The organism is Streptomyces sp. NPDC044064 (assembly GCF_056434245.1).
In genome coordinates this window covers 1-57,034 of record NZ_JBWKFN010000025.1, presented here as the reverse complement: position 1 = coordinate 57,034, position 57,034 = coordinate 1, and the positions used below count along the sequence as shown (strand labels likewise).

The window sequence follows — 57,034 nt, the reverse complement described above, 5'->3', positions numbered from 1 at the left end:
CCCGGCACGCATGCGCCGCGCGATGAACACCCACACCGCGATCAGCAGCAGCATGGGCGCCAGTGAGATCAGCAGGTTGGCGAGAAAACTGCGGTGCTGGACGACGGGTTCGGCCGTGACGGTGACGTCGTGCTTGGTGAGGTTGGCCCACAGCTGGTCGTCGGCGAAGGACGGCCGCTGGGTGTTGAAGTCGGTGTACTTCCCGCCGCCGCTCGGGTTGTCCTGCTCCTTCTTGAGCTGGCCCTGGATCGCGTCGCCCTTGGCGTAGATCTTGCTGACGTTGCCGTCGTTCACCTGCTTGCTGAACTCGGTGTACGAGATCGTCGGCTCGTTGGCCCGGTCGAAGAAGGACAGCACCAGGTTGGCGATCAGGTACACGACCAGCGCGGTGAGGATCAGCCGCCACCAGCCGCCACGCAGTCTCGGTCCGCCGGGCGGCTGCTTCGACGGCTCCTCGGGAGCACCTTCGGTGCGCCAGGGCTGGTCGGGCGACTTGCGCGGCGGCGCAGAGTTGGCCATATCGGGACATTACGACACCGATCCGGCCCTGGCACACGCAGATACGCCTGGGGGCGCCCCTCCGGAGAGGGGCGCCCCCAGGGACGTACCACGGCACTCAGCCCATGAACTTCTTGAACTCGTCGGGGAGCTCGAAGTCCTGACCGGCCTGCTCCGGCAGCCCGAAGGCGCCGCCCTGAGCCGCGGCCTCACGGCGCTGGGCCGCCTCCAGCTCCTGCTGCTTGCGCTTCATCGGGTTGCCGGAGCGCTGCTTGCCCTTGGCCTGCTTCGGCTGCTTCTTCTGCCGGCCGGCGCCGCCGCCCATGCCCGGGATCCCCGGCATGCCGGGCATGCCGCCGCCCTGGGCCATGCGGGACATCATCTTGCGGGCCTCGAAGAACCGCTCGACGAGTCCCTTCACCGCGCTGACCTCGACACCGGAACCCTTGGCGATACGGGCGCGGCGCGAGCCGTTGATGATCGTCGGGTCCTGGCGCTCGCCCGGGGTCATCGACTTGATGATCGCGGCCGTGCGGTCGACGTCCCGCTCGTCCAGGTTGTTGATCTGGTCCTTGATCTGGCCCATGCCCGGGAGCATGCCGAGCAGCTTGGAGATGGAGCCCATCTTCCTGACCTGTTCCATCTGGGACAGGAAGTCGTCCAGGGTGAAGTCCTGGCCCTTCTTCGACGCCAGCTTGGAGGCCATCTTGGCGGCCTCTTCCTGGCTGAACGTCTTCTCCGCCTGCTCGATCAGGGTGAGCAGGTCACCCAGGTCGAGGATGCGGGAGGCCATGCGGTCCGGGTGGAACGCGTCGAAGTCCTCGAGCTTCTCGCCGTTCGACGCGAACATGATCGGCTTGCCGGTGATCTGGCGGATCGACAGGGCGGCACCACCGCGGGCGTCACCGTCGAGCTTGGAGAGCACCACACCGTCGAAGCCGACGCCGTCGCGGAAGGCCTCGGCAGTGTTGACGGCGTCCTGACCGATCATCGCGTCGACGACGAACAGGATCTCGTCCGGGGAGACGGCGTCGCGGATGTCCGCGGCCTGCTGCATCATCTCCTGGTCGATACCGAGGCGGCCGGCGGTGTCCACGATCACGATGTCGTGGACCTTGGTCCGCGCGTGCTCGATGGAGTCCTTGGCGACCTTGACCGGGTCGCCCACGCCGTTGCCCGGCTCCGGGGCGTAGACCGCGACACCGGCGCGGTCGGCGACGACGCTCAGCTGGTTGACGGCGTTGGGGCGCTGGAGGTCGGCGGCCACGAGCAGCGGCGAGTGGCCCTGCTCCTTGAGCCACTTGGCGAGCTTGCCCGCGAGGGTGGTCTTACCGGCACCCTGCAGACCGGCCAGCATGATCACGGTCGGGGGCTGCTTGGCGAAGCGCAGCCGCCGGGTCTCGCCGCCGAGGATGGTGACGAGTTCGTCGTTGACGATCTTCAGAACCTGCTGGGCCGGGTTCAGCGCCTTGGAGACCTCGGCGCCGAGCGCGCGCTCCTTGACGTTCTTGATGAACGTGCGCACGACGGGCAGGGCCACGTCCGCCTCGAGGAGCGCGATCCGGATCTCGCGCGCGGTGGCGTCGATGTCCGCCTCGGAGAGCCGTCCCTTGCCGCGCAGGTTCTTGAAAGTCGCTGACAGGCGATCGGAGAGAGTGTCGAACACGGCGCTCGCGGTCCTCGGGGTCGGTGGTGGCTGCTGGGAATCGCCCTCCAGGGTATCCCGGCGGCGAACTCATCGGGGAAGGGTCATCCCCTCAGGGTCTCCTCGAGCACCCGGGCCAGCGAGTTCGCGTCCGGTCCCGGCAGGGGTGCGCCCGCTCCGGTGGTGACGTAGAACGCGTCGACCGCGTTGGCACCCAGGGTGCTCACGTGCATGCTGCGCACCCGGACCCCGGCCTTCTCCAGGGCCATCCCGATCCGGTGCAGCAGTCCGGGGGCGTCCTGGGTCCGCACCTCGATCACGGTGGCGTGGTGGGAGGCGGCCGGGGCCACCCGCACCCGGGGCGGCGGGGCCACCCAGCCGCGGCGGCGCGGGTAGGCCGCGTCCCGCTCGGCGAGACGGCCCGCGATGTCGAGGGAGCCGTCGAGGGCGCGGACGAGGTCGGCGCGCAGCCGGGCGGCCTGCGGCAGGGAGCCGTACTCGGCCGCGACCCGCCAGTTCAGCAGCAGGACCGAGCCGTCGTCGACGTCGTCGGGCAGGCTGAGGGCGCTCAGCTCGGCCGTGCGGACGGTCAGACGGTGGACGGCGAGGACACCGGCGACCGCGGGCAGCACGGCGGGCTGGTCCGGTACGGCGATGACCAGCTCCACGCCGAGCGGCTCGGGCGCGCCGGAGGCCTCCTCCCCGGCCACCGGCTCCTTCTGTGCGCGCAGGGCGAGGACCGGGCTGCCGGTGCGGAAGGCCTCGATGGCGAGGCGTTCCTGCTCGGCCGTGGGCGCGGCGGGCTCGGGTTCCTCGGGGGCGTCCCCGGCGAGGACGGCGGAGACGCGCCGTACGAGGTCGGCGACGAGGGAGCCGCGCCAGGACGACCAGGCGGCCGGCCCGGTGGCCAGGGCGTCCGCCTCGGTGAGGGCGTGCAGGAGCTCCAGCGTGCTCTGGGTGCCGACGGCCTCGGCGACCGAGCGGACGGTCGCGGGGTCCTCCAGGTCGCGCCGGGTGGCCGTCTCGACGAGCAGGAGGTGGTGCCGTACCAGCGTCGCCAGCACCGCCGCGTCCACGCGGTCGAAGCCGATCCGGACGGCCACGTCCTTGGCGATGATCTCGCCGGCCACGGAGTGGTCGCCGGGCCAGCCCTTGCCGATGTCGTGCAGCAGGGCGGAGACGAGGAGCAGGTCGGGGCGGCTGACCCGGCGGGTCAGCTCGGAGGCGCGGACCGCCGTCTCGATCAGGTGCCGGTCCACGGTCCAGATGTGGACGGCGTTGCGCTGCGGGCGGCAGCGGACCCGCTCCCAGTCCGGCAGGAGGTGGCTGATCAGGCCCTCCGCCTCCAGGGCCTCCCAGACGTCGACCGTCGGGCGGCCGGAGCCGAGCAGGGTCACCAGCTGTTCGCGGGCCTCGGCGGGCCAGGGCGTGGGCAGGGGGCGCGCGGTGGCGGCCATGCGTCGTACGGCGTGCAGGGAGAGCGGAAGCCCGGCCTGCGCGGCGGCGGCTGCGGCGCGCAGCGGGAGCACGGGGTCGCGTTCGGGGCGTGCGGTCCGGGCGAGCACCACCTCACCGTCCTGTTCCACCACCCCTTCGGCCAGCGGGGAGCGTTCGGCGACCGGTTTGCCGCCGCCCAGCATGGCGCGCAGACGCGGGCGGACGGCGCGCGAGCGCAGCACACGGCCCACTTCGCGCCAGGTGACGTCACTGGCGTACGAGATCACGCGCGCCGATTCGTAGACCTGCCGCAGCAGGGTGTCGGCGTCCAGCAGGCCCAGCTCGGCCGCGACCTGGTCCTGTTCCTGCAGTGCGAGCCGGTCGGTGGCCCGGCCGGTGGCCAGGTGCAGGGCGTCCCGGACGTCGAGCAGGCGCCGGCGTGCCTCGGCGAGGCCCTCGCGCGGGGCGTCGGCCAGCCAGGAGGCGGCCACGGCGCGCAGGGCGGTGGCGTCCCTGAGGCCGCCGCGGGCCTCCTTGAGGTCGGGCTCCAGGAGGTACTGCAGCTCGCCCTGGCGCTCGGCGCGGTCGGCACAGAGTTCCTGCAGCTCGGGCAGGCGCTTGGGCGCCTGGTTGCGCCAGTCGGCCAGGACGGCCGTGCGCAGTCCGGCGGTGAGGCCGAGGTCACCGGCGAGGTGACGGGCGTCCAGGAGGCCGAGTTGGACTTTCAAATCCTCCCCGGCCGTCTTGCGGGCCTCCGCGGGCGTGCGCACGGAGTGGTCGAGCGCGAGGCCGAGGTCCCAGACGGGGTACCAGAGGCGGTCGGCCAGGGCGGCGACCGCGCCGGGGTCGCTCCCGTCGTGCAGCAGGAGGAGGTCGAGATCGCTGCGCGGGGACAGCTCGCCGCGGCCGTAGCCGCCGACGGCGACGAGCGAGACGCCCTTCAGGCCCTCCCCTCGCCCGCCACCGCCCTTCGGGGGACGCTGCTCCGCTTCCTCGTCCGCCCCGGCCGCCGCCGTGAAGAGTCCGGCGAGCCAGTCGTCGGTCAGTTCGGCGAGGGCGGCACGGCGCGGCGGCCCGGACCGCGCCCCCTCGGTGAGGAGGCGCAGCCGGGCCGCCGCGTAGCCGCTGGGTCCCGAGTCATCCGCTTGGTTCCGCACATCCGTACCCGTCACCCAGCGACTCCTGTCCTTGTGTCGTGTCAGAGCGCGTCCGGGCCGCGCTCGCCGGTACGGACTCGTACGGCCGTCTCGACCGGCTGGGACCAGACCTTGCCGTCACCGATCTTGCCGGTGCGGGCCGCCTTGACGACGACCTCGATCAGCTGCTCGGCGTCGTCGTCCTCGGCCAGCACCTCGATGCGGATCTTGGGGACCAGGTCGACGGTGTACTCGGCACCGCGGTAGACCTCGGTGTGGCCCCGCTGACGACCGTAACCGCTTGCCTCGGTGACCGTCAGCCCGTGGACGCCGAAGGCCTGCAGGGCCTCCTTGATCTCGTCCAGCCGGTGGGGCTTGACGACGGCGGTGATGAGCTTCATGCGTCCACCTTCTTGGTCTGCGCGGCGGCCATGGCCGGGGCGTGGGCGGCGGATCCGATGACACCGCCGCCGGCCCCGCTGAAGTCGTATGCGGTCTCGGCGTGCTCCGCCTGGTCGATGCCCGAGATCTCCTCGTCCTCGGTGACCCGCATTCCGATGGTCTTGTCGAGGAGGAAGGCGAGGACCGCGGAGACGATCAGGGAGTAGGCGAGGACCGCGCCGACACCGGCGCACTGCTTCCACAACTGGGTCCAGCTGTGGTCGCCGTAGAAGACACCGGTCGCGGTGGACTGGCCCTTGCCGGTGGCGAAGAAGCCGATCAGCAGGGAGCCGAGGATGCCGCCGACCATGTGGACACCGACGACGTCGAGCGAGTCGTCGTAGCCGAACCTGAACTTCAGACCGACGGCCGCGGCGCAGGCGACACCGGCGATGGCGCCGACGGCGATCGCACCGAGGGGGGAGACCGCGCCACCGGACGGGGTGATCGCGACCAGACCGGCGACCGCGCCGGAGGCGGCACCCAGCGTGGTGAACGCGCCGTGCCGGATCTTCTCGTAGGCGAGCCAGGCCAGCATGGCGGCGGCCGTCGCGACCTGCGTGTTGACGAACATCAGCGCGCCGACGCCGTCGTCGTTGCCGAGCCACGAGCCGGCGTTGAAGCCGAACCAGCCGAACCACAGCAGACCGGCACCGAGCATGACCAGCGGGAGGCTGTGCGGGCGCATCGGGTCCTTCTTGAAGCCGACGCGCTTGCCGATGACCAGGATCACGCCGAGCGCCGCGGCACCCGCGTTGATGTGGACCGCCGTACCACCGGCGAAGTCGATCACGCCGAGCTTGTAGGCCCAGCCGTCGGCGCCCCAGACCCAGTGGGCGACCGGTACGTAGACGAGGGTGAGCCACAGGGCGATGAAGAGCGACCAGGCCGAGAACTTGACGCGGTCCGCGAGGGCGCCGCTTATCAGGGCCGGCGTGATGATCGCGAACATCATCTGGAAGACCATGAAGACGAAGATCGGGATGCTGTAGCCGTCCCACAGCTGGGTCAGTCCGATGTTGCTGAGCCCGAACCAGTCGGAGTTCCAGCCGATGAGGCTGTTGTTCGTGCCGAAGGCGAGGGAGAAGCCGTAGAGCACCCACAGAATGGTGACGATGCCCATGCTGATGAAGCTCATCATCAGCATGTTGAGGGTGCTCTTGACGCGGACCATGCCTCCGTAGAAGAAGGCCAGGCCCGGGGTCATGAGCAGCACCAGGGCGGAACAGATGAGCATGAAGCCTGTGTTCGCGGACGACAGCTTGGGTGCCTCCGCGGCAAGCGTGATGGCTGGTGCCATCGGCGTCTCCTCGTCGGTTGGTACGGCCCCGTGCGGGCGGTGCCTGAGCGGTCCGGGCAATTGAGGGGTGGGCCGGTTATGCGCCATGAGATTGGCGCAGCGCGGTTTCGGTGGAAGCCCCTCGTTGTTTCGCCGGGGTGACGAAGGCGCCTGGCGTGTTACGCGTAGATGAAGTGCGAGATGTCCGGCCGCAGGATCGTTATCGTGGCGCAACCTTCTCCGGAAGATCCTTCCGGCGGAAAAGGGCCGGCCGCGGCGGGCCTTCCGATGACCTGGCATGGGGGAGCCGAGTCGGGCAGTTCGGGAGGACCGGCCGCGGCCGGGGCATGCGTGTCCTGCGGTGTCAGACGGCCTCGGCGGTCTCCGGGAGGTCGACGGCGAGCTGGTCGGTGAGGTCGACGACGGCGCTGAGATCACCGAAGTCGCGCACGGCCGTGTCGACCGTCTTTCGAATACGAGTGTTCACCCGCTCCGAGCGGACCTTTTTGGCGATGTCCATGGCCTGCGAGGCGAACTCCGTGCTGCGCTCGGGCTCGCGCCGGAGCAGGTGCACGGTGGCCATGCCGATCAGGTTCAGCGCGTAGGACCGCTGGTGCTCACTGTCCTTGGCGAACCGGTCCACGGCCTGCTGCATCAGCGGCTCGGCCAGCGAGGCATAGGTGGGGCTGCGGCCGGCGACGTAGGCGAGGTCGCGGAAGGAATGGGAGTTCTCCCCGTACAGCTCGGCCTCGGAGAAGAAGCGGATCCAGTCGGGGTCGGGCTCGTCCCACTCGTCGGCCTCGGTGAAGGTGCCCTCGGCCATCCGCACGGCCCGCTTGCACTTGCCGGGCTGGCCCATGTTGGCGTAGGCGCGGGCCTCCATCGCATACAGCATGGCCTGGGTGCGCGGGCTCGCGCAGTCGCGGCTGCCGTACTGGGCGAGATGAATCAGCTCCAGGGCGTCGTCGGGCCGGCCGAGATGGATCATCTGGCGGCTCATGCTGGAGAGGATGTAGGAGCCGAGCGGCTTGTCGCCGGCCTCCTTGGCGGCGTGCAGGGCGAGGACGAAGTACTTCTGCGCGGTGGGCTGGAGCCCGACGTCGTACGACATCCAGCCGGCCAGCTCGGCCAGCTCGGCGGCGACCTTGAAGAGCTTGCGGGCCGTGGCCTCGGGCTGGGGCTCCTGGAGGAGGTCGGTGACCTCGTGCAGCTGACCCACGACCGCCTTGCGGCGCAGGCCGCCGCCGCACTGGGCGTCCCACTGGCGGAACATCCGGGTGGTGGACTCCAGCAGGTCCAGCTCGGGCTTGGACAGCCGGCCGGGCCTGCGGGACTCGAAGACGGGCTCGAACTCGGCATCGGACGGGACCGGCGAGGAAGGGGCCGGCACGAGCCAGCGCTGCATGGGCTCGATGAGGGACGGGCCCGCGGACAGGGCCAGCGAGGTCCCGAGGAAGCCGCGCCGCGCGAGCATCAGGTCGCTGCGCGAGAACTCGCTGAGCAGGGCCACCGTCTGCGGACCCGTCCAGGGCAGGTCGACGCCGGACGCGGAGGGTGACTGACGGGCGGCGCGCAGACCGAGGTCCTCGATGGAGACGACACAGCCGAAGCGCTCCGAGAACAGCTCGGAGAGGATCCGCGGGATCGGCTCGCGCGGGTTCTCCCCGTCCAGCCAGCGGCGCACCCGTGAGGTGTCCGTGGAGATGTGGTTGGCACCCAACTGGCGTGCTCTGCGGTTCACCTGACGGGCCAGCTCGCCCTTGGACCAGCCGCTGCGCACGAACCACGAACCGAGCAGCTCGTTGGGGCGCTTGTCAGCGTTCATCTCGCTACCGCCGTTGCCGCCCACTGGAACGCCCCCATCCCTGAGACCACTTGTCGCCGAATGCGCCAAGCCCTATCAGAATGCCGGTAAATACGGCCTCTCGTCCGCCGGTTCTCACCCTTCGAACGAGCTGACGACTCGCCTCCGGCATACCCACGGATGCATATGCCCCCAGGACTCGCGCACTCACAGTAATCCTACGATCACCGGCCCAGCCATGGCGATCCCTGAAACGCCACCATTCGCCACCCCTTCGAATGAACTCACGATGGCCTCCTCGCGATTCACTTGACATAGGACGGCCGGAAGTGGGCGGAGTGATGCACACAGGGGCGCGCGAACTCCCATGCACCCCCCGCGACGCCACAAAGCGCCGCCTTGGCCTCACAGGGGTGAGGGAAGTCGGAGCCGTAGCGTCACGTTCCGCTTCCGTCTCGCTCCGTGTCGTAACCACCGGCGCGCTGGACCCGTTGGAGGGGGCATGGGCTTCACGATCGGCGGCATTCGCGAGATCCGCTCCGGCACGCGTCGACGCGGCCGCTCGTCGGAGTGCACCGCCGTCGCCGAGTTCACCGGACTGTGGGGCTGGGACGTGGTGCCGGGCGCACGAGCCGCGGCGGGCACCTGCTCCTGCGGGCACCCTGAGTGTCCGGCGCCGGGCGCACACCCGCTCGACTTCGCGCCACAGGTGCCGGCCGGGGCCACGCTCGACGAGGCGTCCAGGGCCTGGGCCGAGTTCCCGGGCGCGTCCGTGATGCTGCCCGTCGGCCGTGCGTTCGACGTCGTCGAGGTCGCCGAGCCCGCCGGGCGCCGCGCCCTGGTCCGTCTCGAACGCATGGGCCTTCCGCTCGGCCCGGTAGCCGCGACCCCGGACGGCCGCGCCCACTTCTTCGTCGCTCCCGGCGCCGCGGCCGAGCTGCCCCAGCTGCTCTACCGCATGGGCTGGGACGACCCGTCCGCCCTGGACCTGCGCGGCCTCGGCCCGGGCGCGTCCATCACCGCCCCGCCCTCCGACCGGGGCGGCCTCGGTCCGGTGCGCTGGCTGCGCCCGCCGGCCCTGGACTCGGCGACCCGGCCACCGGCGGCGCGGCTGCTGCTGGGCACGCTGGCGTATGTGGCGCACCGGTCGCGGGCGCGGGCCTAGCGAGCCGGACAAGGCGAAGCGCCCGTCCCCAACTGCACCTTGGGAGCGGGCGCTTCTTTGCGCCGCCGGGGGGGTATTTTTACCCCCGTCGGTCAGTCACCGATGAGGGCATCCACGAACGCCTCCGGCTCGAACGGCGCCAGGTCGTCGGCGCCCTCGCCGAGGCCGATCAGCTTGACCGGCACGCCCAGCTCGCGCTGGACCGCGACCACGATGCCGCCCTTGGCCGTGCCGTCCAGCTTGGTCAGCACGATGCCGGTGATGTCGACGACCTCGGCGAACACCCGGGCCTGCACCAGACCGTTCTGGCCGGTGGTGGCGTCGAGGACGAGCAGCACCTCGTCCAGCGGCGCGTGCTTCTCGACCACGCGCTTGACCTTGCCCAGCTCGTCCATGAGGCCGGTCTTGGTGTGCAGGCGCCCTGCGGTGTCGATGAGGACGACGTCGACCCCCATCTCCTTGCCTTCCTTGACCGCGTCGAAGGCGACGGAAGCGGGGTCACCGGCCTCCGGCCCGCGCACGGTGTACGCGCCGACGCGCTCGCCCCAGGTCTGCAGCTGGTCGGCGGCGGCGGCACGGAAGGTGTCGGCGGCGCCGAGGACGACGGTACGGCCGTCGGCGACCAGGACGCGGGCGAGCTTGCCGGTGGTGGTGGTCTTGCCGGTGCCATTGACGCCGACGACCATCACGATGCCGGGCTTGCGGTCTTCGGGCTCGGTCTTGACCGTGCGGTCGACGTCGGTGCCGACGAGCTTGAGCAGCTCTTCGCGCAGCAGGCCGCGCAGCTCCTCCGGGGTGCGGGTGCCGAGCACCTTCACGCGCTCGCGCAGCCGCTCGACCAGCTCCTGCGTGGGCTGCACGCCGACGTCGGCGGTGAGCAGCGTGTCCTCGACCTCCTCCCAGGTGTCTTCGTCGAGGTGCTCGCGGGACAGCAGCGTGAGCAGGCCCTTGCCGAGGGCGTTCTGCGAGCGGGACAGGCGGGTGCGCAGGCGGACCAGCCGCCCGGCGGTGGGCTCCGGGATCTCGATCTCGGGAGCCTCGACAGTGGGGGGCTCCTCCACGGCGACCGGTGCCGAGCCGCCGGGGAGGTCCACCTCCTCGATCGTCCGGCGCGGTTCGTCGCGCGGCGTCTCGGCCTCGTCGCCGACGTGCGGCTCGGCCGGGGGCGCGGTGATGTCGGGTGCGGCGGGCGGTGGCGGGGGCAGCGGCTTCCTGCGCCGGCTGCCGACGATGAGCCCGCCGAGCGCGCCGAGCACGACCACGGCGATGACTACAGCAAGGATGACGGTTTCCATAACCCGTCCAGTATCAGCCATGGGTTACGGCGGAACCCTGCTTGTCGCTTCCTCCGAGGGACAAAGGCCTCTTTAAGGCATGACTCAGATCAAAGTACGATGGCACCGGCTCCATCAACGCGCGTAGAGTCCCCACGTCCCCTGTCCCCCACCCTTAGGGCACCGTCTTTCATGAGCAAGACAGCCGAGACCGAAGGCGCTCTCGAGACCCGCGGCATCGAGCAGGTACCCGACCACGAGCGCACCGCGCGAACCCGCGAGCTGTTCCCGACCTGGGTCGGCGCCAACATCAGCGTGCTGCTGCTCACGATGGGCGCGAGCCTGGTGGTGGCGTACCACCTGAACATCTGGCAGGCGCTCGTCGTCGCGGTCGCCGCGCCGGTCGTGTCGTACGGTCTGGTCGGGCTGATCGGCATCGCGGGCAAGCGCGGCGGGGCGCCGGGCATGGCGCTGTCGCGCGCGGTGTTCGGGCAGCGCGGCAATCTGCTGCCCGGTTCGCTGATCTGGGTCGCCCGCTGGGGCTGGGAGACGATCAACGCGGTGACCGGCGCCTACGCGATGCTCACCATCCTGGACATCGGATTCGGCATCAGGGCCAACAGCGTGCTGGACATGGTGATGCTGCTGGCGTTCGTGGTCACCACCTTCGCGATCTCCGGGCTGGGCATCAACGCCGTCCAGAAGTGCAACAAGTACGCGACCTACTTCTTCGGCGTCTTCTCGGTGCTGGTGCTGGTGTACCTGACCGTGAACACCGACTGGTCGAAGGTGATGGACCACAGCGCCGGTTCCACGGCCGCCGTGATCACCGGTATCGGCATGATCGCGGCGGGTGGCGTCAGCTGGATCCCGTCGGCACCCGACTTCACCCGCTACCTGCCGCGCACGGCGTCGTCGAAGGCGATCGTGGGCACGGCGGTGGGCGGCGCCGGCATCGTCGTGCTGCCGATGGTGCTGATGGGCGCGGTGATGGCGGTCTCCACCCCCGACCTGGCCTCGGCCTCCGACCCCGTCTCCTTCCTCGGCGAGATCCTGCCGACCTGGATCGCGGTGCCGTACCTGCTGATCGCGCTGATCGGCATGCTGCTGATCAACTCCATGTCGATGTACTCGGCGGGCTTCACCGCACAGACCCTCGGCATCAAGGTGCCCCGGCACTGGGCGGTCTCGGTCAACGCCGTGATCTCGCTGGTCTTCGGCGGGGTGCTGATGCTGGTGGCGACCAGCTTCCTGGGTTCCTTCATCGCCTTCCTCTCCCTGCTCGCGGTGGCGTTCTCCGCGTGGGTCGGCGTGTTCGGCGCGGACATGCTCCGCCGGACCGAGTACGACGGCGCGGCCATGACGGACACCACCCGCACCAGCGCCTACTGGTACCGGGGCGGTTTCTCCCCGGCCGCGGTGGCCGCCTGGGCGACCGGCCTGGCGGCGGGCCTGATGTTCACCACCTCGGACTGGTTCACCGGCCCGCTGGCGAAGAACAACGTCATCGGCGAGTACGGCCTCGGCTGGGTCGCCACGATCGTGATCTCCGGACTGCTGTACCTGGCCCTGCCGAAGCCGGCGGTGGTCACACCGCGGACGGCGGAGGCGACCGAGGAGGCCGAGGAGGCCGAGCCCCTGGCTGTCTGACGCTCCGTCAGCTAACGTCCCCCTCCACCGAGCTGTACCGGAGGGGGACTTCCCATGCCCGTCACGGTCGTGCGTTTCAACCTCGTCGCTCCCGGCGCCGCCCCCGCCTCCCTCGCCGCCCGCTACCGGGCCGCCCTGGAGATGGCCGCGTACGCGGACGAGCACGGGATCACCACCGTCCAGACCGAGGAGCACCACGGCGCCGACAACAACTGGCTGCCGTCGCCGTTCGCCTTCGCCGGCGCGGTCTTCGGGGCGACCCGGAACATCGCGGTGACGGTGTCGGCGGTGATCGGCCCGCTGCACGATCCGCTGCGGCTGGCCGAGGAGATCGCCGTACTGGATCTGCTCAGCGGCGGACGGCTGGTGACGGTGGCCGGGATCGGCTACCGGCCCGAGGAGTACGCCCTGTTCGACGTGGACTGGAAGCGGCGCGGCCGGCTGCAGGACGAGCTGCTCGAGACCCTGCTGAAGGCGTGGACCGGCGAGGAGTTCACGTACCGGGGCCGTACGGTACGGCTCACCCCGCGCCCGTACACCGATCCGCACCCCCTGCTGCTGGTCGGCGGCTCCTCGAAGGCCGCCGCCCGTCGGGCCGCCCGGCTCGGTCTGCCGTTCTTCCCGAGCGCGCATCTGCCGGAGCTGGAGGCGTACTACAAGGAGCAGCTCACCGTGTTCGGCACCGAGGGCTGGACGATGATGCCGGCGGCCGAGACCCCGCTGCTGCACCTCGCCGAGGACCCGGACCGCGCGTGGTCCGAGTACGGCGGGCACTTCCTGCACGAGGCCCGCACCTACGCCTCCTGGCAGTCCGGCGACATCCGCTCGGCGGTGCGGTCGGCGGCCACGACGGTCGAGGAGCTGCGCGCCGAGGGCGTGTACCGGATCCTCACGCCGGAGCAGTGCGTGGCGCAGGGTCTGGACAGTCTCGTCCTGCATCCGCTGGCGGGCGGGATGCCGGTGGAGGAGGGGTGGCGCAGCCTGCGGTTGTTCGCCGAGCGGGTGCTTCCGGAGCTGGGCGGCTGAGCTCCGGGCGACGAAAGGGTGGTCCGGCGCGGTCGGTCCGGCGGCTTCGCGTCGTGGCGTACGACGGTCCGGGGGTTCACCGCTCGTGCGGTCGCCCGGCCCGCTTCCTGCCCGGGCCGGCCGAGGACGTGCGGACATGACACCGTCGCCCCCGCTCGGGCAGTGGCCGAGCGGGGGCGACGGACGGTACGAGGAGCCGGGCAGCGGGGACTTGGCCCGTCTCCTCGGGACTGTGGGGCCTAGCCCATCTCCTCCAGCGCCTTGCCCTTCGTCTCCTTGACGAACTTCAGGACGAACGGGATGGAGAGCGCGGCGAAGACCGTGTAGATCACGTAGGTGCCGGCCAGGTTCCAGTCGGCCAGCGACGGGAAGCTCGCGGTGATGGCCCAGTTGGCGATCCACTGCGCGGCGGCTGCCACACCCAGGGCGGCGGCGCGGATCTTGTTCGGGAACATCTCGCCGAGCATGACCCAGACGACCACACCCCAGGACAGGGCGAAGAAGAGGACGAAGACGTGGGCGGCGACCAGGGCGATCCAGCCCTGCGTCGCGGGCAGCCTGCCGTCGACCAGGTGGTGGGAGAACGCCCAGGCCTCCAGGGCCAGGCCGACGGCCATGCCGACCGAGCCGATGAGCGCGAGCGGCCTGCGGCCGACGCGGTCCACGAAGATCATCGCGATCACGGTGCCGACGATGTTGATGATCGACGTCGTGAAGGAGTAGAAGAACGAGTCCGTCGGGTCGACACCGACCGACTGCCACAGCGTCGAGGAGTAGTAGAACGCGACGTTGATGCCGACGAACTGCTGGAAGACCGAGAGGCCGATACCGATCCAGACGATCGGCTTGAAGAAGAAGCCACCGCCGAGCAGGTCCTTGAACGTGGACTTGTGCTCGCTGTTCATCGCCTGCTCGATCTCGGCGACGCGGGCGTCCAGGTCGCGGTGCTCACCCTCGACCTCGGCGAGGATCTCGCGGGCGCGGTCACGCTTGCCGGCGGAGATGAGGAAGCGCGGGGACTCGGGGATCGCGAAGGAGAGCAGGCCGTACAGCACGGCCGGTACGACCATCACGCCGAGCATGACCTGCCAGGCCTCCAGGCCCATCAGCTTGCCGCGCTGGTCGCCGCCTGCGGCATTGAGCAGGCCCCAGTTGACCAGCTGCGAGATGGCGATGCCGATGACGATCGCGGCCTGCTGGAAGGAGCCGAGGCGGCCGCGGTACGCCGGCGGAGCGACCTCGGCTATGTAGGCGGGGCCGATGACCGAGGCCATGCCGATGGCGAAGCCGCCGACGACGCGCCAGAGAGCGAAGTCCCACAGCGAGAAGGGCAGGGCCGAGCCGACGGCGCTGACCGTGAACAGCAGGGCGGCTATCTGCATCACGCGGATACGGCCGATCCGGTCGGCGATGCGGCCGGCGGTCGCGGCGCCGACGGCACAGCCGATCAGGGCGATGGCGATGACCTGGGCGAGGGCCGCGGAACCGATGTCGTAGCGGTCGCGGATTGCCTCGACGGCGCCGTTGATCACGGAGCTGTCGTAACCGAACAGGAAGCCGCCCATCGCGGCCGCCGCCGCGATGAAGATGACGTGCCCGAGGTGCTCGGGGTGAGCCGTCCTGGCTCCTTGCTGAGGTGCCTGCGCTGTGCTGGTCACGGAAAAACTCCTCGGGCCACGGCAACGCTGCCGGGTGGGGGGTGAGCCCTCTCAGGTGGTGACACCTGAAGGTAAAAGCAACGTTGCAGAGACTATGCCTTCAAGTTTCGAAGTCAATAGTTCATCTGCTGTGAGTTTTGAGATAGCCCTAAGGAACTCTGTGTTCAAGAAGTGAACATAGAGTCAGTTGATCTTGAGGGGCTTGCCTAACGGAGGCGCTGAGAGATGACCTTCGACACGCCGTCGCCCTGCATGGACACGCCGTAGAGCGCGTCGGCGACCTCCATCGTGCGCTTCTGGTGCGTGATCACGATCAGCTGCGAGGACTCCTGCAGCTCCTGCATGATCCGGATCAGCCGCTGGAGGTTGGTGTCGTCCAGGGCGGCCTCGACCTCGTCCATGACGTAGAACGGGCTCGGCCGGGCCTTGAAGATCGACACCAGCATCGCCACCGCGGTCAGCGACCGCTCGCCGCCCGACAGCAGGGAGAGCCGCTTGACCTTCTTGCCCGGCGGGCGGGCCTCGACGTCGACGCCCGTGGTGAGCATGTTGTCGGGGTCGGTCAGGATCAGCCGGCCCTCACCGCCCGGGAACAGCCGGCTGAAGACGCCCTCGAACTCGCGGGCGGTGTCCCGGTAGGCCTCGGTGAAGACCTGCTCGACGCGCTCGTCGACCTCCTTCACCACCTGGAGCAGGTCGGCGCGGGTCTTCTTCAGGTCTTCGAGCTGCTCGCTGAGGAACTTGTGGCGCTCCTCCAGCGCGGCGAACTCCTCCAGAGCGAGCGGGTTCACCTTGCCGAGCTGCTGGTAGGCGCGTTCGGCGGCCTTGAGCCGCTTCTCCTGCTCACCGCGCACGAACCGCCTCGGCTGGTTGCGCGGGTGCTCGGGGTCCTCCGGCAGCTCCTCGCCCTCGGCGGGCGGGGACGGCGGTACGAGCTGATGGGGGCCGTACTCGGACATGAGCCCCGCGGGCTCCACGCCCAGCTCCTCCAGCGCCCTGGTCTCCAGCTGCTCGATCCGCAGCCGCTTCTCGGCGCCGAGCACCTCTCCGCGGTGGACGGAGTCGGTGAGCTTGTCGAGCTCGGCCTTGAGGTCGCGGCCGTCGGTACGCGCGGTGGCCAGCTCCCGCTCCCGCGCGGCCTTTGCGGCCTCGGCCGCGGCCCGTTCCTGCTCGGCGCGGGCCACGGACACCTCGACGTGCGCGAGCAGCTGGCGTGCACCGGAGGCGACGGCCTCCGCGACGGCCGCCTCGTGCCGCAGCCTCGCCCGCCGCTGCTCGGCACGCACGCGTGCCTCGCGCTCCGCGCGGGCTGCGCGGTCCAGCGAATCGGCCCGCCCGGCGAGCCCCTTCACCCGCTCCTCGTGGGTACGGACCTGGAGCCGGGCCTCCATCTCGGTCTGCCGGGCATTGGCGCCGTCGGCCGAGAGCCGGTCCCGCACCGAGGTGTCCGGCTCCTCCTCGACCGGCATCTCCTCGGCGACGGCCAGCCGTTCGGCCAGTTCTTCGGCGTCCTGCACGGCCTTGTCGAGCGCCTCCTGGGCACGTGCCGCAGCCGCCGTGGACCGCTCGGCCTCCCCGGCCGCACCGCGCGCCTGCCCGGCGAGCCGCCCCAGCTGCTGGGCCACGGCCGACTTCTCCCGGTCGGCGGCCCGGCGCCGCTCCCCCAGCTCCTCCACGAGCGCGGCGGCCTCGGTGCGCCGCGCGGCCGCCGTGTGCTGCGCCTCGCCCAGCTGCTCGCACCGCACCGCCAGCTCTTCCAGCTCCGCCGCGGCCTCGTCCACGGAGGCCTGTACCTCCAGCAGACTGGGCGCCCCGGCCGACCCGCCGTGCGCGAAGTGCGCGCCGAGCAGGTCGCCCTCGGCGGTGACGGCGGTCAGCCCGGGGTGGGCGTAGACGAGATCCTCGGCGTCCTCGAGCGTGCCCACGACGACGATGCCGCGCAGCAGGCGGCGTACGGCGGGCATGAGTTCGGCGGGGCCGCGGACGAGGTCCGCCGCGGGAGGTGCCGTGGTGCGCAGTTGCTCGTCCGCGGGTTCGTCGCGGCCGGTCGCGGAGTTCACCGCGCCCTCTCGGGGCACTGTCCCGCTGCCGGTTTCCTCCGGCGCCCCCGCCAGCAGCAGCGCCGCGCGCCCACCGTCCTGCTTGCGCAGGAGCCGGATCGCCTCGGCCGCGGACGCCGGTGTCGTCACGGCGATGGCGTCGGCCGCCGCACCGAAGGCCGCGGCCAGGGGAACCTCGTAGCCCGGGGTCACGGTCAGCAGTTCCGCTGCCGGGCCGAGGAGTCCGGCCAGGCGGTCCCGGGCGCCCAGCAGTATCCCGGTGCCGTCCTTGCGCCTGAGGCCCAGCGCCAGCGCCTCGTGGCGGGCCTGGGTCGCGGCACGCCTGCGTTCGGCCGCGGTGGCCGCCTCGCGGGCCGCGTTCGACGCGGACTCGGCCTCGGCGAGCTGCCGCTTCGCCGCCTCGTGCTGCTCGGCCAGGTCCGCGTCGCCGGCGTCGAGGCCGTCGACCTCGGCCTTGAGGGCCTCGTACTCCTCCTGGGCGGTGACGGCACGCTCCTGTGCCTCGTCGCGGGCGGCGGCCAGCCGGTCGATCTCGGACTGGGCGGCGGCGGCTCGCGAACGGGCCGCGTTGACCTGGCCGTTGAGGCGGGCCAGACCCTCACGGCGGTCGGCGATCGCGCGGGCCACGTCCTTCAGGCGCCGCTCCTCGACGGCCAGCTCCCGCTCCAGTTCGGCGCGGTGCGCGACCGTGTCCTCCAGGGCCCGCTCGGCCGCCTCCAGGGCCGCCTCCAGCTCGGCCTCCTGCTCACGGATGCGGGCGGCCTCGCGCTCCATGTCCTCGGGGTCGCGGCCGCGCCGCTCCTCGGGGGGTGCGGAGGTGGCGCTCTTCACCCGGGCGTCGGCCAGCGAGATCGTGCCGCGCACCCGCTCGGCCAGCTGGGAGAGCTCGTACCAGGTCTGCTGGGCGCGCTGGAGGCGCGGCGTGAGCTGCCGTACCTCGTCCTCCAGCAGGGCCTCCCGCTGGAGCGCCTTTTTCAGCTCCTGCTCGGCGGCTTCCCTGCGCTCCTTCAGGGCCGCCTCGTCGGCGATCTCGGTCTTCAGGGCCTCGCGCAGTCGTACGAGGTCGTCGGCGAGCAGGCGCAGACGCGCGTCACGGAGGTCGGCCTGGATGACGGCGGCCCGGCGGGCCACCGCGGCCTGGCGGCCGAGCGGCTTGAGCTGGCGGCGCAGTTCGTCGGTGAGGTCCTGCACGCGCGCGAGGTTGGCCTGCATCGCGTCCAGCTTCCGCAGCGCCTTCTCCTTGCGCTTGCGGTGCTTGAGCACACCCGCGGCCTCCTCGATGAAGGCGCGGCGGCCCATCGGGTCCGCGTGCAGGACGGAGTCGAGCTGGCCCTGGCCGACGATGACATGCATCTCGCGGCCGATTCCGGAGTCGGAGAGGAGGTCCTGGATGTCCAGGAGACGGCAGGTGTCGCCGTTGATCTGGTACTCGCTGCCGCCGTTGCGGAACATGATCCGCGTGATGGTGACCTCGGCGTACTCGATGGGCAGCGCCCCGTCGGAGTTGTCGATGGTCAGGGACACCTCGGCGCGGCCCAGCGGCGGGCGGCCGGTGGTGCCGGCGAAGATGACGTCCTCCATCTTGCCGCCGCGCAGCGACTTGGCGCCCTGCTCGCCCATGACCCAGCTGAGCGCGTCCACGACGTTGGACTTGCCCGAGCCGTTCGGGCCGACGACACACGTGATACCCGGCTCGAACCGGAGCGTGGTCGCCGAGGCGAACGACTTGAAGCCGCGGAGGGTCAGGGCCTTGAGGTGCACGGCGCTGGACTCTACCTTCCGCCGCTATCTCACTCCACGAACACTCGCAACCCCACGGTTTCGCCAATGAACATGCAGGGCACACCAGACGTTAAAGACAGTGAAAGGATGCGCGGGGGAAAGAAAGAGCAAGAAAGAAAAGAGCAAGAAAGAAGGGACGCCGAAGCGTCCCTTGCAACTCTGACGACCGGGTCTCAGCCGTCTGACAACTGTGCGGTTGATTACGGGCAGCCCAACCGCTGCGACTGCTGTTGTGGAGCTGATGCAGCGATCAGGTGAGCGCAGGCTCCGCCTGGTGTGCGTCGATGCTCTCCATGATCCTGTCCTGAGAGGCGGCAGCCGTCAGCGCGTCGTTCTCCGCCTGGATGCGTCCGAGCTCGGACTCCAGGTCCTGGACACGCTGCTGCAGCCGTCGCATCTCGGCGAGGAGTCGAGGGTCGGAGCCGCCGACGTAACCGAGAAGCGCCTTTGCCATGATGGATGGTCCTCCACACTGAGTGACCGACCGATGCGGTGTGGGTCGTGAGGGATTCGCACCCGCGGTGCTTGACACACTCGAGTGTTGCTCTGCCGTTCTTACATGCCAAACAGCTAAGGTGCGCGGGGCTTTCAGCGTCTCACCAAAAAGTTTGACGGTCAACACGATCACACCCTGTATTGGCGGGCAGACCCGGGGCACGCGGCCTTCGAACGGCGGCGCTGCTGCTCCTGCGGGGCCCTCAGGGCGTGACGATCAGCTGTTCCGGGGGAGCCTGCCACGCCTCGCCCTTCTTGGCAACCACCAGCCCATTTCTGCTTCAGGCATGTGCCCGGGGCAGATCGCCGCAGGCCGGCCTGCGGGGCTTTACAGAATCGGGTCAGCGGATGGCGAAGCCGTCGTAGCCGCCGCGGGGTGTGTCCCAGATCTCGGTGACACCGTCCACGTGTCCGGGCGTGTCGCCGCCCCCCAGCCAGTCCAGCAGTCCCTCGCAACCCGGGCGTGGCCCTTCCGCGACCACCTGGACGCGGCCGTCGCCCAGATTGAGAGCAAAACCACTCAGGCCGCCGATCTCCAGCGCCTTGGCCCGGGTGAACCAGCGAAAACCCACACCTTGGACACGTCCACGGACCCAGGCAACCAGTCGAACATCCTCGCTCATGAGTGCAAACTAACGGGCCAAAGTCACTCGGAACACTTCCCGCCCCACCCGTATGGGGTACCGTCCCGACCCAATGAATCTCATATGAAACTCACTAGATCGAGTGAGTTGGGTTGACCGGAGGTCAATCGCCACCGCGGCGCCGGGCGCCGGGTCGACTCCGCGAGACGAGAAGAGGGCAAGGACATGGGACGCCACCGACGCTCCGCCGCCGGCCACGCCGCCCCGGGCCGCGCCACGGGGGTCACCCACCCGAACCGCCCCGTCACGGGCGGCGAAGACCCGCTGAACTCGTACGCGGGCGACCGCGCCCCCATGGGTATCGCGCCGTACCTGAACCCTGAGGCGTACGCCGAGGCCAACGCCAAGAGCACGGCCTATCTGTACGGCGAGCCGTCGTGGGACGCCGCCGGCGGCAGTGGGTTCACCCCGGCCGGCGGTCCGCCCCAGGGCCACCGGCACCGCAAGAGGGTCGCGAAGCCGGTGCGCACGGGACTGCTCGGAGTCTCCGCCGCCGTCGCCCTCGGCACGGTCGCGGTGACCACGGGTGCGGTGCCGGGCCTGCAGCACTACCAGCTCGGCGGCGGTTCGCACACCACCGGCGGCGAACGGGTACAGGCCGCGGACTCCCCCAGCAACACCACCACCGAGCAGGGCGGCACCTCGGGCAGCGCGGACAGCCCGGTCGGCGGCGCGCCCGCCGGCCGTGGCACCGCGCCCTCGACGGCGCCGACCCCGTCCGCGTCCGCCTCCCCCACCGAGTCCGCCTCGGCCTCCGCCGCCCCGACGAAGAAGCCGTCGAAAAAGCCGAAGCCGGCCGGCAAGCCGAAGCACACCCCCTCACACAAGGGACCCAAGGCGCCGACGGCGTCCTCCGCGCCCGTGACGGTGTCGGCCCAGGCCGCCGCCGAGGCGGAGGTGCTGAAGCTCGTCAACGAGGAGCGGGCGAAGGTCGGGTGCAGCGCGCTGTCGGCGAACTCCTCGCTGACCGGGCTGGCCGAGGCGTTCAGCGGCGACATGGCCGCACGCGACTTCTTCGACCACACGGACCCGGACGGGGCCACCCCGTGGGACCGGGCCGCGAAGGCGGGCATCACCGGCCTCGGCGGCGAGAACATAGCCCGCGGCCAGGCGGACGCGGCGGCCGTGATGCAGGCCTGGATGGACAGCCCCGGCCACCGCGCCAACATCCTGAACTGCGACTTCAAGACCCTCGGAGTCGGCGTGCACTTCGGGTCGGACGGCCCCTGGTGGACGCAGGACTTCGGCTACTGAGAAACCTTCTCAGCTCAGCTGCTCGGCCAGTCCGACGATGATGCCCTCCGGGCCGCGGAGGTAGCAGAGCAGACAACTGTCCTCGAACCGGGCGATCTCGCCGACGAGTTCGGCGCCGTGCGGGCGCAGGCGGGCAACGGTGTCCTCGATGTCGTCGACGGCGAACATGACGCGGTGCGTGCCCAGAATGTTGTGCGGCCGGTCGCGCGGCCCCGCGCTGATCACCGCGGGGCTGCGGTATTTCGCCAGCTCGAGCCGGCCGTGACCGTCCGGGGTCCGGACCATCGCGATGTCACAGCGGACGCCGTCGAGTCCGGTGCACTGGTCGGCGAAGGGGCCCTCGACCTCCGCCCTGCCCTCCAGCTCCATACCGAGTTCCACGAAGAACGCGATGGCGGCATCCATGTCCTCGACGACGATGCCGACGTTGTCCATCCGCTGAATCGCCATGGCGGCTTCTCCTTCTTCCTCGTGCGGCCGGTGGTGGCCGATGATGCCCCCGGGACGGAGCCGGTGGCACGTTCTCGACATCCGCAGACCGCCTGGGTCCGAAAAATCTGGACCGAGCCACCGCCGGCACGGCAGAACACACCACGGCCGATGATCGCCGACCTGCTCCGGCCGCCCCTTGAATGGCACACCCCGGATTCCGTGCAGAGGATGGAGAGGTGGGCGCGGCCTCTGGCTCCGAGCTCCGGAGCCCGGTATCTCGGAGGTTGCGAGATCAACGCGCACTTCCTGCCGGCCGGCCCTGTGCCGAATGTCGGCGAACCCGGAGACGAGATGGCCATCCGCCACCTCGCGACGACCGACATCACACGCGGCGAGTTCGGCTATTTCGTCGACCGACCGGCCCCAGCCGCCAACGACGACCAACGCTGACGACCACCGACAGCCAAGTCGCAGGTCGCAGCGTTGATCGAGTGCACGGTCGCAGGTCGGAGCCCCGGCCCTGCACTTCTTCGGCTGCTGCGCCGAGCCCTTACGCGGCGGCGCGGCCCAGTGCGAACACCTTCGCCGTCTCCGTCACCCGGCGGCCCAGGTGCTCGGCCGTGGCCACGTCGGCCTTGTGCACGCCCTCGGGGCCCTCGTCCACGTTGGTCTGGGCGGCCGCGCCCGCGAAGACTCCGAGGCGGTTGAGGTCGTGCTCGGAGCCCTCGCTGTTGTTCCAGCCCGGGTGCAGGCCGAGGTTGACCCAGTTCATGCCGTGCTGGGCCGCGAGGATCTGGAAGAACTGCAGGGTGTGCAGCTTGTCGCCGCTCTTGGAGCCGGAGTTGGTGAAGCCGGCCGCCAGCTTGTCCTTCCAGTCCTGGCCGAACCAGCGCTTGGAGGACGCCTCGGCGAAGACGTGGAAGGCGCCGGAGGCGGTACCCATGTAGGTGGGCGAACCGAAGACGATCGCGTCGGAACGGTCCAGGGTCTCCCACTGCTCGTCGGTGATCTCGTCCACCTTGATCAGGTGCACCTCGGCACCGGCCTCAGCGGCACCGGCGCGGACGGCCTCGGCGAGCACGGCGGTGTGGCCGTAGCCGGAGTGGTAAGCGATGGACACAACGGGGGTGGTCACGATGATTGCTCCTCTTAGGCAAGCCAAGCGCTCGAACAGCCCGAACAGGCAGCTCATAAGCGGTAACCACAGGAAAGCACTAACTTCTGGATAGTGCAACCGGGTGGTTAGCGCTGCGCTCGCGTACGCTTGCCCCATGACAGGCATGACCCAGGATCAGGACGACCTCGCGTACAACGTGTTCGCCAAGGCCTGCCCGTCGCGCGGCACGCTGGAGCACGTCACGGGCCGCTGGGGCGGCCTGACGCTCGGCGCGCTGCAAGAGGGCTCGCTGCGCTTCAACGAGCTGCGCCGCCGCGTCGACGGTGTGAGCGAGAAGATGCTGTCCCAGACCCTGCACGCGCTGGAGCGCGACGGCCTGGTGCACCGTGAGGCCCAGCCGACCAACCCGCCCCGCGTGGACTACTACCTGACGCCCCTGGGCCACCGGGTCGCCGAGCGGCTGCTCGCCCTCATCCACTGTGTGGAGGGCTCGATGGACGACGTCCTCGCGGCCCGCGAGGCGTACGACGCCCGGCAGCCGTCGTAGCCCGACCGGGATTCAGTCCCCGTCGCCGCCGTCGGGCAGCGCACGGGGGTTTCGTTCAGCCCTGGCGCGGAGGCCGCTGGCACTTCGGACAGAAGTAGCTGGACCGGTTCATCCAGGGGCGGCGGCGCATGGGGGTGCCGCACCGTTTGCAGGGCAGGCCCTCACGGCCGTACGCGTCCAGGGACCGGTCGAAGTAGCCCGACTCGCCGTTGACGTTGACGTACAGGCTGTCGAAGCTGGTGCCACCGACGGCGAGGGCCGCGTTCATCACGTCGCGGACGTGGCCGAGCAGTTCCGTCGTGACCGGGCGGGTGAAGTTGGCCGTGGGGCGCTCGTAGTGGATGCGGGCGCGCCACAGGGCCTCGTCCGCGTAGATGTTCCCGACGCCGCTGATCAGCGACTGGTCCAGCAGGGCCCGCTTGATGGTGGTCCGCTTGCGCCGCAGGGCCAGATGGAAGGCCTCGTCGCCGAACAGCGGGTCGAGGGGGTCGCGGGCGATGTGCGCGATGACGTCGGGCAGTCCCTCGGGGGTGTTGTCGTGCAGCGAGAGGCCGCCGAAGGTGCGCTGGTCCACGAAGCGCAGCTCGGTGCCCAGGGAGTCGGCGAAGCGGACGCGGATGCGCAGATGCTTCTCGTCCGGCGCCTCGTGCGGCTGCACCAGCAGCTGGCCGCTCATGCCGAGGTGGGCCAGGACGGACTGGTTCGTCTCCTCCAGCGGCAGCCACAGATACTTGCCGCGCCGGCTGGGGGTGCCGATGTGCTGGCCCTTGAGGCGGTGCGCGAAGTCGTCGCCGCCCGCGATGTGCCGGCGCACGGCGCGCGGGTGGAGCACCTCGACGTCGGCGACGGTGCGATGGGCGACCCACCGCGCAAGACCCCGCCGGACGACCTCGACCTCGGGCAACTCGGGCATCTGGACCCCCGTACGGACAGTGGATGAACCGAGCGCCCGCCCGGAGCCAGGCTTCGGACGGGCGCTCGGTGCTGTGCTCTTGTACGTCAGGCGGTGGTGGACGACGCGTCGTCCTTCGCAGCCTCCTTGGCACGCTCGTCCGCCGCGGCCCGGATGGACCGCCAGGCGGACTCGGCGGCCTGCTGCTCCGCCTCCTTCTTGCTGCGGCCGGTGCCGGTGCCGTACGAGACGCCTCCGACGCGGGCAGCAGCAGTGAAGGTCTTCTCGTGGTCGGGGCCGGTCTCCGTGACCAGGTACTCGGGCACGCCGAGCCCCTCGATCGCGGTGAGCTCCTGGAGACTGGTCTTCCAGTCCAGGCCGGCTCCGAGGTTCGAGGACTTCTCGATCAGCGGGTCGAAGAGCCGGTGAACCAGCTCGGACGCCGCGTCGAGGCCCTGATCGAGATAGACCGCGCCGATCACCGCTTCAAGGGTGTCGGCGAGAATGGACGCCTTGTCCCGGCCGCCCGTGCCCTCTTCACCCCGGCCGAGCCGGATGAAGGCGCCCAGGTCGAGGCCGCGACCCACTTCCGCCAGCGCACGCGAGTTGACCACCGCGGCCCGGAGCTTGGCCAGCTGGCCCTCCGGAAGGTCGGGGTGGGTGCGGTACAGCGTGTCCGTGACGACGAGGCCGAGCACGGAGTCCCCGAGGAACTCCAGCCGCTCGTTCGTCGGCAGACCGCCGTTCTCGTACGCGTAGGAACGGTGGGTCAGCGCACGCACCAGAAGGGCGGACTCGAGCTGGTAGCCGAGCCGCCCTTCCAGAAGCGTGTGGGACGAGGCCGTGTTGTCCGCCTTCTTCTTGGCGGGCGCGTCCGCCTTGGCGTCTTCCGCCTTCTTGGGACTGGACACAGTGCCTCTCACCAGCCCGCTCAGACTTCGAGGACCTGGCGCTTGTTGTAGGTGCCGCAAGACGGGCACGCAATGTGCTGCTGCTTGGGCTCGTGGCAGCGCTCGCACGCAACCAGGGTGGGGACCGCAGCCTTCCACTGCGACCGGCGGTGGCGCGTGTTGCTGCGCGACATCTTCCGCTTCGGAACAGCCACGGCTACTTCTCCTGCTTCTCGTCGGCGTGCGCTGAAGGAAGCGCGCCGCCGCTCATCTCGTCCTTCTCGCCGTCTCCGAGTGAACCGGCGAGTCCCTGCAAAGCCGCCCAACGGATGTCGACGGCGTCGTGGTGGTGGTCCGGGGCGTCCACGAGCCGCGCTCCGCACTCGGAGCACAGACCGGGGCAGTCGTCCTGACACACCGGCTGCATCGGCAGTGCGAGCACCACCGCATCGCGCAGCAGAGGTTCGAGGTCGAAAAGTCCGTCCTCGAGGAAGAACCTGTCCTCGTCGTCCTCGGCGTCGTCGCCCGGTTCCGCGATCACACGGCCCCGGTCGTCGGCGTCAGGGTACGAGAACAGCTCCTGGAAGTCCGCTTCGAGCTCCAGCTCGACCGGCTCCAGACACCTTACGCACTCCCCCTCGGCCTGTGCACGGGCGGTGCCTGTGACGAGCACCCCGTCCATGACCGACTCGAGTCGGAGTTCGAGCTCCAGCGGAACGCCTTCCGGCACTCCGATGACTCCCGGGACACCGAGATCCGCGGGAGCGTCGATCTCGCGGGTCAGGCGCTGCAGCGCGCCAGGACGCCGACCCAGCTCGTGCGTGTCGAACACGAGGGGGTTGCGGTGGTCGAGGCGGGCGTTGGAAGCCATTCCTGCTTTCGATCTTCGAACTCGGAGGGACGCCACCCGTCGGTGTTCTCGGGCAGCGTCGATCGCGGACGTACGCGCGACCGAAGAGCCAGGATACTGGACCTTTCGCTCAGGGCCCAATCCGGTGCCTCGCCACGGTCCGGCGGACAGGTCCTACAGGCCCCGGCCCTGCTCGTAGGCGCGCAGCTGCTCCGCACTGATCATGCTCGTGTCGAAGAGGCTCGTCTCGTCGAGAGCGTAGCCCTGCTGCGACTGGGGCTGCTGCTGAGGCTGCTGGGGCTCGTAGGCGGCCTGCTGGGCCTCGTAGCCCTGGTAGGGGGCACCGTCCGCCGGGGCGTAGCCGGAGGCGGCGGCGTACGGATCGGCCTGCTGATAGCCGTACGGGTCCTGCTGGGCGTAGTCGGGCTGCTGCGGGAAGCCCGCGTACGGGTCCGGCTGCTGCTGGTAGCCGTAGGCAGGCTGCGGCTCGTACGACGGCTGCGGCGGCTGCACGGGCTGGGCCGGGCGCTCGGCCGGGGTGTCGGCGAGGGCCGCGAGGTCGGCGAGGTAGTCGGCGTCGCTGGAGTGCTGGAACGTCGTGTTGTCGTCGGCGAGCGCGCCGAGGTCGTCCGTGGCGATCCGGCCGTGCAGCTTCTGCCGGCCGCGGCCGACGGCCTCCAGGGTCTTGGCGAGGACCGCCTCGAAGGCGCCCAGCTTGGCGTCGACGTAGGCGTCCGCGTTGTGGCGCAGGGTCTCGGGGTCCTGGCTGCGCTCGGGGGCGTCCTCGTCCTCGTAGCCGTTCTCGTCCAGGCCGGGCCCGGTGCCGAGCAGTTTCTCGCGGCCGCGGCCGACCGAGCCGAGGGTCTTGGTGAGGACGACCTCGAAGTTGGCGAGCTTGGAGTCGACGTAGTCGTCGGCCTCGGCGCGGACCTCCTCGGCCTCCGTGCGGGCCTCGCCGAGGATCCGGTCGCCCTCGGCCTGGGAGCGCCGGGCGATCTCGGTGTCGGAGATCAGCGAGCCGCGTTCGGCGTGCGCGTTCCCGATGATCCGCTCGGCCTCCTGGCGAGCCTGCTCGACCATCTGCTCGCGGTCGCCGATCAGCTCCTGCGCCTGGGCGAGGGAGCCGGGCAGTGCCTGGCGCACCTCTTCGAGCATCGCGAGCAGCTCGGCGCGATTGACCACGCACGACGCCGACATGGGCATGGACCGGGCGCCGGAGACCATGGAGACGATCTCGTCGAGCTTCTTCTGGACGTCCACCTGTGCTCGCCACTCTCTACAGCTGTGTTGGAGACGGACGGGACGACTGTAGCCCGTTCAGTCCTTGCGCAGACGCGCGTTGAGGGCCTCGAGGACGGGGGGCGGCACCAGGTGGGAGACGTCGCCGCCCCAGGCCGCGACCTCCTTGACGAGCGAGGAGGACAGGAAGCTGTAGGTCGGGTTGGTCGGCACGAACAGCGTCTCGACTCCCGTGAGGCCGATGTTCATCTGGGCCATCTGGAGTTCGTAGTCGAAGTCGCTGACCGCACGCAGGCCCTTGACGATGGCCGGGATGTCGCGCTGCTTGCAGTAGTCGACGAGGAGGCCGTGGAAGGACTCGACGATCACGTTGCCGTACTCGGCCGTGACCTCGCGGATCAGCTCGATCCGCTCGTCGATCTCGAACAGGCCCTTCTTGGACTTGTTGATCATCACCGCGACGTAGACCTCGTCATACAGACGGGAAGCGCGGGCGATGATGTCGAGGTGTCCGTTGGTGATCGGGTCGAACGACCCGGGACAGACGGCGCGGCGCACTTGTGATCCCTCGCTCTCCGGTCCGGTCATCGTGCGTCTTCGCACGTAGAGGCGGCGCGACCGTACCAAAACGTTCCCTCGCCGTAGCGACGGGACCGGAGGGCCTCGAAGCCGTCCGGCCAGTGGAATTCACCGCCTCTGGTGCTGCGCTCCACGGTGACGAGGGCTTCCCCGGTGAGCCAGCCCTCCGAGCGGAGTGTGAGCAGAATCTCCCGAAGATCGTCGTCCCCGACGGCGTACGGGGGGTCCAGGAAGACGAGGTCGTACGGCTCCGCCGGGGGTGCGGTCCTGATGATCTGTTCCGCTTTGCCCGCCCTCACCTCTGCGCCGGGAAGGCCCAGGTTCTTCACGTTCTCGCGGACGATCTTCGCCGCGCGGGCGTCCGCCTCGACCAGGAGGGTGTGACTCGCGCCCCGGGACAGCGCCTCCAGGCCCACGGCGCCGGAGCCGGCGTAGAGGTCGAGGACCCGTTCGCCGTCCAGCGGGCCGCCGAGGAGGGACTGCCAGGTGGAGAAGAGGCCCTCGCGTGCGCGGTCTGATGTCGGCCGGGTGCCTGTCCCTGGCGGGACGGCCAGGCGGCGTCCGCCGGCTGCGCCGGCGATCACGCGGGTCATTGGGGGTCCTTCTGTGTGGGCTTCTTTACGGTTCAGTCTGGCAGGCGAAAGAGGGTGGGGCCGTGCCGCCGTCGCGCGCTGACGGTCCGTGGGGGCCGACCGCGCCCCGCGGCGGAGCCGCACACCGATACGGTCAGCGCGCCTGAGTACTCGCCTCTAGCCCTTTTCCAGGTACTGCTCCCGCTCCTCGTCCAGAAGGGCGTCCAGGGCCGTGCGCAGGGCGGGGAGGCCGGTCAGCTCCGGGTCTGCGGCCACGACTGCCGCCGCCTCTCCCCTCGCCTCGGCGATGACCTCCTCGTCCTCGATGACCGCCAGGACGCGGAGGCTGGTGCGGGCGCCGGACTGGGCCTGGCCGAGGACGTCGCCCTCGCGGCGCTGTTCCAGGTCGATACGGGAGAGTTCGAAGCCGTCGAGGGTGGAGGCCACGGCGTTCAGGCGCTGGCGGGCGGCGCTGGCCTCGGGCATCTCGGTGACCAGCAGGCACAGGCCGGGGGCCGAGCCCCGGCCCACGCGGCCGCGGAGCTGGTGGAGCTGGGAGACGCCGAAGCGGTCGGCGTCCATGATCACCATGGCGGTGGCGTTGGGGACGTTCACACCGACCTCGATGACCGTGGTGGCGACCAGGACGTCGGTCTCGCCCGCGGTGAAGCGGCGCATGACCGCGTCCTTGTCGTCGGGGTGCATACGGCCGTGCAGGACTTCCACCCCGAGGCCCTGGAGTGGGCCCTTGGCCAGGTGGTCGGCCACGTCGAGGACGGCCAGGGGCGGGCGCTTCTCGGCCTCGTCCTCCGGGGACTTCGTCGTCCTCTTCTGGTCTGCCGCCTCGTCGACGTCGTCGCCGATCCGGGGGCAGACGACGTACGCCTGATGGCCGTTCTCCACCTCCTCGCGCACCCGCTCCCAGGCGCGGGCCAGGAAGTGCGGCTTGTCGGCGGCGGGGACCACATGGGTGGCGATCGGGGAGCGGCCGGCCGGGAGCTGGTCCAGGACGGAGGTCTCCAGGTCGCCGAAGACGGTCATCGCGACCGTGCGCGGGATGGGGGTGGCCGTCATGACCAGCAGATGCGGGGGCTGCTTGCCCTTGCCGCGCAGGGCGTCGCGCTGTTCCACGCCGAAGCGGTGCTGTTCGTCGACGACGACCAGGCCGAGGTCGTGGAACTGCACCTTGTCCTCGATCAGGGCGTGTGTGCCGATCACGATCCCGGCGTCCGCGGTGACGAGATCGAGCAGCGCCCGACGGCGTGCGGCGGCACCCATGGAACCGGTGAGAAGCACGACCTTGGTGGCGTGCTCGGCGCCGCCCAGCATGCCGCCCTCGGCCAGCTCGCCCATCATCTCGACGACCGACCGGTGGTGCTGCTGGGCGAGGACCTCGGTGGGCGCGAGCATGGCGGCCTGCCCGCCCGCGTCGACGACGGCGAGCATGGCGCGGAGCGCGACCAGGGTCTTTCCCGATCCGACTTCCCCCTGGAGCAGCCGGTGCATCGGATGCTCCGTCGCCAGGTCGTCGAAGATCTCCCTGGAGACCTTCTGCTGGCCCTCGGTGAGGGTGAAGGGCAGGCGGTCGTCGAAGGCCGTGAGGATGCCGTCGGGCTTCGGTCTGCGCGGCACGGCCGGGAGTTGGGCGTCGGCGTGGCGGCGGCGGGCCAGGGCGACCTGGAGGACGAAGGCCTCGTCCCACTTGAGCCGGGCGCGGGCGTCGGCGATGTCGGCCTTGGTGTGCGGGCGGTGGATCTTGAGCAGGGCCTCGGGGAGGGTGACCAGGCCCCGGCCCTCCCGCAGGGCGGGCGGCAGCGGGTCGAGGGCCTCCTGGGCGCTGGGCAGCACGGTCTGGACGGCCTTGCCGATCTTCCAGGACTCCAGCTTGGCGGTCGCCGGGTAGATGGGGATCAGGGCGCCGGCCCAGGTCTCGACGGTCTCGTCGCCCTCGCCGCGCAGCAGCTCGTAGGCGGGGTGGGCGAGTTGGAGACGGCGGTTGAAGACGGAGACCTTGCCCGCGAACATCGCGCGGGTGCCCGGCAGCAGCTCCTTGTGGGGCTTGTGAACGCCGTTGCCGAAGAAGACCAGTTGCAGCCGGCCGCTGCCGTCCGTGATGGTGACCTCCAGGCGCTGGCCCTTGCCGCGCGGGGCCTTGGCGGAGGCGAAGGAGTGCAGGCGGGCGTCGGCGACCTGGGCGACCACCGTGACGTGTTCGTCCATGGGGAGGTCGGCGAGGTGTGTGAGCTGGCCGCGCTCCTCGTATCTGCGCGGGTAGTGGTGCAGCAGGTCGCCGACGGTCTGCAGGCCGAGGTGCTCGGCCATCACCTTCGCGGTGGCGGGGCCGAGCACCTTCTTCAGTGGTTCTTCCAGTGCGGGCACGAGATCCATTGCACACCACGGCACTGACAATGCCGAAGACGTGCCCCCTCGGGTCCGCGCCCTCGTGCCGGATACGTCCCCGGAAGCGCTGGTCAGGGGTGCTGTTCCGGGCCTAGGATGGCGCGCTCCGGCCATCCCCCGCGGTCACCGCCCCATCCGGGACCGCCCGACCCCGCGCCGAAGGCAGGCTCCCCCCGCCGGCGCTGCGACGATGGACTCCCAGACCTCACAGTCATCCCAGGCATCCCAGTCACCTCATACGTTCCAGGTCGACCTGCGTGGTCTGGTGGACCTGCTCTCCCATCACCTCTACTCCAGCCCCAAGGTCTACCTGCGCGAGCTGCTGCAGAACGCGGTGGACGCGATCACCGCCCGCCGGGCCGAGGATCCGGATGCCCCGGCCCGGGTGCGTCTGCACGCCGCGGACGGCGCCCTGCGGGTGGAGGACAGCGGCATCGGGCTGACCGAGTCGGACGTGCACAGCCTGCTGGCGACGATCGGCCGCAGCTCCAAGCGGGCGGACGGTCTGGAGGCGGCCCGGTCCGACTTCCTCGGCCAGTTCGGCATCGGCCTGCTGGCCTGTTTCGTGGTCGCCGAGCGGATCCGGGTGGTCAGCCGCAGCGCCCGTACGCCCGAGGCCCCGCCCGTGGAGTGGACGGCCCGCGACGACGGCTCGTACACCGTGCGGACACTGCCCGACGCCGAGCGGCCCGAGCCGGGCACCACAGTGCACCTGGTGGCCCGGGCCGGCGCGGCCGAGTGGCTGGCGCCCGAGCGGGTCCGCGCCCTGGCCCGGGACTTCGGCTCGCTGCTGCCGTACGACGTCCGGGTGGGCGAGGAGGCGGTCACGGACCTCCCGGCGCCCTGGGACCGCGCCCATCCGAGTCCCGCGACGCGAAGGGTGGCGCTGGCCCGGCACTGCCACGAACTCTTCGGTTTCACCCCGCTGGACTCGATCGATCTGGATGTGCCGCTGGCCGGGATCCGCGGGGTGGCGTACGTGCTGCCGTCGGCGGTCAGCCCGGCCCAGCGGGCCACCCACCGCGTGCATCTGAAGGGCATGCTGCTCACCGAGCGGGCCGAACAGCTGCTGCCCGACTGGGCGTTCTTCGTGCGCTGCGTCCTGGACACGGACAGCCTGCGGCCCACTGCCTCGCGCGAGTCGCTGTACGAGGACGAGACGCTGGCGGCGGTGCGGGAGGCGCTCGGCGAGCGGATCCGGTCCTGGCTCACGGGGCTCGCGGCAGGCGATCCGGAGCGGCTGGCCGCGTTCCTCGCCGTGCACCACCTGGGGGTGAAGTCGCTGGCCCGGCACGACGGCGACATGCTGCGCACGATGCTGCCGTGGCTGCCGTTCGAGACGAGCGACGGGCAGCTGTCCCTGGAGGAGTTCGCGCAGCGGCACCCGGTGGTGCACTTCACGCGGACGGTCGAGGAGTACCGGCAGGTGGCGCCGATCGCCTCGGCGCAGGGCGTCGGGGTGGTCAACGGCGGTTACACGTACGACAGCGAGCTGGTCGAGGCGCTGCCGTCGGTGCGGCCGGGCACGGTGGTCGCCGAGCTGGACGCGGACACCGTGACCGCGCATCTGGACGCGGTGGACCCGGCCGAGGAGCTGGCGCTGTCCGGCTTCCTGGCGGCCGCGCGCGCGAAGCTCGACCCGCTGGGCTGTGACGTCGTGCTGCGCGCCTTCCACCCGTTGACCGTGCCCGCGCTGCACCTGGACGACCGGGCCGCCCGGCACGAGCAGGCGCGGGCCGAGGCCGCGGAGCAGGCCGACGACCTGTGGGCGGGCATCCTGGGCTCGCTGCGTGGCAGCGCTCCGCGCGCGCGTCTGGTGCTCAACCACCTCAACCCGCTGATCCGCAGGATCAGTTCGCTGCGGGACCCGGAGCTGATCGGCACCGCCACCGAGTCGCTGTACGGGCAGGCGCTGCTGATGGCGCAGCGGCCGCTGAGGCCCGCCGACTCGGCGCTGCTCAACCGGGCGTTCATCGGCCTCCTGGAGTGGGCCACACACGGGGAGAACGGTCGCTGATGGGTGAGATCGACGGAAGCACGGACTTCGACGCGCTGCGCCGGGCGATGGCGGAGAACTCCGAGCAGCCGGAGGGTCCCGCGCGCAACGCGCGCGCGGAACAGCTGCTCGCCGAGGCCGAGCGGCTGAACATCCCGCTCGCCGTGATCGAGGCGCTCGGGCACCAGCTGAAGGTCTACAACTACAGCTCCGAGAAGGACCGGATGTTCGTCCCGTTCGCGCGGTTGCTGCGCCTGTGGGACGAACGGCCCGAGGACTTCGACGAGTACGAGGCGCACTCGCTGCACTGGGTCTTCAAGTGGGTGACGGCGGGGATGCTGGACCAGCCGCACATCCCGCTCGCCTCGATCGAGAAGTGGCTCGGCGAGATGGAGCGCCGCTACCGGCTCGCCGGTCACTCCGAACGGGCGGTGCGCAGCGCCGAGTTCAGTGTCGCGGCGCACGTGGGCGACCTGGAGCGGGCGGAGCGGGCGTACCGGGCCTGGCTGGCCGCGGACCGGGACCGGATGGCCGACTGCCACGCCTGCGAGCTGCACGGGCAGGGCACCTGGCAGGTCAGGCGCGGCCGGGACGAGGACGCACTGGATCTGTGGCGGCCGGTGCTGGAGGGCGAGTACAGCTGCGCCCACGAGCCGCACACGGTCCTGGCCTCCTCGCTGATTCCCCTGCTGCGCCTGGGGCGCCCGGACGAGGCCCGCGCCCACCACCTGCGGGGCTTCCGCCTCGTACGCCCCATGGAGAGCATGCGGGGCGCCTACGCGGACCACGTGGAGTTCTGTGCGCTCACCGGCAACGAGGCGCGCGGTCTGGAGCTGCTCGCGCAGCGGCCTGCGTACTTCACGGACACCGGGCAGCCGCGCAGCCGGCTGGACTTCATGGCCGTGGTGACGCTGCTGACGGACCGGCTGACCGAGCTGGGGCTCGGCGAGCGGCAGGTGCAGGGGCCCGCCGGACGGTCCTGGACGGCGCGGGAACTGGCCGCCCACGCGCGCGCGGAGGCACTGGAACTGGCCGGGCGGTTCGACGAGCGCAACGGCACGTCGTACGTCGGCGACCGCGTCCGCGCGCGCATGGCCCAGCGCCCGCTGGCGGACCGGCTGCCGCTGGGCGTGCGCGCGGCGCGCGCCACGCCGCGGCCCATGGTCCCGCCACCGGCGCCCGAGGAGTCCGCGGTTCCCGAGCAGCCGGACCTGGCCGCCCTGCTCACCGAGGCACGCCGGGCGTCGGACACCCTGCAGCCGCACGCCCTGGAGGCCTGGGCGGCGGTCGCACGGGCCGCCGAGGGGACCGCGCTGGACGCCCGGGACCGCGCGGAGATCGCCGACCACGAGGCGATGGCCCGGGGCCCCGAGGGCATCGCCCTGTTCGAACGGGCCGCCGCGCTGTACGCGGAGGCGGGCGACCCCGGCGAGGCCCTGGCGGCACGCGCGCGCGGGGCGTACTTCCGCGCGCTGACGGGCGAGGTGGACGAGGCCCTGGCCACGGTCGCCGCGCTGTACGACGAGGCCCTCGCGCTGTACGCCGAGGACGCCACCGGAGTGCGGCAGACGGCGTCGGTGGTGATGAGCCGGGCGCGCATCCTGATGCGGGGGGTGCACGAGGGCACCGAGGGGACGGCGGGCCGGGAGGTCCGGGCCGCGGCCGAGCGGGCCGTGCTCGAGGTGCTGGCGCTCGTGGACGGGCGGGCGGGCGACGACATACGCCTGGCCGCGCGGGCCGGCGAGGCACGGGCGATGCTGGCCGAGCTGGCCGGGGAGTCCGGGGACGTCGAGCGGACGGCGGACCTGTTCCGGCAGGCCGCCGCCGAGTACGTGGGCGCCGGGCTGCCGTGGTTCGCGGTGGAGTACGAGGTGCAGATCGCGGCGCTGGCGCATCAGCTCGGCGACGCGGCCGGGGCCGAGCGTGCGCTGCGGGCCGCCCTGGAGCACGGGGGGCCGTACGTGGAGCCCGCCGGACGGGCCCAGCTGCATCTCCAGCTCGCCGAGGTGCTCGGCCTCCGGGACGAGGTCGTGGAGGCGGCCGAGCAGGCCCTGGAGGCAGCGCACTGGGCCGACGAGGCGGGCGAGAGCACCACGCTGGGCGCCTGGGCGCGGCACCAGCTGGGCGGCTTCCTGCTGCGCCGGGGGCGGTGCGCCGAGGCCGCCGAGGTGCTGGAGTCGGCACTGCCCGACCTGTCCGCCGAGACGCACGGCGACGGGGCCGTCGTGCAGGCGCGGTGGTGGCTCGGGGACTGCCTGAGCGAGCTGGGCGAGCACCGGGAGGCGGCCGGACACCGGCTGCGGGCCGCGGAGATCGCCCGGCACTGGCCCGAGCAGCAGGACCACGCCACGCTCGCCCATCTCGCCGCGGAGTCCCTGAGCAACGCCGGGCTGCTGGAGGAGGCCGATCAGGCCTACGCACGCGCGGGCGAGCTGTGGCGCTCGCTCGGCAACCCGCACTTCCTCGTCCGCTCGCTGCGTGCCCGCGGCTGGCTGGCGCTGCGCGGGGAGGCCGGGGCGGACGGTGCGCGGGAGCTGATGACGGAGGCGGTGCTCGCCTGCGAGCGGGCGCGGGAGAGCGCGGCGGACCCGGCGGTCCGGGAGCAGCTCTCCGCGGAACTCGGCAACACCCACCGCCAGTTCGGCGACCTGCTGGCCCGCTCGGCGGCCGAGGAGGACGAAGGGGAAGGCGGGGTGATCCGCGACGCGTACGAGGCCGCGGTGGCCCAGCTGGACCGCGCGTCGGCGGTGTTCGGCACGCTCGGCGCGCAGGGGCTGCACGGCCGTACCGGTGCCGAGCTGGCCGCGGGCCGGCTGGCGGCCGAGCTCGGCCTACGCGCCGAGGCGGTGGCACGCGCGCGCGGTGTGCTCGCGGCCTGTGAAGGCGCGGACGACACGGACGAGACCGTGCAGGAACGGCGGGCGGAGGCGACGCGGATGCTCCGGCTGGACCTGGCCGGGGACTGACCCGCGGCCGGATCACTCCACGCCGATGAGCAGCAGCGCCCCCTGCCGGCCGCCCCGGTACACCACGGTGTCCACCGCGAGGTAGGCATCGCGCACGCGTGCCTCCAGGCGGTCGGCGACGCTCTCGGGCGCCTCGTCGCCCACGACGAGGGTGACCAGCTCGCCGCCGGCCTGGAGCATGCGGTCCAGGACGGTCTCGGCGGTGGCGGTGACGTCCGGCCCGATCACCGCCACGTCCCCGTCGATCAGGCCCAGGACGTCCCCGGCCTGGCAGATCCCGGCCGTTGTCCAGGACTGCCGTTCCGCGACGACGACCTCGGCGTACCGGGTGGCGCCTGCCGCCGAGGTCATCTGGACGACGTCCTCGTCGAAGCGGCGCTCCGGCTCGTGCACGGCGAGCGCGGCGATGCCCTGCACGGCCGAGCGGGTCGGGATCAGAGCGACCCGGATGCCCTCGGTGCGGGCCTGCTCGGCGGCCGCGGCGGCCGTGTGGCGCAGCTCGGCGTCGTTGGGCAGCAGCACGACCTCACGCGCGTGGGCCCGCCGTACGGCCTGCACCAGCTCCCCGCTGGCGGGCGGCTCCCCGGGGCGCGCGAGGACGGCGGTGGCGCCGGCCTCGGTGTACAGGCCCGCCAGGCCCTCGCCGGGCACGACGGCCACGACCGCCCGCTGGGCGCGCTCCCGCGGCGGCCGCTCGCCGCCGGTGTGCACGTCGCCGAGCCCGAAGTGCGTGATCCGGATCCGGTAGGGCCGGCCGGCCTCGACGCCCGCCTCCACGGCGGCGCCCGCGTCGTCGACGTGCACGTGGACGTTCCACAGCCCGTCGCCGCCGACCACGACGAGGGAGTCCCCGAGGGGGTCGAGCCGCTCCCGCAGCCGGGCCACGGCCTCGTCGCCGGCCTCCAGGAGATAGATCACCTCGTAGGCCGGTCCGCCGTCCTCGGCGCCCTCGGCGCACAGGTCCGCCTCGGAGACGGCCTCCGCGCGCGCGGGTGCGTCGGAGACGGCCGCGGACACGGGGACGGCCTCCGGTGCCTTCGCGGCCTCGCGGACCGGCTCCCCCGTGCACGCCTCCACCAGCGCCCCCAGCACGGCCACGAGCCCCCGGCCGCCCGCGTCGACCACCCCGGCCCGCTCCAGCACGGCCAGCTGCCCCGGAGTCGCCGCCAGGGCCGCCCTGGCGCCCTCGTAGGCGGCCCGCGCGACCGTCCCGCAGTCCCCCTCGGCTCCCTCTGCGGCGTCCGCCGCGGCCGAGGCGACCGTCAGCACGGTGCCCTCGACCGGGTGGGCCACGGCCTCGCGGGCGGAGTCCGCGGCCTGCCGCAGGGCCAGCCGCAGTCCCGCGCCGTCGGTGCGGGACCCGTCACCGGCCTTCGCCTCGGCGAGGACCTGGGCCATGCCGCGCAGCAGCTGGGCGAGGATCGTCCCGGAGTTGCCCCGGGCCCCGATGAGCGCGCCGTGGGCCATCGCGTGCACGGCGTCCGCGAGCGAGGGCTCCTGCGCCCCCGTCCCGTAACCGGCGAACACGGCCTCCACGGCGGTCGCCGCCGACTCCAGGGTCAGGTAGAGGTTGGTCCCGGTGTCCCCGTCGGCCACGGGATAGACGTTGATCGCGTCGATCTCCTCGCGCGCCCGTCCCAGCGCCCCCAGCGCCAGACCGCACCAGGTGCGCACCGCGAGAGCATCGAAGAATGTCTGCGGCACCTGCGCCACCTGCGCCTCCCTGACTGGCTGGACGTGGACGCAGCGTAGACCCCGGAGTGGTGTGCTCCGGAAGAGGGCCGGGAGCGGGCCCCTGAGCTGCCATGGTAGTTTCGTTGTGCTGGCGCAGTCGTTGTATGCTGCTCCGGTTGCCCGATCCACATCGGGCCGTTCCCCTGGCAACGCCACCAAGATCTCTGATCCTGCGATCTCGATCCCGGCAAGCCGGGATTATCCGTAAGTGCATCTGAAGTCTTTGGAGTGACCCGTGGCTGCCAACTGCGACGTCTGCGGCAAGGGGCCGGGCTTCGGCAACAACATCTCGTTTTCGCACCGCCGTACGTCCCGTCGCTGGAACCCGAACATCCAGCGTGTGCGTACCGTGGTCGGCGGGACGCCGAAGCGCGTGAACGCTTGCACCTCGTGCATCAAGGCCGGCAAGGTCTCGCGCTGACGCTACATCCCCCACTCTCGAGTTCGCTCGGGCTGGGGGACCCCCATCCGCGCGCGGCCACTGTCTGGTCCGCTGCACAGAGCCGGTCCACCTGAGGGTGGACCGGCTTTTTGCCGTACCCGCGCCCGGTTCCGTTCCTGAACAGCCCGGGCGCCGTGAGGGACTCAGTTCCTGAACGGCTCAGTTCTGAACCGCCACCCGTGATCCACCGGCCCGATCCCCGCTCCCAGCGCGAACCCGGCGGCGATCGCCCCGGTGACGTACTCCTTGGCCGCCGTGACCGCCTCCGGCACGGCCAGCCCCTTCGCCAGTCCCGAGGCGACCGCCGAGGCGAGTGTGCAGCCCGTGCCGTGCGTGTGCCGGTTGTCGTGACGGGGTGCCCGCAGCCAGTGTTCCGCGGAGCCGTCCGTCAGCAGGTCCACTGCCTCGTTCCGGCCCGCCCGCCCCGCGTCCGCGGACAGATGGCCGCCCTTGATCAGCACCCATCGCGGCCCGTACTCCAGCACGGCCGCCGCGGCGCGCCGCATGTCCTCCTCGGACTCGACGTGGACCCCCGTGAGTTGGGCCACTTCGTCGAGGTTCGGCGTCGCCACGGTCGCCGCCGGGAGGAGCTTCGTGCGGACCGAGTCCAGCGCGGAGGCGGCCAGCAGCGGGTCACCGTGCTTGGAGACGCCCACCGGGTCCACCACGGCCGGCGCGTCCGTGCCGGAGATCAATTCGGCGACCGCCTCGACCAGTTCGGCCGAGGCCAGCATCCCGGTCTTCACGGCCTGTACGCCGATGTCGTCCACGACACTGCGGTACTGGGCCCGCACGGCCTCGGCCGGCAGCTCCCAGGCACCCTGGACGCCCACGGAGTTCTGCGCGGTCACGGCCGTGATCACGCTCATCCCGTGCACGCCGAGCGCCAGCATGGTCTTCAGGTCGGCCTGGATGCCCGCGCCGCCGCCGGAGTCGGAGCCGGCCACCGTGAGAACCCGGGGAATCACGACTCTATGTCCCCGAAGTGGTCCCAGCCGCCCTTGCTGGTCCAGGGCGCCCCGTCGACCGTCACCTGGGGCAGTGCCGAGGGGTTGAGGACCTCGCCGATGACCTTCCAGCGGGCCGGCAGCTTGGTGTCCGGCGGGAAGGTGGCCACGATCGCGTGGTCCTCTCCCCCGGTCAGCACCCACTGCAGCGGGTCCACGCCCACGGCCTGCCCGATGTCGTTCATCTGCGTGGGGATGTCGATCGCGCCGGAGCGGATGTCGATACGGACCTTGCTGGCCTCGGCGATGTGCCCGAGGTCGGCGATCAGTCCGTCGCTCACGTCGCACATCGCGGTCGCGCCGAGCGCGGCGGCGGCCGGGCCCGCGTGGTACGGCGGCTCGGGGCGCCGGTGGGCCTCGACGAAGGCGCGCGGGGAGCGGAAGCCGCGGGAGAGCACCGCATAGCCGGCCGCGGACCAGCCCAGCCAGCCCGTGACGGCCACGAGGTCGCCGGGCTGGGCTCCGGCGCGGGTCACCGGCTCCTGGTTGCGCAGATCGCCGAGCGCGGTGATCGAAACCGTGATCGTGTCCCCGCGTACGACGTCACCGCCGACCACGGCGGCGCCGGCGACCTGGCACTCGTCGCGCAGTCCGTCCATCAGCTCGCTGGGCCAGGTGACCGGGAGTTCGGCCGGGACGACCAGGCCGAGCAGCAGTGCGGTCGGTACGGCGCCCATCGCGGCGATGTCCGCGAGGTTCTGCGCCGCGGCCTTGCGGCCGACGTCGTAGGCCGTGGACCAGTCCCGGCGGAAGTGCCGCCCCTCCAGCAGGATGTCGGTGCTCGCCACCACCCGGCGGTCGGGCGCGGCCACCACCGCGGCGTCGTCGCCGGGGCCGATCCGGACCGCGGGGGTGGTGGTGAGACGGGAGGTGAGCTCCCTGATGAGCCCGAACTCCCCTAGCTCACCGACAGTGCCCTTCATGACCCTTGCTCCCCTTCTGTCCCTTGCCATGTGCCCGGTCGCGCGTCATCAGTGTCCCCGATACGGTCGAGGTGACCGTCAACTTCTGTCGTGCCTGCACCCTGGCGCGCAAGCCCGGTTCCCGCAGGTCTCCCCGCGGGGAGCGGCGACGCGATACCGTGGCGTTCCTTTTCCCCACATGATCCTCGTGGCCGCCCTGGAGGTTCCGTGGTACAGGCGTACATCCTGATCCAGACTGAGGTCGGCAAGGCGTCGACCGTCGCCGAGACGATCAGCAAGATCCCTGGAGTGATCCAGGCCGAGGACGTGACAGGTCCGTACGACGTCATCGTGCGCGCTCAGGCAGACACCGTCGACGACCTCGGTCGCATGGTGGTCGCGAAGGTCCAGCAAGTGGACGGCATCACCCGCACCCTGACCTGCCCGGTCGTGCATCTGTAGCCCCCGTCTACGCTTGGCCGGTGAACATCTTCCGTCACCGGCCTCTCGGCCTGCTCGCGCCCGTGCTGCTGATCGCGGCCGCGGGCTGCTCAAGCGCAGACGACAGCGCCACGGTGGCGGTTCCCAGCCCCGACGCGAAGACGGCGAAGGTGTGCCGGGATCTGCACCGGGTGCTGCCCGAGAAGCTGGACGGACGGGGACGTCACGACCCCGAGCCCCGGTCCGCCTACACGGCGGGCTGGGGAAGCCCGGCGATCATACTGCGCTGCGGTGTCGCACGGCCGCCGAAGATGGTCGACCCGAAGGTGGCCGAGGGCGGGGACCGGGACGCCGTGGCCGGCGGGGTGGACGGCGTCGACTGGCTGATGGAGAAGCAGGGCGACGGCACCTGGCGGTTCACCACCGCGAGCCGCGTGGCCTATGTGCAGGTGAACCTGCCCGAGGGGATGTCCGGGCCGGACGGCACTCCGGTGCTCACCGGACTCGCGTCGGCCGTGAAGAAGGCGATCCCCGAGGGGATCGCCTCCATGCGATGACAGCGGTGGTGCGGGTCAGCGCAGCCCGGTCGAGCGGCGCAGCGCGGCCTGCACCAGGCGGTCCACCAGCTCCGGGTAGCCGATGCCGGTGGCCTGCCACATCTGCGGGTACATCGAGATGGGCGTGAAGCCGGGCATGGTGTTGATCTCGTTGATCACGAACTCGCCGTCCTCGGTGAGGAAGAAGTCCGCGCGGACCAGACCCTCGCAGGAGGCCGCGTCGAACGCCTCGACCGCGAGACGCCGCACCTCGGCGGTCTCCTCGTCGGTGAGCGGCGCCGGGACGATGCCGGGCGTGGAGTCGATGTACTTGGCCTCGAAGTCGTAGTACGCGTGCGCGTCCGGCGGCGGGATCTCGGCCGGGACGGAGGCGCGCGGCCCGTCCTCGAACTCCAGGACGCCGCACTCGATCTCGCGGCCGCGCAGCGCGGCCTCCACCAGGATCTTCGGGTCGTGCCGCTGCGCCTCGGCGATCGCCTCGTCCAGGCCGGAGAGGTCGTCGACCTTGGTGATGCCGATCGACGAACCCGCGCGCGCGGGCTTCACGAACAGCGGCCAGCCGTGGTCGCCGGCGAAGTCGACGATCTTCTTGCGGGCCGCGGACTCGTCCTGCGCCCACTCGCGCGGCCGGATCACCACGTACGGGCCGACCTTGAGCCCGAAGGAGGTGAACACCCGCTTCATGTACTCCTTGTCCTGGCCGACGGCCGAGGCGAGCACACCCGCGCCCACGTACGGGATGCCGGAGAGCTCCAGGAGGCCCTGGAGGGTGCCGTCCTCGCCGTACGGGCCGTGCAGCACCGGGAAGACCACGTCGACCTCGCCGAGGGCCTTGGGCACGGAACCGGGCTCGCTGTAGACGACCTCGCGGCTGGCGGGGTCGACGGGGAGCACCACGCCGCCCTCGTCCGACTCCGCCAGTTCCGCCACATTGGGGGTACGGCGGTCGGTGATGGCCATCCGCTCCGGCTCGTCCGCCGTCAGGGCCCAGCGGCCGTCCGCGGTGATACCGATCGGCAGGACGTCGTACTTCGTCCGGTCGATGGCCTTGAGGACGGCGCCTGCGGTGACCACGGAGATCCCGTGTTCGGAGCTGCGCCCGCCGAACACGACGGCCACGCGCGGCTTGCGGGACGGCTGCTCAGGGCTCTGGGGGAGGTTCTCGGTGCTCATATCGCGTTGAGAGTACCCGTTGGTAGAGCCCGGATACAGCGTCGACTCAGGGGGTTCGCTCAGCGTCGCTCGGGCTTCGCGCTGCGCGACATCAGCTCCTTCAGGGCGACCACCGGCGGCTTGCCCTCGTGCACGATGTCCACGACCGTCTCGGCGATCGGCATCTCCACACCGTGCCTGCGGGCCAGATCGGCCACGGACTCGCAGGACTTGACACCCTCGGCGGTCTGTTTGGTGACCGCGATGGTCTCCTCGAGGGTCATGCCCTTGCCGAGATTGGTGCCGAAGGTGTGGTTGCGGGACAGCGGCGAGGAGCAGGTGGCCACCAGGTCACCGAGGCCCGCGAGGCCGGAGAAGGTCAGCGGGTCGGCACCGAGCGCCATGCCGAGCCGGGTGGTCTCGGCGAGGCCGCGGGTGATGAGCGAGCCCTTGGCGTTGTCGCCCAGGCCCATGCCGTCGGCGATGCCCACCGCGAGGCCGATGACGTTCTTGACCGCGCCGCCGAGTTCGCAGCCGACCACGTCGGTGTTGGTGTACGGCCGGAAGTACGGCGTGTGGCAGGCGGCCTGGAGCCGCTGGGCGACCGTCTCGTCGGTGCAGGCGACCACGGCGGCGGCCGGCATGCGGGCGGCGATCTCCCGGGCCAGGTTGGGGCCGGTGACCACGGCGATGCGGTCGGCGCCGACCTTGGCCACGTCGTCGACGACCTCGCTCATGCGCATGGTGGAGCCGAGTTCGACGCCCTTCATCAGGGAGACGAGCACGGTGCCGGGCGCGAGCAGCGGGGTCCACTCGGCGAGGTTGGCGCGCAGTGTCTGGGAGGGCACGGCGAGGACGGTGAAGTCCGCGTCCCGCAGTGCCTCGGCGGCGTCCGCGGTGGCCCGCAGGTTCTCCGGGAGTTCGACACCGGGCAGGTAGTCGGGGTTGGTCCGCGTCGAGTTGACCGCCTCGGCCAGCTCGGGACGGCGGGCCCACAGGGTGACCTCGCAGCCCGCGTCGGCGAGGACCATGCCGAAGGCGGTGCCCCACGAGCCGGTGCCCATGACGGCGGCCCGGACAGGCTTGCTCACTTGCCGTGCCCTTCTGTCTGCTTGTCCTGCGTGTTCTCCTGCGCCTGCGGCTTCGCCTGCGCCTGGGTGCGGCGCCGCTGCTCCAGCCGCTCCCGGCGCGGGTCGTACGGCGTCGCGGGGGCCTTCTCGCCGCGGATCTCCTCCAGCTGGCGGGTGATGGCGGCCATGATGACCTCGGTGGCCTCCTTGAGGAGTTCCGGGGTCATCTCCTGGTCGTAGAAGCGCGAGAGGTCCACCGGCGGGCCCGCGAGGACGTGGTGGGTCTTGCGCGGGAGGAGGTGGGGCTTCTTGGCGTAGGGCGGCAGCAGTTCGTTGCAGCCCCACTGGGCGACCGGGATCACCGGGCACTTGGTCTGCAGCGCCACCCGGGCGGCACCGGTCTTGGCAGTCATCGGCCAGCCGTCCGGGTCGCGGGTCAGGGTGCCCTCGGGGTAGAACGCGACGCACTCGCCGCGCTCCACGGCCTCGATGGCGGCCCGGAAGGCACTGAGCGCGTCCGTGCTCTCGCGGTAGACCGGGATCTGCCCGGTGCCGCGCATCGCGGCGCCGACGAATCCCTTCTTGAAAAGTCCGCTCTTCGCCAGGAAACGCGGAACCCGTCCGGTGTTGTACTGATAGTGCGCGTACGCGAAGGGGTCCACGTGGGAATTGTGGTTGACCGCGGTAATAAATCCTCCGTCGGCCGGAATGTGCTCCATTCCATGCCAGTCCCGCTTGATCAGAACCACCAGCGGCGGTTTGCAGAGGACCGCTGCGAAGCGGTACCAGAACCCGATTCTGCGGCGGGACACGCGGACACCTTCCTCTAGGACTTGCTCGGGGCCCGGGGGCCGCACAAGTGTCGCCCCAGGCCGCCGGTCTGTCGAGAACACCGTACGCCCGCCCGTCACCGACCACCGCCCTTCCCAGGAGCTTCGCGCCCCTCCCCGATCCCGGAGTGCCGAATGCCACGGGGGACAATGAGCGCGACAAGAGAGGGGCGGTACGCCGGTGCACTGGACCTTGGTCATCCCCCTGAAGCCTCTGGCGCGGGCCAAGAGCAGGCTCTCCGACACCGCCGGCGACGGGGTGCGCCCGGGGCTGGCCCTCGCGTTCGCGCAGGACACGGTGTCCGCGGCGCTGGCGTGTCCGGCGGTCTCGGATGTGTTGGTCGTCACGGACGACGCGCTGGCCGGCCGGGAGCTGGCGGCACTGGGCGCCCGGATCGTCCCGGACACACCGGCAAGCGGCCTGAACGCCGCTCTGGCGCACGGAGCGGCCACCGTAAGGGAAATGCGACCCGGTGCCGCGGTGGCGGCCCTGAACGCCGATCTGCCGGCTCTGCGCCCGCTGGAATTGTCCCGGGTGCTGAGTGCCGCGGCCGAATTCCCGCGCGCCTTTCTCGCGGACGCGGCCGCCCTCGGCACCACGCTGCTGGCCGCGTCCCCCGACCAGGAATTGCGGCCCGCTTTCGGCACGGATTCCCGGGCCCGCCACCGCACCTCGGGCGCGCGGGAACTCGACCTCACCGAGGTCGATTCGGTACGCCAGGACGTGGACACCGGCGAGGACCTGCGCGCGGCGCTGGCACTGGGCGTGGGCAGGCACACGGCGGCGGCGTCGGCGGGGTTATTGATTCCGGGGGCGTGAGGTGCCCGGTACGGACGGCCGGGTGGGGGCGGGTTCCGCTCGCCCGCGGCAACCGTGCAACCGACGGGACCGCGACTCCCCCGGGGCGCGGGGAACCGCGCGACCAGCCACGACGAGCCCGCAGTCGACGGACGGCCGCCGGCCCGACGGCGAACCACCGGAGGCACTACGCTGGCCGTCATGCAGGCGACCGCATACACGTACGACCCCGAAACCCGCGCCGGACAGGTGCTCCTCGACGACGGCACCCCTGTCCCCTTCGACGGGGCGGCGTTCGACGCGGGCGGGCTGCGGCTGCTGCGCCCCGGGCAGCGGGTGCGGATCGAGACGGAGGGTTCCGGGGACGGCCTGCGGATCACGCTGGTGACCCTGCAGACGCTCTGAGGCTCCCGAAAACGCCGCGGGCCGGGCTCCCCAGGGGAGTCCGGCCCGGCGCGTGAATGCCCTGGCGACTTACGACGCCTTGCGGGCAGTGGCCTTCTTCGCGGTGGTCTTGCGGGCCGTCGACTTCTTGGCCGGGGCCTTCTTGGCGGTGACCTTCTTCGCCGGGGCCTTCTTGGCCGTCGTCTTCTTCGCAGCGGCCTTCGCCGTGGTCTTCTTCGCGGCGGCCGTCGTCTTCTTGGCGGTGGTCTTCTTGGCGGTGACCTTCTTCGCCGTGACCTTCTTCGCGGGCGCCGCCTTCTTGGCGGTGACCTTCTTCGCGGCCGCCTTGGTGGTCTTCTTGGCCGCGGCCTTCTTGACCGTGGCGGCAGCGCCGCCGGTCAGGCTGCCCTTGGGCGCCTTCTTGACGGCGACCTCGCCGCCACGCGGGAGCTTCTTCGAGCCGCTGACCAGGTCCTTGAAGCCCTGGCCCGCGCGGAAGCGCGGCACGGATGTCTTCTTGACCCGAACCCGCTCGCCCGTCTGGGGGTTACGGGCATAGCGGGCGGGGCGGTCCACCTTCTCGAAGGACCCGAAGCCGGTGACCGAGACCCGCTCGCCCGCGACGACCGCGCGGACGATGGCGTCCAGGACATGATCGACAGCATCGGCGGCCTGCTGGCGGCCGCCCATCTTGTCGGCAATCGCTTCTACGAGCTGCGCCTTGTTCACGTCTTCCCCTTCGGAGACATCGCCAGAACGAAAGTGTTCAAGCTTTTTCGCACGTTAGGCAGATATATACCGCAAATCAAACACGAAACGGGCTTATCACCCTTGTGCCGCAACGGACTCGGTTGTCCCGGGCTGTTCAGCGGTCCTCGTCGGGGATCCGACCCTCGTCGAGGTCCTTGGTGAACCGCTCGAGCCGCCTTGCCGCATCGGCGATGTCGTGCTTGGCCGCGGCCGTAATGACCAGCAGCTTCCGGTTCAGCGCCATCCGTACGCCCTCCGGGACTTGCAGTGCGCGCACTCTTGTGTGCGCTTCCTTCAGTTGGTCCGCGACCGCCGCATAGAGCTCGAGTTGGCCGTCGTGTTCCATGCACAGATTGTGCCATCTGGGGCGAGTTGTCGCCTGCTCAGGGTGCAACTGCCGCCTCAAACGGCCTTCCGGGCACTTGCCAAAGCCGCGTTCGCAACACTCGCGTACCCCGGCAACGCCCTTCCTAACGTGGGGAGTTGAGCGGACCTGCGAGAACGCGCGGAGCCGTTCGGGTGCAGAAACGCCCGTACCCCCGATCGTGGCGATCGGGGGTACGGAGAGGGTGTTGAGGTGGCCGGATCTCGACCCGGCCGGGGCTCCGGATCAGATCTGGAGCGTGCGCGGCTTGTGGCCCGGCCGCTTGGTCTCGTAGGCGGCGATGTCGCCCTCGTTCTGGAGGGTGATGGAGATGTCGTCCAGGCCGTTCAGCAGCCGCCAGCGGGAGTTCTCGTCCAGCTCGAAGGAGGCGGTGACGCCCTCGGCGCGCACCTCACGGGTCTCCAGGTCGACGGTGATCTCGGCCTGCGGGTCCCGCTCGGTCAGCTCCCACAGCGCGTCCACGACCTTCTGGTCGAGAACCACGGTGAGCAGGCCGTTCTTCAGCGAGTTGCCCCGGAAGATGTCCGCGAAGCGGGAGGAGATCACGGTCTTGAAGCCGTAGTTCTGCAGCGCCCAGACGGCATGCTCACGGGAGGAGCCGGTACCGAAGTCGGGGCCGGCGACCAGGACGGTGGCGCCCTGTCGCTCGGGCCGGTTGAGGATGAAGGACTCGTCCTTGCGCCAGGCCTCGAAGAGCCCGTCCTCGAAGCCGTCCCGGGTCACCTTCTTGAGCCAGTGAGCAGGGATGATCTGGTCGGTGTCGACGTTGCTGCGGCGCAGCGGGACGGCCCGGCCGGTGTGGGTGGTGAAGGCTTCCATGGTTCTCAGACTCCAGCGGGCGCAGGGGCGTCGGACAGGTCGGCGGGCGAGCCCAGGTGGCCCAGGACGGCGGTAGCGGCCGCGACCTGCGGCGACACCAGGTGGGTGCGACCGCCCTTGCCCTGCCGGCCCTCGAAGTTGCGGTTGGAGGTGGACGCGGAGCGCTCACCCGGGGCCAGCTGGTCGGGGTTCATGCCGAGGCACATCGAGCAGCCCGCGTGCCGCCATTCGGCGCCGGCCTCCTTGAAGACCACGTCCAGGCCCTCGGAGACGGCCTGCAGACCGACCCGCACGGAGCCCGGGACGACCAGCATCCGTACGCCGTCGGCGACTTTACGGCCGCGCAGCAGGTCCGCGGCGGCGCGCAGGTCCTCGATACGGCCGTTGGTGCAGGAGCCTACGAAGACGGTGTCCACCTTGATGGAGCGCAGCGGCTGACCGGCCTCCAACCCCATGTACTCCAGGGCCTTTTCGGCGGCCAGGCGCTCCGAAGCGTCTTCGTACGAAGCCGGGTCGGGGACGGACGCCGAAAGCGGCGCGCCCTGGCCGGGGTTGGTGCCCCAGGTGACGAACGGCGACAGTTCCTCGGCCTTGATGACGACCTCGGCGTCGAAGACCGCGTCCTCGTCCGTCCTCAGGGTCTTCCAGTACTCGACCGCGGCGTCCCAGTCGGCGCCCTCGGGGGCGTGCGGACGGCCCTTGAGGTACTCGAAGGTGGTCTCGTCGGGGGCGATCATGCCCGCGCGGGCACCGGCCTCGATCGACATGTTGCAGATGGTCATCCGGGCCTCCATCGAGAGCTTCTCGATGGCGGAGCCGCGGTACTCCAGGATGTAGCCCTGGCCGCCGCCGGTACCGATCCTGGCGATGATCGCGAGGATCAGGTCCTTGGCGGTGACGCCCTCGGGCAGCTCGCCCTCGACCGTGATGGCCATGGTCTTCGGGCGGGCCAGCGGCAGCGTCTGGGTGGCCAGCACGTGCTCCACCTGGGAGGTGCCGATGCCGAACGCCAGCGCGCCGAAGGCACCGTGCGTGGAGGTGTGCGAGTCACCACAGACGACCGTCGTGCCGGGCTGGGTCAGACCCAGCTGCGGACCCACGACGTGCACGACACCCTGCTCGACGTCGCCCAGCGGGTGCAGGCGCACCCCGAACTCGGCGCAGTTCTTGCGCAGCGTCTCCAGCTGAGCGCGGGAGACCGGGTCGGCGATGGGCTTGTCGATGTCGAGGGTCGGGGTGTTGTGGTCCTCGGTCGCGATGGTGAGGTCGAGACGGCGCACCTGGCGACCGTTCTGACGCAGACCGTCGAAGGCCTGCGGGCTGGTCACCTCGTGCAGCAGGTGCAGATCGATGTAGAGGAGGTCGGGCTCGCCCTCGGCGCGCCGGACGACGTGGTCGTCCCAGACCTTCTCCGCGAGTGTCCTACCCATCGCTTTCCCTCCGGCCGGCAAACGTGCACCGGCCCAACTAGAGATCTTGAGGAAGCGGCGGCTGTGCCTTTTTAGGGGCCCCTGAAGTCGTGATTCCGGGCGTCCACCGCCAGGCCCGTTGGTCTGCGGGCCGCTGTGTGATTCCAGGGTGGCGCGTTCCACGGAAAATTGAACTTGCGTTTCACAGAGTGAGACGTGAGTATCGTTGCATGGACAACAGTAGCGGCGTCGGCGTTCTGGACAAGGCGGCCCTCGTCCTGAGCGCTCTGGAGTCCGGTCCGGCCACCCTCGCGGGTCTGGTCGGAGCCACCGGACTGGCAAGACCCACGGCCCACCGCCTGGCCGTGGCCCTGGAACACCACCGCATGGTGGCACGCGACATGCAGGGCCGGTTCATCCTCGGCCCGCGCCTCGCGGAACTGGCTGCGGCGGCCGGCGAGGACCGCCTGCTCGCGACGGCGGGCCCCGTGCTCACCCACCTCCGCGATGTCACCGGCGAGAGCGCACAGCTCTACCGACGCCAGGGTGACATGCGGATCTGTGTGGCCGCGGCGGAACGCCTGTCCGGCCTGCGGGACACGGTCCCGGTCGGCTCCACGCTGACCATGAAGGCGGGTTCCTCGGCACAGATCCTGATGGCCTGGGAGGAGCCCGAGCGCCTGCACCGCGGACTCCAGGGGGCCCGCTTCACGGCGACGGCCCTGTCGGGCGTACGACGTCGCGGCTGGGCCCAGTCCATCGGCGAGCGCGAGCCGGGCGTGGCGTCCGTCTCGGCGCCGGTGCGCGGCCCCTCCAACCGTGTGGTGGCCGCGGTGTCCGTCTCCGGCCCCATCGAGCGCCTGACGCGCCACCCGGGCCGCATGCACGCCCAGGCGGTCATCGACGCGGCGGGCCGCCTGTCGGAGGCTCTGCGCCGCTCGGGCTGACCCCCCGGACTCCGGAACACCGAGGAGGGCCTGCCTCAACGCCGCGGCAGGCCCTCCTCGCTTCCCGGGATCCCCTCGGTTCCCCCGCTCCCCGGTCAGCCGGCCTTCTCGGCCGCCGGCGCCTTCCCCGACCGGTGGGCGAAGCGGTCCCTGGCGTACCGGCCCCGCTTCTCCAGGGGCACCTGTCCGTGCGCCGCCGCCAGTCCGTACGCCGGCATGTCGCCGTAGATCGCCTCGTACGACCCCTCGGGCACGACGTACGTCTCGTGCCAGATGCCCACGTGCCCGCGCAGCTTCCCGTTGCGCTCCTTGCGGTTGAGCAGCGCCCAGGCCTTGTGGTGGAAGGCGTCGGGAGCGGTGGCGTAGGCGTAGAGCTTCTCCTTGGACTCCCAGTACTGGACGACGTAGTACGAGCGCGGCGACTCGGTGAGCAGAACCTTGTTCAGCAGCCCCCGCCCCGGATCCTTCTCCAGTTCCCGCAGCATGCGGAGCATCGCCAGCATCACCGGCAGCCACTGGTGCACGGCCCAGAAGCGGTTGATGCGCATGCCGATCAGCAGGACGACGACATCGCCCTGCGCGTCTGCGGTCGTACGGGTCACCATGCGTTTCCCCCTCGTCGGCGAGCGGCGCTATCCAACGCCCTGTGTTTGGATAGTGCCGTTATCCAACAGGGAGCGCAAGAGATGCGGCTGGCGGAGCTGAGCGAGCGCAGCGGTGTGTCCACCGCAACGATCAAGTACTACCTGCGCGAAGGGCTGTTGCCGCCGGGCCGCCAGGTCAACACGACGACGGCCGAGTACGACGAGGAGCATCTGCGCCGGCTACGGCTGGTGCGGGCGATGATCCAGGTGGGCCGGGTGCCGGTGGCGAAGGTGCGCGAGGTGCTCGGGCACGTGGACGACGACTCCCTGGGCCGCTCGATCCGCCTCGGCGCGGCGCTGTGGGCGCTGCCGCAGGTGCCTGAGCCGGACGAGGACGACGAGTACGTCCAGGCAGCGCACCAGGAGGCCACCGCGCTCCTGGACCGGCTCGGCTGGGAGAACGCCAAGCAGCTCACGACCGTCTCCCCCGCGTACCGCTCGCTGGTGGTGGCGGTGGCCGCGTTCCGCCGGCTCGGCTACGAGTGGGGGGCGGAACTGCTCGCGCCGTACGCCGAATTGATGTACCGGACGGCCGTCCTCGACCTGGACAACATGGAGGCGTATCCGTCGGAGCCGGAGCAGGTCGAGTTCGCGATCCTGGGAGCGATCCTCAACGAGCCGGTGAAGCAAGCACTGCACCGGATGGCCCAGGAGGAGGAGTCGATCCGGCGGTACGGCCTGGAGTAGCCGGCGCCGGGCACGACGAAGGCCCTCCGCCGAAGCGAAGGGCCTTCCTCTTGTACCCCCGACCGGATTCGAACCGGCGCTACCGCCTTGAGAGGGCGGCGTGCTAGGCCGCTACACAACGGGGGCGTGGACTCTGCGTTTCCGCAGGCCCGAGCTGGTCTACCTGGACTCGAACCAAGACTAACTGAACCAGAATCAGTCGTGCTGCCAATTACACCATAGACCAATGATGGTTTAGACCAGTCAGTACCCCCGACCGGATTCGAACCGGCGCTACCGCCTTGAGAGGGCGGCGTGCTAGGCCGCTACACAACGGGGGCCCTAGCGATCTCGAGTTGATCGAGATCAGTACCCCCGACCGGATTCGAACCGGCGCTACTGCCTTGAGAGGGCAGCGTGCTAGGCCGCTACACAACGGGGGCTTTGCAGATGAGCTCTGCGAGCTGGCCTACCTGGACTCGAACCAAGACTAACTGAACCAGAATCAGTCGTGCTGCCAATTACACCATAGGCCACTGGAACTCAACCCCCTGCGGGGTTCTCGTTCTAGCATGCTCCTCGGGGCTCCGGCCTTTCGGCCCGTTCCCCTCGGCGCAGGAAGAACATTACCTGAAGGTGGACGGGGCTCCAAAACGGGTATCCACACGGACGAGCGCGGGGAGTTCGGCGAGGGTCGAGATCCGGTGTGCGGCCACCGTGTCCGGACCCTGGGCGTAGACCCCGCCGCGGTCGATCCAGACGGACAGCAGCCCAGCCTCGGCCGCGCCCCGCCCGTCGATCTCCGGGTGGTCGCCGACGTACGCCACCTCGTGCGGGGGCAGGCCGAGGGCCTCGCAGGCCGCGAGGAACGCGCCGGCCTCCGGCTTGGAGACGCCCAGCTCGGCGGCGCACAGCAAACTCTCGAAGCGGTCGCGCACGCCGAGGGTGCGCAGCTTGTGCTCCTGGACCGTGAGGCTGGAGTTGGACAGCACCCCGTGCCGGTGGCTGGCGGCGAGGGCGTCCAGGACGGGCAGCACGTCCGGGAACAGACTCCAGGCGGCCTCGTAGTGAGCGATGTAACGCCGGAACCAGACGTCGGCCTCGGCGTCGGACAGCTCCTGCTCCAGGAAGACCCGTACCCGGTCGCGCCGCTGCCCCTCGAAGGACACCTCCCCCGCCGAGAACCGCGCCCACTGCTGATCGGTGACCTGCCGCCACCGCACGAGCGCATGCTCCGGACTGTCGTACCCGGAGAGCAGGCCCTCCGCCGCCAGATGGGCCCGCATGCCCTCGCGGTCCGCGGTCGTGTAGTCGAAGAGGGTGTCGTCCACGTCCCACACGACTGCTCTGATCGTCATGGCACCGACCGTACCGCCAGACGGCTGGGGGCTCGGGGGTTATCCCCCGACAGATGCGGCGTCGAAGAGGGTGTCGTCCACGTCCCACACGACTGCTCTGATCGTCATGGCACCGGCCGTACCTTTCGCGCGCCGTCAGCGGAGGGTCATCGTGCCGGTCAGGGCCAGGGTCCTGCCCTGACCGTCGCGGGGCCGGGCGATGAGCTTCCAGGTACAGCTGCCGGACCCGGCACCGGCACCGCTGTCGGTCCTGCCGTCCCAGGCCGGGCGTACGGCCGCCCCCGTGGAGGCGCCGGTGAGGGTGCGCAGAACCTTCCCCGAAGGCGTGGCGAGCGTCAGGGTCCAGGTGGACGGCTTGTTCAGCTGCCACACCGGCGACCACGGCATCGACGTGCCGATGACGGACGGCGAGGAGACCTGCGCCTCCAGCTGTGCGAGCGGCGAGGCGGGGACGCCGCTGGGGACGATCACCACCTGTCCGTGGGCCGCGGTGAGGTAGGCGATCTGGCCGCCGAAGCGGTCCACGGCCCAGCGGCCGTTGCTGCCGCCGGTGTTCTGGTCCGTCCTCGGCAGGACGGCCACGGTGCGGGTGTGCGCGGTACCGGTGTGGACGTCGGTGAGCCGCAGTTCGTGCGTGGTGCGGTTCTCGCGCACCAGGAAGCCGTCGGCGAGGCGGGCCGGGGAGGGGCCGGCCGGGACCGGGATGTTGCGCTCGGCCGCCCGGTCGTAGACCCCGGCCGGACCGGCGGAGCCGCAGCTCCAGTAGAGCCAGGTGTCGACGGCCTGGATGTCGGTGGGCGTGCACGGGGCGCCGGTGGCGACGGTGGTCGTGGTCCGGCCGGTCCGCAGATCGCGGCCGGTGACCGACCCCTTGGCGCTGCCGGGCGTCCACAGGGTCTGCCCCCAGACGGCGGCGGTGGTGCGGTGGCGGCTGAGCGCGACCGTGCCGGACGTGGCGCCGCTCGGGAAGTCGACGATCTTCTGCACACCGGGCGTACCGCCGTTGTAGAGCACGTAGCGGCCGGTGCCACCGGCGATGCGGCCGCGGGCGTCGCCCGTCGGCACGCTCGGCAGGGTGCCGGTGGCGAGGCCGGTCCCGATCACGTACTCGTGGCCGGAGGAGTCGGTGAACAGCTGGGCCACACGTCCGTCGCCGAGGGCTTCCATCTGGGGGCAGGCGGAGTCACCCGTGAGGCAGGTCGGACCGGCCAGGCCGGGACTGCGCCGGGTCTGCGGTCCGACCGGCCGCCCGGCGGCGTCCAGCGCGAAGCCGTAGAGCCGGTGGCCGGTCCCCTGCCGGCCGTCCAGGAACAGCTCGCCCCCGGCGAGGGCCAGCCCCTCCACCCGGATCGGGTCGGCCTGGATCCGGGCCACCTTCTCGGTGGCGGTCCCGCCGTCCGCGGTGGGGGTGATGCGGTGGACGTTCCAGTCGAGGCCGGACGGTCCGGCGGTGGCGAGCGCGCCGCCGTCCGGGGTCGCCGCCATCCCTCCGGAGGAGTCCGCGAGGACGGTGCGGGTCTCGCCGGTGGTCAGCGAGCGGGCGGTCAGCTCGGGCTCGGTGCCGGCCTGGACGAAGGTCGGATTGCCGATGAGGAGCTGGTCACCGACGACGGCCACCAGCTGGGCACCCCGGCGGGTGAGCCCGGTGGGCTCGGTGCCGGGGGCGGCGTCGGTGCGGACGTACTTCCAGTCGGCGACCAGCCAGCGGTCGTTGAAGCGGACCGGCGGGGCCGCGTCCACGCCGGTGACGTAGGTACGGAAGGTGCCGTCCCGCAGGTCCACGAGACCCACGGAGGTCGTGCCGTCCAGGGTGTAGACGATCGCGACGCGGCTCACCGAGCCGCCCGGGACGTAGTCGGTGGGCCGGGCGCCCGCGGGCAGCCCGGTCACCGGAAGGTCGGTGGTGGAACCGCCGGCCGCGGCGCGCAGCACGTGCGGGGTGCCGGAGGCGTCCTCGGTGAGCACGCTCCAGCCGGACGTGGTCGCATAGGTCTGACCGGCCGGGATCGTGACGGTGGCGGTCACGCCCGTGGAGCGGTGCTGCTGCCTGACCTCGGCACCGTCCCTGGTGCTGACCACGTCGGTGCCGGTGGCCAGATCGTCCGGGCCGGCGTGCGCGGGCGGGACGAAGCCCGGGTAGCCCACCCAGGTGCCGAAGCTCGCCTCGGTCCGGGGACGCCACTGGAACCCGGACGCCCCCGTCCACAGGTAGTCGACGTGGGTCGGCTGCTCCGACCTGAGCGTGACGGTGCCGGACGGCGCCACGACGGCCGGCCCGGCCTGTGCGGGCGCGGTCGCCGCGGCACAGGTCAGCGCCACTGCTCCGGCGACGACGGCCGTGGTCAGTCTTCGCGAACGGATCGCTTCGCCTCGTGATCGGGTCACGTCCCCCACTCCCTGAACAGGCTGCGCATGCACCTCATGCGCACAGGGAGCACCCAACATCCCTTCGGGAAGCGGGACTTGTCCGCGGAGGTGAACGCCGGAAGTCGGCTCGGTGCACGTGCGAAGGGCGGCGCCCGAACCGGACGCCGCCCTGTCTCAGCCGTGTTCCGCGAATACGTCGCTACGCGGAGAGCTTGGCCAGCGCCGCGTCGATGCGGGCCAGCGTCTTCTCCTTGCCGAGAACCTCGAGGGACTCGAACAGGGGCAGGCCGACCGTGCGGCCGGTGACGGCCACGCGGACCGGGGCCTGGGCCTTGCCGAGCTTGAGGCCGTGGGCCTCGCCGGCGGCCAGGACGGCCTCCTTCAGGGCCTCGGCCGACGTCCAGTCCGCCGGCTCCAGCTTCTCGCGGGCCGTGCGCAGCAGGGCGTCCGAGCCCTCCTTCATCGCCTTCGTCCAGCTCGCCTCGTCGAAGACCGGCTCGGCGAGGAAGAGGAAGTCGACGTTGTCGGTGATCTCGGAGAGCACCTTCAGCCGGGTCTGGGCGTGCGGGGCGATCGCCTGCCACCTGGCCTCGTCGAAGTCCTCCGGCGCCCAGGGGGCGAACGGCGCCTTCAGCCAGGTGCGGCAGCGCTCCGTGAACTCCTTCACATCCAGCATGCGGATGTGGTCGGCGTTGATCGCCTCGCACTTCTTGAGGTCGAAGCGCGCCGGGTTGGGGTTCACGTCGGCGATGTCGAAGGCGGCGACCATCTCGTCGATGCCGAAGATGTCCTTGTCGGCCGAGAGCGACCAGCCGAGCAGCGACAGATAGTTGAGCAGGCCCTCGGGGAGGAAGCCGCGGTCGCGGTAGAGGTTGAGGGACGACTCCGGGTCGCGCTTGGAGAGCTTCTTGTTGCCCTCGCCCATCACGTACGGCAGGTGGCCGAAGGCCGGGGTCCGCTTGGCGATGCCCAGCTCGGTCAGCGCCTTGTAGAGGGCGATCTGGCGGGGGGTGGAGGAGAGCAGGTCCTCGCCGCGCAGGACGTGGGTGATCTCCATCAGGGCGTCGTCGACCGGGTTGACCAGCGTGTACAGCGGGGCGCCGTTGGCGCGGACGATGCCGTAGTCCGGGACGTTCTCCGGGGTGAAGGTCAGCTCGCCGCGGACCAGGTCCGTGAAGGTGATCGTCTCGTCGGGCATCCGGAAGCGGACGATCGGGGTGCGGCCCTGGGCCTTGTACTGCTCGACCTGCTCGGCGCTCAGGTCGCGGCAGTGGCCGTCGTAGCCGGACGGCTTGCCGGCGGCGCGGGCGGCCTCGCGGCGGGTGTCCAGCTCCTCCTGGGAGCAGTAGCAGTGGTAGGCGTGGCCGGCGTCGAGGAGCTTCCGGGCGACGTCCTTGTAGAGGTCCATGCGCTGCGACTGGCGGTACGGCGCGTGCGGGCCGCCGATCTCGGGGCCCTCGTCCCAGTCGAAGCCCAGCCAGCGCATCGCGTCCAGCAGCTGGTTGTACGACTCCTCCGAGTCGCGGGCCGCGTCGGTGTCCTCGATGCGGAAGACCAGGGTGCCCTGGTGGTGCCGGGCGAACGCCCAGTTGAACAGGGCGGTGCGGACCAGGCCCACGTGGGGGTTACCGGTGGGCGAGGGGCAGAAACGGACGCGAACTGGTGCGCTAGCCACGCTTGACAACCTTGTTGGTGAGAGTGCCGATGCCTTCGATGGTGACGGCGACCTCGTCGCCGACGTTCAGGGGGCCGACCCCCGCGGGGGTGCCCGTGAGGATGACGTCGCCGGGCAGCAGGGTCATGGCCTCGGAGATGTTGACGATCAGATCCTCGATGGAGTGGATCATCTCGCTCGTACGGCCCAGCTGACGCTGTTCGCCGTTGACCGTGAGCTGGACCGTCAGGTCGTTCGCGCGATCGAGGTCCAGGCCCGTCTCCACCCAGGGGCCGAGCGGGCAGGAGGTGTCGAAACCCTTCGCCCGGGCCCACTGCTTCTCGCGCTTCTGCACGTCGCGGGCGGTGACGTCGTTGGCGCAGGTGTAGCCGAAGATCACGTCCTTGACCCGCTCGCGCGGCACCTCGCGGCACATGCGGCCGATGACGACGGCCAGCTCGGCCTCGTGGTGCAGCTCCTGCGAGAAGGACGGGTACTGGATCTCGTCCCCGGGGCCGATCACCGAGGTGGACGGCTTGAAGAAGGCGAACGGGGCCTCGGGCACCTCGTTGCCCAGCTCCTTGGCGTGGTCGGCGTAGTTGCGGCCGAACGCCACGACCTTGTTGGGGAGGACCGGCGGGAGCAGTCTGACCTTGCTCAGCGGCACCTTCGTCCCGGACAGCTCGTAGTCCGCGAACGGGATGCCCTTGATGATGTCGAGGACGAGTTCGTCCTGCTTCTCGCCCTCGACCGCGCCGAAGGCTACGTTCCCGTCGATGGAGAACCTGGCGATGCGCACGGGATCCTGCGCCCCTCACTGAGTACCGGCGTACTGACGCCCCAGGTTAACCGGTCGGGCCTCCCGCGCTCGGGAAGGCGACGGACACCGGGGACGAGGGGGGGGGGGGGGGGGGGGGGGGGGGGGGGGGGGGGGGGGGGGGGGGGGGGGGGGGGGGGGGGGGGGGGGGGGGGGGGGGGGGGGGGGGGGG

Annotated in this window: 51 protein-coding genes and 5 tRNA genes (1 of these 56 cut by a window edge); 15 read left to right on the top strand and 41 right to left on the bottom strand. The window is 71.1% G+C overall.

All coding sequences use genetic code 11. From position 1 onward, the window contains the following. The 6 genes from ftsH to nsdA form a co-directional block, all read right to left on the bottom strand. Positions 1-519 carry the 5' end (the start) of an ATP-dependent zinc metalloprotease FtsH gene (gene ftsH, locus AC07DS_RS33245; protein ID WP_479151355.1) on the bottom strand. Its footprint begins 1,422 nt before the window's first position, so the window shows 519 of its 1,941 coding nt (coding positions 1-519); its start codon is at positions 517-519; its stop codon lies beyond the left edge, outside the window. A gap of 97 nt (positions 520-616) precedes the next feature. Beyond that, the gene (ffh, locus tag AC07DS_RS33240) at positions 617-2,164 is read right to left on the bottom strand and encodes a signal recognition particle protein (protein WP_479151354.1); all 1,548 of its coding nucleotides are present in this window, start codon (positions 2,162-2,164) and stop codon (positions 617-619) included. Positions 2,165-2,247: 83 nt separating this feature from the next. Beyond that, positions 2,248-4,752, bottom strand: coding sequence for a [protein-PII] uridylyltransferase (locus AC07DS_RS33235; protein ID WP_479151352.1), 2,505 nt, complete (start codon positions 4,750-4,752; stop codon positions 2,248-2,250). 26 nt (positions 4,753-4,778) lie between these two features. Next, complete coding sequence (locus tag AC07DS_RS33230) at positions 4,779-5,117, bottom strand: P-II family nitrogen regulator (RefSeq protein ID WP_145883438.1); 339 nt, start codon at positions 5,115-5,117, stop codon at positions 4,779-4,781. Beyond that, positions 5,114-6,457 carry an ammonium transporter gene (locus tag AC07DS_RS33225; protein WP_479151349.1) on the bottom strand — a complete coding sequence of 448 codons (1,344 nt, stop codon included), beginning with the start codon at positions 6,455-6,457 and terminating at the stop codon, positions 5,114-5,116. Before AC07DS_RS33225 ends, AC07DS_RS33230 begins: the two co-directional genes overlap by 4 nt. Before the next feature lie 343 nt (positions 6,458-6,800). Then, positions 6,801-8,285, bottom strand: a complete 1,485-nt coding sequence (gene nsdA, locus AC07DS_RS33220) for a transcriptional repressor NsdA (protein ID WP_479151347.1) — start codon at positions 8,283-8,285, stop codon at positions 6,801-6,803. A 457-nt stretch (positions 8,286-8,742) separates the two neighbouring features. Here nsdA and AC07DS_RS33215 point away from each other — a divergent pair, with 457 nt between their 5' ends. Continuing rightward, on the top strand, positions 8,743-9,405 hold the full coding sequence (locus tag AC07DS_RS33215) for a bifunctional DNA primase/polymerase (protein WP_479151346.1): 663 nt from the start codon (positions 8,743-8,745) through the stop codon (positions 9,403-9,405). Positions 9,406-9,497: 92 nt separating this feature from the next. On the opposite strand, the gene ftsY is transcribed toward AC07DS_RS33215, so the two are convergent. Then, on the bottom strand, positions 9,498-10,700 hold the full coding sequence (gene ftsY / locus AC07DS_RS33210) for a signal recognition particle-docking protein FtsY (protein ID WP_145883442.1): 1,203 nt from the start codon (positions 10,698-10,700) through the stop codon (positions 9,498-9,500). A gap of 171 nt (positions 10,701-10,871) precedes the next feature. Between ftsY and AC07DS_RS33205 the strand changes: the two genes are divergently transcribed. Further along, entirely contained in the window at positions 10,872-12,329 is a 1,458-nt protein-coding gene (locus tag AC07DS_RS33205) for a cytosine permease (protein WP_479151343.1), read from the top strand. Positions 12,330-12,383: 54 nt separating this feature from the next. Further along, positions 12,384-13,355: an LLM class flavin-dependent oxidoreductase gene (locus AC07DS_RS33200; protein ID WP_145883444.1), complete on the top strand. Its 972-nt coding sequence runs from the start codon at positions 12,384-12,386 to the stop codon at positions 13,353-13,355. Between the two features lie 239 nt (positions 13,356-13,594). On the opposite strand, the gene AC07DS_RS33195 is transcribed toward AC07DS_RS33200, so the two are convergent. From AC07DS_RS33195 to AC07DS_RS33180, 4 genes are all read right to left on the bottom strand, one after another. Continuing rightward, a complete protein-coding gene (locus AC07DS_RS33195; protein ID WP_479151341.1) occupies positions 13,595-15,013 on the bottom strand; it encodes a sugar porter family MFS transporter in 1,419 nt (472 codons plus the stop codon). A gap of 206 nt (positions 15,014-15,219) precedes the next feature. After that, complete coding sequence (smc, locus tag AC07DS_RS33190; RefSeq protein ID WP_479151339.1) at positions 15,220-18,834, bottom strand: chromosome segregation protein SMC; 3,615 nt, start codon at positions 18,832-18,834, stop codon at positions 15,220-15,222. A 271-nt stretch (positions 18,835-19,105) separates the two neighbouring features. After that, positions 19,106-19,309 carry a hypothetical protein gene (locus tag AC07DS_RS33185; RefSeq protein ID WP_067004905.1) on the bottom strand — a complete coding sequence of 68 codons (204 nt, stop codon included), beginning with the start codon at positions 19,307-19,309 and terminating at the stop codon, positions 19,106-19,108. A gap of 382 nt (positions 19,310-19,691) precedes the next feature. Further along, entirely contained in the window at positions 19,692-19,973 is a 282-nt protein-coding gene (locus AC07DS_RS33180; protein ID WP_145883447.1) for an acylphosphatase, read from the bottom strand. Between the two features lie 186 nt (positions 19,974-20,159). Here AC07DS_RS33180 and AC07DS_RS33175 point away from each other — a divergent pair, with 186 nt between their 5' ends. Further along, entirely contained in the window at positions 20,160-21,248 is a 1,089-nt protein-coding gene (locus tag AC07DS_RS33175; RefSeq protein ID WP_479151335.1) for a CAP domain-containing protein, read from the top strand. A 9-nt stretch (positions 21,249-21,257) separates the two neighbouring features. On the opposite strand, the gene AC07DS_RS33170 is transcribed toward AC07DS_RS33175, so the two are convergent. Further along, entirely contained in the window at positions 21,258-21,698 is a 441-nt protein-coding gene (locus AC07DS_RS33170; RefSeq protein WP_479151333.1) for a VOC family protein, read from the bottom strand. Positions 21,699-21,848: 150 nt separating this feature from the next. Here AC07DS_RS33170 and AC07DS_RS33165 point away from each other — a divergent pair, with 150 nt between their 5' ends. Further along, positions 21,849-22,130, top strand: a complete 282-nt coding sequence (locus AC07DS_RS33165; protein WP_479151331.1) for a hypothetical protein — start codon at positions 21,849-21,851, stop codon at positions 22,128-22,130. 100 nt (positions 22,131-22,230) lie between these two features. Here AC07DS_RS33165 and AC07DS_RS33160 read toward each other — a convergent pair whose 3' ends face one another. Then, entirely contained in the window at positions 22,231-22,815 is a 585-nt protein-coding gene (locus AC07DS_RS33160; RefSeq protein ID WP_145883450.1) for a flavodoxin family protein, read from the bottom strand. Positions 22,816-22,951: 136 nt separating this feature from the next. Between AC07DS_RS33160 and AC07DS_RS33155 the strand changes: the two genes are divergently transcribed. Further along, the gene (locus tag AC07DS_RS33155) at positions 22,952-23,344 is read left to right on the top strand and encodes a winged helix-turn-helix transcriptional regulator (protein WP_479151328.1); all 393 of its coding nucleotides are present in this window, start codon (positions 22,952-22,954) and stop codon (positions 23,342-23,344) included. Between the two features lie 55 nt (positions 23,345-23,399). On the opposite strand, the gene mutM is transcribed toward AC07DS_RS33155, so the two are convergent. The 8 genes from mutM to recG all read right to left on the bottom strand — a co-directional run bounded on the left by mutM (position 23,400) and on the right by recG (position 30,754). Further along, a complete protein-coding gene (gene mutM, locus AC07DS_RS33150) occupies positions 23,400-24,257 on the bottom strand; it encodes a bifunctional DNA-formamidopyrimidine glycosylase/DNA-(apurinic or apyrimidinic site) lyase (protein ID WP_479151326.1) in 858 nt (285 codons plus the stop codon). 86 nt (positions 24,258-24,343) lie between these two features. Beyond that, a complete protein-coding gene (gene rnc / locus AC07DS_RS33145) occupies positions 24,344-25,159 on the bottom strand; it encodes a ribonuclease III (protein ID WP_468815903.1) in 816 nt (271 codons plus the stop codon). Between the two features lie 8 nt (positions 25,160-25,167). Beyond that, on the bottom strand, positions 25,168-25,341 hold the full coding sequence (gene rpmF / locus AC07DS_RS33140) for a 50S ribosomal protein L32 (RefSeq protein WP_003951102.1): 174 nt from the start codon (positions 25,339-25,341) through the stop codon (positions 25,168-25,170). A gap of 2 nt (positions 25,342-25,343) precedes the next feature. Beyond that, entirely contained in the window at positions 25,344-25,997 is a 654-nt protein-coding gene (locus AC07DS_RS33135) for a YceD family protein (protein WP_479151324.1), read from the bottom strand. Positions 25,998-26,150: 153 nt separating this feature from the next. Next, on the bottom strand, positions 26,151-27,236 hold the full coding sequence (locus AC07DS_RS33130; RefSeq protein WP_479151322.1) for an ATP synthase subunit B family protein: 1,086 nt from the start codon (positions 27,234-27,236) through the stop codon (positions 26,151-26,153). A gap of 57 nt (positions 27,237-27,293) precedes the next feature. Then, complete coding sequence (coaD, locus tag AC07DS_RS33125; protein WP_186581722.1) at positions 27,294-27,773, bottom strand: pantetheine-phosphate adenylyltransferase; 480 nt, start codon at positions 27,771-27,773, stop codon at positions 27,294-27,296. 26 nt (positions 27,774-27,799) lie between these two features. After that, positions 27,800-28,387: a 16S rRNA (guanine(966)-N(2))-methyltransferase RsmD gene (gene rsmD, locus AC07DS_RS33120; protein WP_479151320.1), complete on the bottom strand. Its 588-nt coding sequence runs from the start codon at positions 28,385-28,387 to the stop codon at positions 27,800-27,802. A 156-nt stretch (positions 28,388-28,543) separates the two neighbouring features. Further along, positions 28,544-30,754 (bottom strand): ATP-dependent DNA helicase RecG, encoded by a 2,211-nt coding sequence (gene recG, locus AC07DS_RS33115; protein ID WP_479151318.1) that lies wholly within the window; start codon positions 30,752-30,754, stop codon positions 28,544-28,546. A gap of 202 nt (positions 30,755-30,956) precedes the next feature. Here recG and AC07DS_RS33110 point away from each other — a divergent pair, with 202 nt between their 5' ends. Both AC07DS_RS33110 and AC07DS_RS33105 read left to right on the top strand, forming a co-directional pair. Continuing rightward, a complete protein-coding gene (locus AC07DS_RS33110) occupies positions 30,957-32,783 on the top strand; it encodes an HSP90 family protein (protein WP_479151316.1) in 1,827 nt (608 codons plus the stop codon). Beyond that, positions 32,783-35,728 carry a tetratricopeptide repeat protein gene (locus tag AC07DS_RS33105; RefSeq protein ID WP_479151314.1) on the top strand — a complete coding sequence of 982 codons (2,946 nt, stop codon included), beginning with the start codon at positions 32,783-32,785 and terminating at the stop codon, positions 35,726-35,728. Before AC07DS_RS33110 ends, AC07DS_RS33105 begins: the two co-directional genes overlap by 1 nt. 12 nt (positions 35,729-35,740) lie before the next feature. Here the strand turns inward: AC07DS_RS33105 and AC07DS_RS33100 are convergent, their stop codons facing one another. Beyond that, positions 35,741-37,441: a DAK2 domain-containing protein gene (locus AC07DS_RS33100; protein WP_479151312.1), complete on the bottom strand. Its 1,701-nt coding sequence runs from the start codon at positions 37,439-37,441 to the stop codon at positions 35,741-35,743. Positions 37,442-37,697: 256 nt separating this feature from the next. Between AC07DS_RS33100 and rpmB the strand changes: the two genes are divergently transcribed. After that, positions 37,698-37,883, top strand: a complete 186-nt coding sequence (gene rpmB / locus AC07DS_RS33095; RefSeq protein WP_009190838.1) for a 50S ribosomal protein L28 — start codon at positions 37,698-37,700, stop codon at positions 37,881-37,883. 164 nt (positions 37,884-38,047) lie between these two features. On the opposite strand, the gene thiD is transcribed toward rpmB, so the two are convergent. Continuing rightward, positions 38,048-38,872, bottom strand: coding sequence for a bifunctional hydroxymethylpyrimidine kinase/phosphomethylpyrimidine kinase (thiD, locus tag AC07DS_RS33090; protein WP_479151311.1), 825 nt, complete (start codon positions 38,870-38,872; stop codon positions 38,048-38,050). Next, positions 38,869-39,834 (bottom strand): thiamine-phosphate kinase, encoded by a 966-nt coding sequence (locus tag AC07DS_RS33085; protein ID WP_479151309.1) that lies wholly within the window; start codon positions 39,832-39,834, stop codon positions 38,869-38,871. Before AC07DS_RS33085 ends, thiD begins: the two co-directional genes overlap by 4 nt. 207 nt (positions 39,835-40,041) lie before the next feature. Between AC07DS_RS33085 and AC07DS_RS33080 the strand changes: the two genes are divergently transcribed. Both AC07DS_RS33080 and AC07DS_RS33075 read left to right on the top strand, forming a co-directional pair. Then, positions 40,042-40,275 (top strand): Lrp/AsnC family transcriptional regulator, encoded by a 234-nt coding sequence (locus tag AC07DS_RS33080; protein WP_003997603.1) that lies wholly within the window; start codon positions 40,042-40,044, stop codon positions 40,273-40,275. A gap of 20 nt (positions 40,276-40,295) precedes the next feature. After that, the gene (locus AC07DS_RS33075) at positions 40,296-40,811 is read left to right on the top strand and encodes a DUF3515 domain-containing protein (RefSeq protein WP_479151308.1); all 516 of its coding nucleotides are present in this window, start codon (positions 40,296-40,298) and stop codon (positions 40,809-40,811) included. A 15-nt stretch (positions 40,812-40,826) separates the two neighbouring features. Here AC07DS_RS33075 and AC07DS_RS33070 read toward each other — a convergent pair whose 3' ends face one another. The 3 genes from AC07DS_RS33070 to AC07DS_RS33060 are packed head-to-tail and all read right to left on the bottom strand — an operon-like array spanning position 40,827 to position 43,845. After that, entirely contained in the window at positions 40,827-41,984 is a 1,158-nt protein-coding gene (locus tag AC07DS_RS33070; RefSeq protein WP_479151306.1) for a D-alanine--D-alanine ligase family protein, read from the bottom strand. A gap of 59 nt (positions 41,985-42,043) precedes the next feature. After that, positions 42,044-43,054, bottom strand: coding sequence for an NAD(P)H-dependent glycerol-3-phosphate dehydrogenase (locus AC07DS_RS33065; RefSeq protein ID WP_479151304.1), 1,011 nt, complete (start codon positions 43,052-43,054; stop codon positions 42,044-42,046). Further along, positions 43,051-43,845 carry a lysophospholipid acyltransferase family protein gene (locus AC07DS_RS33060; protein ID WP_479151303.1) on the bottom strand — a complete coding sequence of 265 codons (795 nt, stop codon included), beginning with the start codon at positions 43,843-43,845 and terminating at the stop codon, positions 43,051-43,053. Before AC07DS_RS33060 ends, AC07DS_RS33065 begins: the two co-directional genes overlap by 4 nt. Before the next feature lie 199 nt (positions 43,846-44,044). Between AC07DS_RS33060 and cofC the strand changes: the two genes are divergently transcribed. Further along, positions 44,045-44,683 carry a 2-phospho-L-lactate guanylyltransferase gene (gene cofC / locus AC07DS_RS33055; RefSeq protein ID WP_479151301.1) on the top strand — a complete coding sequence of 213 codons (639 nt, stop codon included), beginning with the start codon at positions 44,045-44,047 and terminating at the stop codon, positions 44,681-44,683. Between the two features lie 180 nt (positions 44,684-44,863). Next, on the top strand, positions 44,864-45,067 hold the full coding sequence (locus AC07DS_RS33050; RefSeq protein ID WP_479151299.1) for a hypothetical protein: 204 nt from the start codon (positions 44,864-44,866) through the stop codon (positions 45,065-45,067). Positions 45,068-45,136: 69 nt separating this feature from the next. On the opposite strand, the gene AC07DS_RS33045 is transcribed toward AC07DS_RS33050, so the two are convergent. The 4 genes from AC07DS_RS33045 to leuC all read right to left on the bottom strand — a co-directional run bounded on the left by AC07DS_RS33045 (position 45,137) and on the right by leuC (position 48,430). Next, the gene (locus AC07DS_RS33045; RefSeq protein ID WP_145883470.1) at positions 45,137-45,775 is read right to left on the bottom strand and encodes an HU family DNA-binding protein; all 639 of its coding nucleotides are present in this window, start codon (positions 45,773-45,775) and stop codon (positions 45,137-45,139) included. Positions 45,776-45,911: 136 nt separating this feature from the next. Next, positions 45,912-46,142: an SCO5555 family protein gene (locus AC07DS_RS33040; protein ID WP_386576520.1), complete on the bottom strand. Its 231-nt coding sequence runs from the start codon at positions 46,140-46,142 to the stop codon at positions 45,912-45,914. A gap of 264 nt (positions 46,143-46,406) precedes the next feature. Further along, positions 46,407-47,000: a 3-isopropylmalate dehydratase small subunit gene (leuD, locus tag AC07DS_RS33035; RefSeq protein ID WP_479151296.1), complete on the bottom strand. Its 594-nt coding sequence runs from the start codon at positions 46,998-47,000 to the stop codon at positions 46,407-46,409. Between the two features lie 5 nt (positions 47,001-47,005). Beyond that, entirely contained in the window at positions 47,006-48,430 is a 1,425-nt protein-coding gene (gene leuC / locus AC07DS_RS33030; protein ID WP_479151294.1) for a 3-isopropylmalate dehydratase large subunit, read from the bottom strand. Positions 48,431-48,639: 209 nt separating this feature from the next. Between leuC and ndgR the strand changes: the two genes are divergently transcribed. Beyond that, a complete protein-coding gene (ndgR, locus tag AC07DS_RS33025; RefSeq protein ID WP_145883474.1) occupies positions 48,640-49,356 on the top strand; it encodes an IclR family transcriptional regulator NdgR in 717 nt (238 codons plus the stop codon). Positions 49,357-49,451: 95 nt separating this feature from the next. Here ndgR and AC07DS_RS33020 read toward each other — a convergent pair whose 3' ends face one another. Further along, positions 49,452-49,961: a DUF4188 domain-containing protein gene (locus tag AC07DS_RS33020; RefSeq protein WP_479151292.1), complete on the bottom strand. Its 510-nt coding sequence runs from the start codon at positions 49,959-49,961 to the stop codon at positions 49,452-49,454. 81 nt (positions 49,962-50,042) lie between these two features. Here AC07DS_RS33020 and AC07DS_RS33015 point away from each other — a divergent pair, with 81 nt between their 5' ends. Further along, on the top strand, positions 50,043-50,687 hold the full coding sequence (locus AC07DS_RS33015) for a MerR family transcriptional regulator (RefSeq protein ID WP_479151290.1): 645 nt from the start codon (positions 50,043-50,045) through the stop codon (positions 50,685-50,687). A 53-nt stretch (positions 50,688-50,740) separates the two neighbouring features. Here the strand turns inward: AC07DS_RS33015 and AC07DS_RS33010 are convergent. The 9 genes from AC07DS_RS33010 to AC07DS_RS32970 form a co-directional block, all read right to left on the bottom strand. Further along, positions 50,741-50,813, bottom strand: a tRNA-Glu gene (locus AC07DS_RS33010). Between the two features lie 28 nt (positions 50,814-50,841). Continuing rightward, positions 50,842-50,913: transfer RNA gene (locus AC07DS_RS33005), tRNA-Gln, on the bottom strand. Between the two features lie 21 nt (positions 50,914-50,934). Then, positions 50,935-51,007, bottom strand: a tRNA-Glu gene (locus AC07DS_RS33000). 29 nt (positions 51,008-51,036) lie between these two features. Further along, a tRNA-Glu gene (locus AC07DS_RS32995) sits at positions 51,037-51,109 on the bottom strand. Between the two features lie 21 nt (positions 51,110-51,130). Next, positions 51,131-51,202, bottom strand: a tRNA-Gln gene (locus AC07DS_RS32990). 90 nt (positions 51,203-51,292) lie between these two features. Then, positions 51,293-52,024, bottom strand: a complete 732-nt coding sequence (locus AC07DS_RS32985; protein ID WP_479151288.1) for an HAD family hydrolase — start codon at positions 52,022-52,024, stop codon at positions 51,293-51,295. Between the two features lie 135 nt (positions 52,025-52,159). Then, positions 52,160-54,409: a hypothetical protein gene (locus AC07DS_RS32980; protein WP_479151286.1), complete on the bottom strand. Its 2,250-nt coding sequence runs from the start codon at positions 54,407-54,409 to the stop codon at positions 52,160-52,162. 181 nt (positions 54,410-54,590) lie between these two features. After that, positions 54,591-56,075, bottom strand: a complete 1,485-nt coding sequence (gene gltX, locus AC07DS_RS32975; protein WP_479151284.1) for a glutamate--tRNA ligase — start codon at positions 56,073-56,075, stop codon at positions 54,591-54,593. After that, a complete protein-coding gene (locus AC07DS_RS32970; protein ID WP_145883479.1) occupies positions 56,059-56,844 on the bottom strand; it encodes a fumarylacetoacetate hydrolase family protein in 786 nt (261 codons plus the stop codon). Before AC07DS_RS32970 ends, gltX begins: the two co-directional genes overlap by 17 nt. Between the last annotated feature and the right edge of the window lie 190 nt (positions 56,845-57,034).

Bases quoted from the DNA above. Each gene is read 5' to 3' on its own strand.
- AC07DS_RS33230 (WP_145883438.1), bottom strand. From the start codon at position 5,117: ATGAAGCTCATCACCGCCGTCGTCAAGCCCCACCGGCTGGACGAGATC.
- AC07DS_RS33225 (WP_479151349.1), bottom strand. From the start codon at position 6,457: ATGGCACCAGCCATCACGCTTGCCGCGGAGGCACCCAAGCTGTCGTCC.
- AC07DS_RS33215 (WP_479151346.1), top strand. From the start codon at position 8,743: ATGGGCTTCACGATCGGCGGCATTCGCGAGATCCGCTCCGGCACGCGT.
- ftsY (WP_145883442.1), bottom strand. From the start codon at position 10,700: ATGGAAACCGTCATCCTTGCTGTAGTCATCGCCGTGGTCGTGCTCGGC.
- AC07DS_RS33205 (WP_479151343.1), top strand. From the start codon at position 10,872: ATGAGCAAGACAGCCGAGACCGAAGGCGCTCTCGAGACCCGCGGCATC.
- AC07DS_RS33200 (WP_145883444.1), top strand. From the start codon at position 12,384: ATGCCCGTCACGGTCGTGCGTTTCAACCTCGTCGCTCCCGGCGCCGCC.
- AC07DS_RS33185 (WP_067004905.1), bottom strand. From the start codon at position 19,309: ATGGCAAAGGCGCTTCTCGGTTACGTCGGCGGCTCCGACCCTCGACTC.
- AC07DS_RS33180 (WP_145883447.1), bottom strand. From the start codon at position 19,973: ATGAGCGAGGATGTTCGACTGGTTGCCTGGGTCCGTGGACGTGTCCAA.
- AC07DS_RS33175 (WP_479151335.1), top strand. From the start codon at position 20,160: ATGGGACGCCACCGACGCTCCGCCGCCGGCCACGCCGCCCCGGGCCGC.
- AC07DS_RS33170 (WP_479151333.1), bottom strand. From the start codon at position 21,698: ATGGCGATTCAGCGGATGGACAACGTCGGCATCGTCGTCGAGGACATG.
- AC07DS_RS33165 (WP_479151331.1), top strand. From the start codon at position 21,849: ATGATCGCCGACCTGCTCCGGCCGCCCCTTGAATGGCACACCCCGGAT.
- AC07DS_RS33155 (WP_479151328.1), top strand. From the start codon at position 22,952: ATGACAGGCATGACCCAGGATCAGGACGACCTCGCGTACAACGTGTTC.
- mutM (WP_479151326.1), bottom strand. From the start codon at position 24,257: ATGCCCGAGTTGCCCGAGGTCGAGGTCGTCCGGCGGGGTCTTGCGCGG.
- AC07DS_RS33135 (WP_479151324.1), bottom strand. From the start codon at position 25,997: ATGGCTTCCAACGCCCGCCTCGACCACCGCAACCCCCTCGTGTTCGAC.
- rsmD (WP_479151320.1), bottom strand. From the start codon at position 28,387: ATGACCCGCGTGATCGCCGGCGCAGCCGGCGGACGCCGCCTGGCCGTC.
- recG (WP_479151318.1), bottom strand. From the start codon at position 30,754: ATGGATCTCGTGCCCGCACTGGAAGAACCACTGAAGAAGGTGCTCGGC.
- AC07DS_RS33110 (WP_479151316.1), top strand. From the start codon at position 30,957: ATGGACTCCCAGACCTCACAGTCATCCCAGGCATCCCAGTCACCTCAT.
- AC07DS_RS33105 (WP_479151314.1), top strand. From the start codon at position 32,783: ATGGGTGAGATCGACGGAAGCACGGACTTCGACGCGCTGCGCCGGGCG.
- AC07DS_RS33085 (WP_479151309.1), bottom strand. From the start codon at position 39,834: ATGAAGGGCACTGTCGGTGAGCTAGGGGAGTTCGGGCTCATCAGGGAG.
- AC07DS_RS33070 (WP_479151306.1), bottom strand. From the start codon at position 41,984: ATGAGCACCGAGAACCTCCCCCAGAGCCCTGAGCAGCCGTCCCGCAAG.
- AC07DS_RS33050 (WP_479151299.1), top strand. From the start codon at position 44,864: ATGCAGGCGACCGCATACACGTACGACCCCGAAACCCGCGCCGGACAG.
- AC07DS_RS33040 (WP_386576520.1), bottom strand. From the start codon at position 46,142: ATGGAACACGACGGCCAACTCGAGCTCTATGCGGCGGTCGCGGACCAA.
- leuD (WP_479151296.1), bottom strand. From the start codon at position 47,000: ATGGAAGCCTTCACCACCCACACCGGCCGGGCCGTCCCGCTGCGCCGC.
- leuC (WP_479151294.1), bottom strand. From the start codon at position 48,430: ATGGGTAGGACACTCGCGGAGAAGGTCTGGGACGACCACGTCGTCCGG.
- ndgR (WP_145883474.1), top strand. From the start codon at position 48,640: ATGGACAACAGTAGCGGCGTCGGCGTTCTGGACAAGGCGGCCCTCGTC.
- AC07DS_RS33020 (WP_479151292.1), bottom strand. From the start codon at position 49,961: ATGGTGACCCGTACGACCGCAGACGCGCAGGGCGATGTCGTCGTCCTG.
- AC07DS_RS33015 (WP_479151290.1), top strand. From the start codon at position 50,043: ATGCGGCTGGCGGAGCTGAGCGAGCGCAGCGGTGTGTCCACCGCAACG.
- AC07DS_RS32985 (WP_479151288.1), bottom strand. From the start codon at position 52,024: ATGACGATCAGAGCAGTCGTGTGGGACGTGGACGACACCCTCTTCGAC.